This is a genomic window from Halorubrum distributum JCM 10118 (assembly GCF_000337335.1).
GTDB lineage: Archaea > Halobacteriota > Halobacteria > Halobacteriales > Haloferacaceae > Halorubrum > Halorubrum distributum.
The window spans coordinates 1-56,625 of sequence record NZ_AOJN01000048.1; the positions used below are offsets into that span (position 1 = coordinate 1).

A 56,625-nucleotide genomic window follows, 5' to 3' on the forward strand; every position below is an offset into this window, starting at 1 on the left:
TGTCGGACACCGCTGACGCGGTGTCCTTGTCCTCTTCGACTCGACAGCAGCAGCTCAGCAGTATCAACAATCTCCTACAGAAGAGCGTTTAATTGTATACAGTCGTGCTCTTCGGGCAACCGGTGATCCACACAAAACTGCTGGTTACACCCTTTACAGGTGTATGGGAGCTGATCTACATCGCGACCGCAGTGGTCGCAGTCCATACGACCTCTTTGATTAGAAACAAGTTATCTGTTCTGGGAAGACGCGGCGATTACAGAAGATTTTGATAATCTAATTCACGCGCAGAACATCTGTGTAGCGTACACTTTATTTTCATCAGTAACTGTGATCCCGACTCCTGTTTCTGACCACTGCGTTCTGAGCATGTTCTCACGATGACCGGGAGAGTTCATCCACTGACGCGTCAGAGAGTCCGCAAGTTCCTCTTCGTCAGCTAGGTATTCCGTACCTGACTCGGTTTCTATATCTTCAAATACCCACGATTGAGCTACATTTTCACCGCCGGAAGGACAGGATGCTTCTGACAGTCGTTCGTCGGTAGTTGACCCCCGCAGATCATGTGCCAGTTCGTCATGTGCCGCCATATCATCACTGTGTAGGCGAGATTGCTCGTTGAGACTGGCAGATCCCGATAGTCGGGAGAGGCCACGCTCTGATCGTCTTTGATTCACCTCTTCGCGGACCAGCTGTTCTACCTGTGTTTCATTTATTTCAGTGGATTCGGTTACGTTTGATACTGTACTGGAAAATGGAGAAACGACCTGTTCCTGCGGAGAATCGATTGGACCGAAACCAGCCTGGCCTGCGATTAGTACGAGTACAGCGGCCACGATTACAAACTTCGAGATCTTCCACAGTCCCGTAGCTGGATACTTTCGTGTGAACTTGAGAAATCCGATTATACTACTGCCGATCCAATATGGAATTGAGATCAGTAGCCAAAAAACATCAGCCACCCTCGACAGGGAGTTACTTGACCCAGATGATCTCTCTTCTGCTTGAGCTGAAGCGTAGTTTTCCCACGAGCGCTCGCTGGTCTGAACGTGAACACATTCGTGGTACTCGGGTAACCGGTGATCACTACAGTGGGTTTCGCCGCACCTGTTACAGGTATACGGCATCCCGTCGATGTCGCGACCGCAGTGGTCGCAGTCCATAGCTATCTCTTACTGACCAACTAGTTATTTTTATTGCCAAATTATGCGTTCATGAATCGAGTCCACACTCGCGGCTCTCCATTCAAATCTCACGGCACTGCGACCGCAGCCTCACGCCTCCCCAGCCTTGCCGCTCACTCGTGGGTTCCCGATGGTCACCCACGTCGTTCGCGGCGTCCCTCGCGCGGTGCTGTTCGCGGTCGCCTGCGGCGACCGCTCACAGGCACGCGCCACCGCGTAACAATCACAAAAAGGGCTCAACCTGCTGATTTAGTCGTCCGTCCACGCCGAGAAGCCGCCGTCGATGAGCGTGTCGGCCTGCTGGCGGATGTACTCGCGCTGGGTGTCGTGGACCGCGGTCTCGAAGTCGTCGCCGTCGTCGAGGCGGGCGCGGACGCGGTCGCGCTTCCAGCTCGCCGGCGTCGTGCGGTTCGCGACGCGCCAGCGGAGCGGGGCCACCCACTTGGCGGCCTCGTCGTCGGCGCAGCCGGCGGTCCGGAGCCCCGCCTCGGCGTGGTCGAGGAGGTCGTCGTACAGCGCGTCCGCGTCCGTCGTCCGCTCCCCGTCGCGGCCGATCCACTCCATGTCGGCGTCGAGCCCGTCCGCGACCGCGGCGTAGAAGTTGTCGCGGGCGGTCTCCCAGTCGAGCCCGATGACGGGGTGTTCCCGCTGGGCGAGCGCCTGCATCAGCCCCGCGAACGCCGCCTGGAACGCGATGGAGTCGCGGACCGTGGGCTGGCCGGGGATCGGGCGGAACTCGATCCGGGCGTTGGCGGCCGAGCGGCTCGCCCCCTCGAAGACGGGGCGGACCCACCGCCAGTAGCTGCCGTGTTTCGTCCGGAAGGTCGCGAAGTCGTCGTCGAAGCGGTCGCTGCCGCCCGGGTCTGGCATCGGGATCAGGGTCTCGTCGCCCGCGACGCGGTCGACCGCGGTCTCGACGTCGCGGAAGTCGCGCGGGAACCGCACCTTGTCCGCGTCGGTCCGCGCGTTGAGGACGGACTCGAACACGTGGACGCGGTTCTCGGTCGCCCCCTCGGCGAGAACCCGCTCGCCGTCCCAGCCGTCGTCGTACAGGTCCGGCGGGAAAAAGGGAGAGTTGACGCCGAGCGCCAGCAGCGGCCCGGCGATCCGGAGCGCGTACCGGAAGTGCCGCGGCAGCGTCTCGGCGTGCGCGACCTGGTAGTGCGGCTGGATCGAGGTGATGAGGCTCTCGGGCATCACCGTGTCCGCCGCCAGCGACACGCCCGGGGCGGAGAGCTCGACCTCGGCGCCCCCGGCCGGCTCGGCCGGAGTCCCGTCCCCGCCGTCCGGCTCCGCGCCGTCGGCTCCCTCGCCGCCGGCCGCGTTCGCCATCGCGTGGTACCGGACGGAGTCGCTCATGTTGACCGCCACGGTTACCCCGTCGACCTCGACGCTGTCGGTGAGGTACTCGCGGGCGGTCTCGCCCGCCGGCGGGATCGTCCAGAGTCCGTCGGAGACCAGGCGCATCCCCTCGACGCCCGCGGTGTTCTCGGCGGCCTCCAACCGCGCGCGGACCTCGGCGAGCTGCGCGCGGAGCCCGTGGTCGGAGAGCGGCTGCGGGCTCGTACACATCTCGGCGTTGTGGAGGCCCAACTCCTTCTCGAACCCCATCAGCTCCAGCATCCGGCGGGGGACGCGCATCAGCGCGTACTCGCCCGCCCGCGACTCCTCGCTCCACCGCCCGTCGCCGACCGCGTAGAACTCGTACTCGAAGCCGACGATCGACTGGTGGTTGTCGAAGGAGCCGTCGCGCAGCTCCTGTTTGACGATCTCGGCCTCCTCGGCCGCGCGCTCGGCGAACGCCTCGGCGTCGACCGAAAGCGCCTCCCGGACCCCGTCGGCGAGCGCGGACTCGGTGGTCATGCGACCGAGCAAGGACGCGGCGGATTAAAAAGGTCACCGGCCGCGAGAGCGTTCGGGGCGGGTTCCCACGACGTCTCCGAGGGGCTCTCTCCCCCGGCTCGCCGAGTCCTCGCCCTACTGGTTCGCCGAGCGCGCGTCGAGCGCGACGGGGATCGACCGGCTCGCGACGTCGCCGGCGAACGCCTCGCCGTCCGCTTCGAGCAGGTCGAAGGTGTCGTAGTGGATCGGGACGACGAGGTCGGGGGCCATCGCCTCGGCCAGGTCGGCCGTCTCGCGCCGGTCGGCGACGATGCCGCCCCCGCCGATGTTCGCGAGGAAGACGGAGACGTCGAGCTCCGCGAACCCGTCGAGCGCGTCGGCGTCGCCCGGCCAGAAGACGGTGCGGCCGCCGAGCGACAACAGGAAGCCGCAGCCGAAGCCGGGCGGATGCGCCACCGAGCCGTCGGCGTCCGCGTTCGGTCCCTCGGGGTCGTTGTGGGCCGGGACCGACCACACCCGTACCTCGCCGGCGGGCGTCTCGACGTCGACGCGCTCCTCCTCGCCGACGCGGACCACGTCGTAGTCGGCCGCGAGCGCGTCGATCGGCTCCACGTCGCGGTCGATGCCGGCGGGGTCGACCGCCTCGTAGATCACGAGCGTCGCGTCCTCGCTCGCGACGGAGCGGATCCCGTCGCTTTCGTAGTGGTGGTCGTGCGTGACGACGACGAGGTCGCCGTCGCGCGCCCAGTAGTCGTCGAGGACGCCGTACCGGCCGGGGTCGGTGTAGGCGACCGGCCCCGCGTCCGTCTCCAGCCGCGCCGTCGCGTAGCCGAGCCACTCCACCGAGAAATCCTCGTAGCGGACCGTCATGTTACCGTCTGCGGCCGCGGGCGTCTTGAGGGTGGCTATCGGTCGCGGTCGCGCTCGGCGTCGAGGGCCGTGTCGCCGATCGTCCCGTCGTCGACCGAGCCGTCGTCGACCGATTCGCCCTCACCGATCACGAGCAGGTCCCACGCCGCCGTGAGCGTCTCGTCGTCGATCGACCGCCCTAGCGCGTGCTCTGGGACGAGCGGCATCGGAACCGGGACGTACCCGGCCTCGCGCAGCGCGGCGAACCCCCCGACCGTCTCGACGACGGCCCCGTCCTCCCCTCGCCGGACGCGGAACCGCTTGTCGTCCGGATCGCGGCGGTACGCGAACGGGAACGCCTCGTCCGGCGGGGTCTGGAGGCTATCGACGCCGGCGAGGACGGTGACCGGCTCTCCGTCGACCTCGCAGACGAGCCGCGGGACCGCGGGCCGACCGTCGTCGTCGACCGCGGCGGCGTCGACGTCGGGATGGGCCGGGACGGGGCCGACTGGGGTGTCCGTCTCGCGCCACGCGAACGTCGGGGCGCCGGGCCCCTCGGCGCGGACGCAGGCGTAGCCGCCTCCGGAGACGGGGATCCGGTCCGGGCCGAGGTGGAAGGTTCGTCGACCGTCGGTCCGCTCGGCGAGCAGCGGCGGGTCGGCGAGGAGGTCGCGCACGGCCGCCGCGGTGTCGGCGTCGCGGGCGACGAACAGGACCCGGCGGTCGCGGTCGAGCGCGTGGCCCAGCCGCGAGACGATCACGGTCGGCGTCGCGTCGTCCGCGGCGAGCGGCTCCACCGCGACCCGGTCGTCGCCGCGGGCCGCGACCGCCGGCGGCTCGGCGCCGCTCTCCGGGCGCTCGACCTCGAACCCGTCGGCCGCGAGTCGGGCGGCCGCCGCGTCGGCGAGGTCGCGTCGCGTGGCGTCGCCGAGCGGACCTGGCATGTCCGGGCGTACGGGCCCGAGGGTCAAGGGGCTTCGCGTGGCGGCACGTCAGTCGTCGCCGGCGAGCCGACGGACGCGGGCGAGCGAGTCGGCGTCGTCGACGCCCTTGTCCTCGCGGACGCCGACGAAACGGGGGAACCGGAGGGCGTAGCCGGCCGAGTACGTCGGCGAGGTCTGGATCTCCTCGTAGCCGACCTCGACCACCAGTTCGGGATCGAACGCGACCGTCGTCCCCGTCTCGTCGACGACGTGCGGCTCCAGCCGCTCGGTGAGGTCCGCGAGCGCCTCGTCGGTGATCCCCGTGGCCACCTTCCCGACCGTGGCGTACCCCGCGGGCGCGGGGCCGTCGACGTCGCGGTCGGGGGGACCGTTCGCCTCGTTCTCCGCGCGAACCGCGAGCAAGAACGTCCCGAACAGCTCGGCGCGGCGCCCCTCGCCCCACTCGGCGCCGACGACGACGGCGTCGAGCGTCTCCACGTCCGGCTTGCGCTTCAGCCAGTCGCGCCCGCGGTCGCCGGGCGTGTACGCCGCCGCGGGGTTCTTCAGCATGACGCCCTCGTGGCCCGCGTCGAGCGCCGCCCGCTCCGCGGCCGCGATCGCCTCCGCGTCGTCGGCGAGCGTAAGGTCGGCGGCCGCGTCCGGGAGGACCTCCCGGAGTCGGTCGTGGCGGTCGCGGAGGGGCTCGTCGAGCAGGTCGTCGCCGTCGGCGTGGAGGCAGTCGAAGGCGTGGAGCCGCAGGGAGACGGCCTCGCGCATGCGCTCGACGTCGTGCTTCCGACGGAACCGCCGCAGCACCTCTTGGAACGGGAGCGGGTCGCCGTCGTCGTCGACCGCGACGACCTCGCCGTCGAGGATGACCGGGGCGTCGACGCGCTCGGCGACGTGCTCGACGATCTCCGGGAGCGCTTCGGTCACGTCGTCCATGTTTCGCGAGTAGAGCCGCGGGCCGAGCGCTTCGGTTCCTCCCGGCCCGGCGTCGGCCGGCGCGTAGTGGACCTGGACGCGGGCCCCGTCGAACTTCGTCTCCACGGCGACCTCGCCGAAGGCGTCGACCGCGTCGGTCGCGGTGCCCGCCTGCGCCAGCATCGCCTGAACCGGGCGGCCGACGCGCAGGGACTCCTCGCGGAGCCCCGCGATCCCCTCGTCGCGGGCGCGGACCGCGACTCGTCCGTAGTCGTTGGTCACCTGGAGCGCGCGCTCGACGGCCGCGACGGCGTCTTCGGAGGCAACGAGCTCCGGGGCGTCCGACTCGGACGCCCCGCCGGAGTCGTCGCCGGGGTCGGGCGTCTCGTCCGGCGCGAGGAACGCCTCCGCGATCGCGTCCCGGACGGTCCCCTCGCCGACGCCGAGCCGCATCTCGCCGAGGACCAGCCGGGCGAGGAACGCCGCCTCGCTCGGCGAGCAGCGCGTGAACAGCCCGAACAGCGCGTCCCGCTTGCGCGACTCGCTCCCGTCACCGCTCTCGGCCGCGAGGTCGCGCAGTTCCTCGTCGAGCGCGGCCACCGTGAGCGCGTCGCGGCCGCTCCCGAACGCGGCGAGCCCCCGCTGGCCGCCGAAGTCGTAGTCGGCCGCGACGGCGCCGATCTCGCCGCGCTCGGCGAGGCGGTCCTCGACGTCCGCCGCGGAGACGTTCTGACCCGCGGCGCGGGCGATGGCCTCGCGACACAGTGCGGGGCCGACGTCGAGGGTCCGGGTGTCGTGGGCGGGGAAGACGCGGCCGAGGAGGAACCGGACGACGACGGGGAGGTCGTCGGTGGAACCGTCGCGCTCGGTGCCGTCGTCCTCGCCGCCGTCGGCGGCGCCGGCGTCCGCGAGCAGAGCGGCGACGGCGAGCGTCGTCTCGATGTCGCCGTCGTTCGCGGCCACCCGTTCCGCCCGTTCCGCCAGCGCGGCGAACTCCATACGCGTCCGGTCGGGGGGCGGCCGTCAAAAGCGGCCCGCCTCGGCTGCGCGAGCCGGTCCGAGCCGGCGTCGCAGTCGAGGAACGCGGGAGGGGTCGCCGGGGAACCGCTTTTCACCTCCGGTCTCGTACGGCTCTCTATGTACGTCCGCGACGCCAAAAACCGTGACGAGGCGTGGTTGTTGGACGCGATCGAGCAGCTCGGGCTCGACGACGTCGCCTTCCGGTCACGGGACTACGTGATCGCGGTCGACGAGGAGTCGGGCGACCGGGCGGGGTTCGGCCGGCTCCGCCTCCACCGCGGCGACGGGGACGAGGAGAACCGGATCGAGCTCACCGGGATCGGGGTGCTCCCCGAGTGGCGGCACCGGGGAGTCGGGGCGCACGTCGTCGAGCGCCTCGTCGACACCGCGGCCGCGGACGGGTTCGAGACGGTGTACGTGCTCACCGACCAGCCCGAGTACCTCGCGCAGTTCGGCTTCGAGCGCGTCGACACCGACGACCTCCCGCCCGCGCTCTCGGACCGCCTCACCGAGAAGCGCGAGTTCCTCGGCGGCGGGGTCGTCGGCCTCGAACTCGCGGTCGACGCGTTCGAGATGCCGAGCAGCCTCCGGACGGCGTTCAAAGACGCCGAGCCGACCGGCGACGACGAGCCGGAGGAGTCCGCCGAGGACTTCGGAATCGACCCGGACTCGGCGACCTACAAGTACGACACCGGTCGCTGAGTCGCGACAACCCCCTGTTTTCCGCGGTTGCGGTCGGCGCGTGCCTGCGAGCGGCCGCCGGGGGCGGCCGCGAGGAGCACGCGCGAGGGACGCCGCGAGCGAAGCGAGCGGCGAGGCTGGGGAGGCGTGAGGCTGCGGTGCCGTGCGGTGCGGGGCGGGACTCGAAGGGGCAGCCGCGAGGACAGCGCAGGCGACGTAAGCACCGGAACGAGGGAGCGAACGGAGTGAGCGACCGAGTGAGGAGCACAGCGAGCGTGCGCTGTCCTCGCGGCTGGGGCTTCGGCGGTGTTCGTCGCTGATCTGCCAGCAGGTGTTTATCAGCGGGCGGCTGGGGCTTCGGCGGTGTTCGCGGCGGCGGTGTCGGTTACTTATAAATAGAGCTCAGAGCAGGCAGCATCCACTTATAAATAAACGCTCGCAATTTCGACGCTGACGCCGGCGGCAACAACATCGTAGCGTCACCACTCAGCGAACGAGAACCGGTATGAATGGCGGACAGGCGGGGTAGCCCGGCGTTCCGGCACGGGGTATCCCGATTGCCTCCTCCACCCCGCGACCCGACGAGCGACGGGCGTCCGGCGGTGGGCTGCTCGCTTCCGCGCCTGACCCAGTGTCGCCGACGAACCGCGACGGACCGCTCCTGCGAGCGGGCGCCGCGGACCGCTGTCCCCGGCGGACGAGGCTTCCACGTTGGCTCTCGGGGCCCGCGCCGGTCTGACCGGACGTGCCCGCTGTTCGGTCCCCGCTAAAGACTGCCTCACGGGTTGCGAGCGGGGCCTAACCGCCCGACCTAGTCCGTTCGACGATATTCGGGTGCGGCATAAGGGCCTTTCGTTCGGCGGCCGGCCCCTACGTCAACAACTCCCGAGCGTACACCCCGGCGGCGAGCGGCACGGGGACGGAGAGCGCGACGACGACGCGCGCGTGCCACACCAGCCAGAGGTGGTCGCGGAACACCGGGCTCGGCTCGACCGCCAGCGCCCACGTCGCCGCGCTCGCGGTCGTCGCGACGCCGAGGACGACCGCTGTTCCCGCGAGCGTCCCGGGGTCGACGTTCCCCCGCTCGACCGATGCGATGACGACCGCGGAGAGCAGCGCGAACAGCGCGATCCCGGTCCAGCCGACGACACCGGAGGCGTAGTAGGTCGCCAGCTGGCTCGCGTACTCCGGCCCCGTGATGACCGCGTACGGCGCGACGAGCGCGACGACGGTGACGACGGCGGCGGCGATCCCGACGCGACGCGAGACGGCGCGGAGGTCCATACCCGCCCTCGGGACGGCGGCGCGGTAAAAGGACCGGATCGGGCGCGGCCCCGCCGGACGTGAGACGACGGCGTCAGAACGAGCCGTTCCCGTAGGGTTTTGCCCCGTCGGCGCCCATCCCGTCGTATGTCACTCGACGTCGAGACGCCGGAGCCCCCCGAACTCGCCGCGGTCGACCCCAACGAGTACGAGGACGCCGAGGTCGCCGGCGGCGAGTACCGCCGCGACGACCTGGAGGCGCTCCTCCGCGAGGGGGCGTGGGAGGACGCATTCTCGGAGTGGGCCGACGCCACCGACATGGACGAGTCCGACTGGGCCATCGCGGTCGACCTGGGCCTCGTCTCCCGGTTCGACTTCTTCTGGGACGACTTCGCCGACCGCGTCGGCTACCACGCGCCCGGGCTCCCCGAGGACTGGAAGGAGCGCGACCTCCACCCGGACCTCGACTCGTGGGGGACCGTCTCCGCGATCAACGCCGGCCTGACCGAACTCGGACAGATCGTCTGCGAGACGCTCAAGGAGGAGTACATCGACTGGGAGGCCGACTTCGAGGCGCCGGACGACCTGCCGGACTTCGACGAGTAGCGGCCGCTTGTGGACGGAAGGCGACGGCTCAGTGGCCCCAGCGGTTCCCGTCCGGGTCGTAGCGCGCGTCCATGATCCGGTCCCACTGCTCGTCGGAGAGGTCCAGGTCGGCGGCCGCGACGTTCTCGTCGAGCTGGTCGACCGTGCGCGCGCCCACGATGGGGACGCAGGTGAACTCGTCCCACTCGGTGAGCCACGCGAGCGCGACCTGCGCGGGCGTCGCGTTGAGCTCGCCGGCGACCTCGCGGACCGCGTCGAGCACCTTCCACCCGCGCTCGGAGAGGTAGAAGCGCTCGAACCGGTCGTCGAAGCTCGCGCGCGAGCCGTCCGGCGCGATCACCTGCTCCGGGTCGTCCGGGTCGGCGCGCTCGTACTTCCCGGTGAGGAACCCGCCCGCGAGCGGGGAGTACGGGCAGACAGCCAGGTCCTGGTCGATACAGACGTCGAGGTACTCGCTCACGTCCTCGTAGTAGCCAGCGTGGTGGAGCGGCTGGACCACGTCGAAGGACGCGTAGTCGTTGACGTCGGCGGTCCACTGCGCCTTCGTCAGCTGCCAGGCCGCCATCGTCGACGCGCCGAGGTGGTGCACTTTCCCCTCGGCGACGAGCTCGTCGAGCGCGCGCATCGTCTCCTCGATCGGCGTCTCCTCGTCCCAGCGGTGGATGTAGTAGACGTCGAGGTAGTCCGTGTCGAGCCGGTCGAGCGTGCCCTCGACCTGCGCGTGGATGTGTTTCCGGCCGAGCCCAGAGTCGTTCGGCCCCGGCTCGCCGCGCCCGTCGAACGGGAAGTACACCTTCGAGGCGATCACGTAGTCCTCACGGTCGCGGTCGGCGAGCCACTCGCCGATGTACTCCTCGCTCGTCCCGTGCGGCGACCCGTACACGTTGGCCGTGTCGATGAAGTTGATCCCGCGGTCCGCGGCCGCGTCGAGCAGCTCGTGCGACTCCTCGCGGCCCGTCTCCACGACGCCGTTCGTCTCGCGCCCGAACCGCCACGTCCCGAAGCAGAGCTCCGAGACGCTGAGCCCCGTGTTTCCCAGTCGCCGGTAGTCCATATCCACACCTCTCGGGGGAGTACGTAAAGCGTGGCGGCACCGGCGGGCGAGGCCGGCGGGAGAGCGGGACTCTCGGGGAGCGCGCCTATCCGAAGTTCTCGACCTTCGCGGCGTCCGCGTCGCCGCCGGCCGCCTCCACGGCGGTCTCGGCGTCGGCGACGAGCTCGGCGAACCCGTAGACGAACACGGTCTCGCCGTCCGCGCCGGTGAGGACCTCAGTGACGGCGTCAGTGAGGGGCTCGTCCGCGTCGAGCAGTCGGACGGCGGCGCCGCGCTCGCGAAGGGAATCGATCCGGTCGGCGTGGGCGACGTCGCCGTCGCGGTAGACGACCGCGGCCTCGGCGCCCTCGTCGAGCGCGCGCTCCGCGATGGCGACCGCGGGGCCGACCCCGGGACCGCCCGCGATCACGACCGCACGGGGCTCGCCGTCGTAGTGCTGGTCGCCGAACGGGCCGGAGAGGGTCATCTCGGTCCCGGCCTCGGCGTCCGAGAGGAACGCCGAGAAGTCGCCGCCCTCGTCGGGGTCGATGCCGACCGTGACCTCGAACGTCTCGCCGACGCGGGGCGACGAGAGGGTGTAGAAGCGCGCGACCGACTCGCCGTCGATCTCGGTGCCGAGCTTCACGAACTGTCCGGGTTCGGCCGCGAACCCGTCGGGCGCGCGGAAGCGGAGGGCGTACGTGTCGGGGCCGACCGCCTCGACCGCCTCGACCGTCGCTGTCGTGTCCATACGTCGGATCGGCGGGGGAGACACAAACCCCTTCCCGTCGGCGTCGGTCCTGCCCGTGTCGAAACCGGTCCCGCGGCGCGCCCCGACTCTGAACGCACGCTCTGGTCGATGCGCGCCCCGTCGTCACACGCTCGACTCTCGCCGAGGCGCGCTCTCGGAGACGCACGCACCCTCGTCACACGCCCGCCCTCGCCGACGCGTCTTGGAGGGCCGTTCCCGGCCGAGAATATTCGATGATCGTCGAAAACGGGTCCGACGCGAGGGGTCGATCGTGATGAATCTGGTGGATGTATGTTCAATTATACTCCTATTACGGTCTGATACAGCACCCAGAGGCGACAATATTCGCGAGAGCGAATACGTTCGTCCAGAAACGCTTCGGTGGCTCCTTCCAGAAGCCTTTTGATGAGTCCGCCGGAACCTTGCCCATAGCACATGGCCGCGGATTTCAACTGGGCTGTCGGCGGAGAGGCCGGCGACGGCATCGACTCGACGGGGAAGATCTTCGCACAGGCGCTTTCCCGCGCGGGTCGACACGTGTTCACGTCGAAGGACTTCGCATCGCGGATCCGAGGCGGGTACACCGCCTACAAGGTGCGGACCTCCGTCGACAAGGTACAGAGCGTCGTTGACCGACTCGACGTGCTCATCGCGTTGACTCCCCGGACGATCGAGGAGAACCTCGACGAGCTCCACGAGGGGTCGGTGATCATCTACGACGGCGAGCGGACCACGATGCAGGACGTCGAGATCCCGGAGGGGATGATCGGGCTCGACGTGCCGCTCAAGAGCCTGGCCGAGGAGGCCGGGGGGGCCATCATGCGGAACGTCGTCGCGCTCGGCGCCGCCTGCGAGGTCGCCGAGTTCCCCATCGAGAACCTCGACTCCGCCCTCGAGAAGCGGTTCAAGGACAAGGGGCAGAAGCTCGTCGACAACAACAAGGAGGCCGCGCGCGCCGGTCAGTCGTACGTCGCCGACGAGTACGACCACGAGTTCGACTACGACCTCGAGACCACCGACGAGGACTACGTCCTCCTCAACGGCGACGAGGCGATCGGCATGGGCGCCATCGCGGCCGGCTGCCGCTTCTACGCCGGCTACCCGATCACGCCCGCGACCGACGTGATGACGTACCTCACCGGCCGCATCGAGCGGTACGGCGGCCACGTCGTCCAGGCGGAGGACGAGCTCTCCGCGATCAACATGGCGCTCGGCGCGGCCCGCGGCGGCGCCCGCGCGATGACGGCGACCTCCGGGCCGGGGATCGACCTGATGACCGAGACGTTCGGGCTCATCGCCACCTCGGAGACGCCGCTCGTCATCTGTAACGTGATGCGCTCGGGCCCCTCGACGGGGATGCCGACGAAACAGGAGCAGGGCGACTTAAATCAGATGCTGTACGGCGGCCACGGCGAGGTGCCGCGCTTCGTCCTCGCGCCGACCACCATCGACGAGTGCTTCTGGAAGACGGTCGAGGCGTTCAACCTCGCCGAGAAGTACCAGCTCCCGGTCTACCTCACCGCCGACCTCTCGATGGCGGTCACGGAGCAGACGTTCTCCCCGGAGACCTTCGACATGGACGAGGTGGAGGTCGACCGCGGCAACGTCGTCGACGAGGCGACGATCGACGACCACATGAGCGAGTCGGGCGGCTTCCAGCCCCACGAGATCACCGACGACGGGATCTCGCCCCGCGCGTTCCCCGGGACGGCCGACGGCGCGCACATGTCCACCGGCCTCGAACACGACGAGCAGGGCCGCCGGACGGAGGACACGGAGATGCGCGTCGCGCAGGTCGACAAGCGCAACCGGAAGGTGGAGACGGCCCGCGAGCGCGAGGACTGGAGCCCGCGCGAGTTCGGCGACGAGGACGCCGACGACCTCGTCATCACGTGGGGGTCGAACGAGGGCGCGCTCGCCGAGGCGGTCGACATCCTCGACGACGAGGGACAGGACGTGCGGGTCCTCTCGGTCCCGTACATCTTCCCGCGACCGGACCTCTCGGCGGACGTCGAGGCGGCCGAGACGACGGTCGTCGTCGAGTGTAACGAGCAGGGGCAGTTCGCGGACCTCGTCGAGCACGACGTGCTCGAACGGGTCGATCGCGTGAACAAGTACAACGGCGTGCGGTACAAGGCCGACGAACTCGCAGCGGAGATCAAGTCGACCCTCGAAGCGGGGGCGGAGGCGTAACCAATGAGCTCAGACATTCGATTCACCGACTTCAAGTCCGACAAGCAGCCGACGTGGTGCCCGGGATGCGGCGACTTCGGGACGATGAACGGGATGATGAAGGCGCTCGCGGAGACGGGGAACGACCCCGACAACACCTTCGTCGTCGCCGGTATCGGCTGCTCCGGGAAGATCGGCACGTACATGCACAGCTACGCGCTCCACGGCGTTCACGGGCGCGCGCTCCCCGTCGGGACCGGCGTCAAGATGGCGCGGCCCGACATCGAAGTGATGGTCGCCGGCGGCGACGGCGACGGCTACTCCATCGGCGCGGGCCACTTCGTCCACGCCGTCCGGCGCAACGTCGACATGACGTACGTCGTGATGGACAACCGCATCTACGGGCTGACGAAGGGGCAGGCCTCCCCGACCTCCCGCGAGGACTTCGAGACCTCGACGAGCCCCGAGGGCCCGAAACAGCCCCCGGTGAACCCGCACGCGCTGGCGCTCGCCTCGGGAGCGACGTTCATCGCGCAGTCGTTCTCCTCGGACGCGCTCCGCCATCAGGAGATCATCCAAGAGGCCATCGAGCACGACGGGTTCGGCTTCGTCAACGTCTACTCCCCCTGCGTCACCTTCAACGACGTCGACACGTACGACTACTTCCGCGACTCGCTCGTCGACCTGAAGGAGGCGGACCACGACCCGACCTCCCGCGAGGACGCGAAGGACGTCATCCTCGACAACGAGAAGGAACACCAGGGCGTCATCTACAAAGACGAGTCGTCGGTGCCGTACCACGAGCAGCACGGCGTCGACGAGGACATGTCCGTCATCCCGGACGGCGCCCCCGAGGGCGCGACCGACCTCGTCCGCGAGTTCTACTGAGACCGCCGGACGTGGCCGGGGGGATTCCGACCTCTCTCGACGGGCAAAACCGGCCGAACGGGCGGGTTCGAGCGGATTTTTCGGCAAGTTTCAGCAAGCCTAATTAGGAGGGTCCGTAACTCCCGTGTATGGTTGATCGCTACGACGTCGCTGTCGCCGGTGCGGGGCCGGCGGGCGCCCAGTGCGCCCGCGACCTGGCGACGCGCGACTACGACGTCGTCGTCTTGGAGACGGAGTCTGAAGACGAGTTCCCGCGACAGAGCAACAAGTCGACGGCGGGCACCTTCCCGTCGATGATGTCCTCGTTCGGCATCCCCGACGACGTCGTGATGTCGTACACCGACGACGTCGTGTTGGAGTCGCCCAACGAGTACTACGAGAGCTACCAGCCCGGGGCGGTGTTGGAGTTCGCGGAGTTCAAGCGGTTCCTCGTCGAGGACGGCCGCGACAACGGCGCGGAGTACCGCTTCGACGCGCGCGTCTCGCGGCCGATCCTCGACGACGACGGCGTCATCGAGGGTGTCCGGTACAACGGCGACGAGGAGGTGTACGCCGACGTCGTGATCGACGCGACCGGCCCGGCCGCGCCGCTCGCGAGCGCGCTCGACGTCGTCGACCTCGAACGCGAGAACCAGGCGATCGGGATCGAGTACGAGATGGAGGGCGTCGAGATGAACCACCCCGAGTACGCGGACCTCCGGCGCGCGATGATGCTGCGCTTGGACCACGACATCGCGCCCGGCGGCTACTCGTGGATCTTCGCGACCGGCGAGGACACCGCCAAGGTGGGGATCTGTTACATCCAGAACGACCGCCACCGCGAGTTCGCCGAGGCGGGGAAGACCGTCGACGGCTACCTCGACGACTGGGTGAGCCGCGACCCCCGCTTCGCCGACGCCGAGAAGATCGACGGGAAGGTCCACCGCGGCTCCGCGCACATCCAGATGCCCGACGAGATGCACACCGACCGCTTCCTCGCGATCGGCGACACGGTTCCCTCCATCGACCCGCTGTGGGGCGAGGGGATCCACAAGGGGATGAAGTCGGCCCGCGCCGCGGCCGCCACCGTCGACCGGTGTCTCACCGACTCGAAGCGTCGCCTCGACGCGGAGAGCCTCGAGGTGTACGAGCGGCTCTGGCACCGGGACGTGGCCCCGCGGATGAAGGCGCGGCTGATGCTCACGCGGCTGTTGTACCTCGCGCCCAACGAGCGGTACGACCGGTTCATGCGCGACCTCCGTCGAACCGACGACAACACCCTCGAAAAGGCGAACCAGGGCGACAAGAGCGCGATGGCGAAGCTTCTCCACCTCGACGACGCCCCGCTGCTCGCGAAGTTCGCCAGCGAGTGGTTCGGGGCCTGAGAGGGGGGACGGACAACGCCGGGCGCAGATTCCGGTCGCGGCGACGTCGAGGGAACCGCCTTCGCCGACGCGACGCGCACGAACGATCCTCTCGCTGCGGGCGTCGATCGCCGGCGAGATCAGCCTCCGGAACGTCTCGTTCCCGGGGGGAACGTCCTCCCCGGCGTGAGCGGTATGAAGGGGCCCCGCTGTGGTGTCTCGCAGGCGCGCTACGGGATTACGGCCGACTACTCGCCGATGCGCCACATGGCGAGCTTCGAACCCGTCTACACCTACGATGGCACCGACATCCACACACTGGTGCCCGGCGAGGACCTGACGGCGGTCGCCGCGTTCGAGTGAGGAAGGAGACGAGGACGGGAGGGAAAGCGGAACGCGTCGAGGGACGCGACGTCCGCTACCGCTCGTCGAGGGGGATGAACTCGGCGTCCTCGGGACCGGTGTACCGGGCGCGCGGGCGGATGAGGCGGTTGTCTTCTTGGTACTCGGCGACGTGGGCGATCCACCCGCCGACGCGGCTCATCGCGAAGATGGGCGTGTACATGTCGACCGGGATGCCGAGCGAGTCGTAGACGGAGCCGGAGTAGAAGTCGACGTTCGGGGCGATCCCCTTCTCGACGAGCCCTTGGTCGGTGAGATACTCCTCGATCGCGGTGGTGTAGTCGAGCCACTTCGTGTCGCCGGACGACTCCGAGAGGTCGCGGAGCTTCTCTTCGAGGATCTTCGCGCGGGGGTCTTTCACCTTGTAGACGCGGTGGCCGAACCCGGGGATTCGTCCGCCGTCAGCGCGGACGTCTTTCACCCACTGGACCGGGTCCTTCGAGGAGGCGTCGATCTCGTGGAGCACCTCCATCACGTCCTGATTGGCGCCGCCGTGGAGCGGCCCCGAGAGCGCGCCGATACCGCCCGTGACGCCGGAGTAGACGTCGGCCATCGTCGAACCGATCACCATCGCGGTGAACGTGGAGGCGTTGAGCCCGTGGTCGGCGTGGAGCGTGAGCGCCATGTCGAACGTCTCCTCGCTCACGGCGTCCGGCTCGGTCCCGGTTAGCATGTAGAGGAAGTTCCCGGCGTGCGACAGGTCCGGGTCGGGGGCGACCGGCTCTTCGCCCTGCCGGACGCGCTCGAACGCGGCGAGGACCGTCGGGATTTTCGCCGTGATCCGTCGGCCCTGGCGGAGGGCTGACTCGCCGTCGTCGCTCTCGCCGTCGGGATCGTACGCGGACAGCATCGACGTCGCGGTCCGGAGCGCGGCCATCGGCCGCTCGTCGGCGTCCGCGAGCGCGCGGACCGTCTCGATGACGTCGTCGTTCACCTCGCGCTCCGCCGCGAGGTCGGCGGCGAACGAGTCGAGCTCCGCGGCAGTGGGCAGGGAACCGTGCCACAGCAGGTACAGCACCTCCTCGTAGCTCGCACCCCGCGCGAGGTCCTCGATGTCGTACCCGCGATACACGAGCTTCCCGACCTCGCCGTCGACGTAGCTCAGATCCGACTCCGCGACGAGGACGCCCTCGAGCCCGCGTTTTAACTCATCGGCCATACCACGTCGTTCCGACCAACGGCAAAAAAGCGTTATCTTTCAGGAGGAATACGATACGTCGATCGTGGTACGCCACCGCGTCGGACGACGACGTGACAGGGTTCGGAAACGTCCGCGTCCGGTCGCGGGCGGACCGGACGGCCGTGGGCTCGGCGCGCCGCCGCCGGGCGCCTCCCGCCTCAGCGCGCCGGGACGACCGTCACCGTCCGGTTCCGGTCGATCGCGTCCTCCAGCTCCTCGGCGATGGCGGAGCCGCGAGAGACCTGGACTTCGCCGCCGCGACCGACCGTAGCGGTGAAGAGGTACTCGCCGTCGGCGCGCACCTCGACCGTCTCGCCGACGCCGTCGTCGACGTCGATGACGACGTGCCGCGAGGTGATCTCCGGCGCGACGACCGTCCCACGCTCGGCACCGACCTGTCCGTCGCCGCGGCCGTTCCCCGCGGCACCGCCGGCGGAGCCGCCTCCCGACCCGCCGGGCTTCTCGTCGTGCGTGCGGACGTCGATGTCGATCCCGAGGCGGCTTTCGATGTCGGCGATGCGGCCGCCGCCCTTCCCGATCACTGTGCCGATGTCGCCCTCGGTGACGTAGACGACCGCCTCGTCGTCGCCGTTGAGCGTCACGTCGACGCGGCCGTGCGCGACCGACTTGATCTCGCGTTCGATCTCCTTTTTGGCGATGCGGCCGACGCCGGAGTCTCCCTCCGCCTCGCCGCCGTCCTCGTCGAGCGGGACGGTGACGACCTGCCGGTTGAACGTGTAGATCTCGTACTCCGGCCGACCGGTCTCGAAGTTCGACACCTGGATGACCGGGCGGGCGAGGTCCTCGGCGGTGAGCCCCGCCGGCACCTTCACCTCCGTCGTCACGTCGTAGACCGTGTGGACCTCGCCGGCCTCGATGTAGACGACGGTGTCGACGATCTGGGGGATCATCCCGAGCTCGACGCGGCCGACAAGCCGCTGGAGCGCGTCGATCGCGCGGGAGGCGTGGACGACGCCGACCATGCCGACGCCCGCCATCCGCATGTCAGAGAACACCTCGAAGTCGTTCGTCTTCCGGACCTCGTCGTAGATGGTGTAGTCCGGCCGGACGAGGAGGAGGGAGTCGGCGGTGTTCTCCATCTCGCCGCCGAGCGCGCCGTACTGGGTGATCTCCGGACCGACCTGGAGGTCGCGCGGCTTCTCCATCGTCTTCACGGCGTAGTCGCTGTCGTTTAAGAACTCCGCGACCGCCTGCGCGAACGTCGACTTCCCGGCGCCGGGCGACCCAGAGATGAGCACGCCGCGCTTCCGCTCCGTGAACCGGTCGCGCAGCTCGTCGGCGAACTCGTAGTCGTCGAGGGTCGTCTTCGCGATCGGTCTGACCGCGGTGATCTCGATCCCGTCCGCGAAGGGCGGCCGCGCGACCGCGATCCGGTAGTCGCGGAACTGGACGATGTCCATCCCGTCGTCGGAGAGCTCGATGAACCCGTCGCTCGACTGGCGGGCCAGGTCGACGATCGAGTTGGCCCACTCGCGCATCTGGCCCTCTTCGGTCGGCTCGTCGTCGATCTCGACGTACCGCATCTCGCCCAGCGTCCCGCGCTTCGCCTTCGGGACGGTCCCCGTCTTGAGGTGGACGGACATCGTCTCCTCGGTGAAGAACTGCTGAATCGGAAGGTCGTCGACGACGCCGCGGGCGACGGGCTCGACGTACTCGACGTCCAGCCCCTTCGCGCGGGCGACCTCTGCCTGGACCACGTCGCTCGACAGGAGCGTCGCGTCGTGGTCGGCGGCCAGGTCGCGGATCAGCGCGTCCACGTCGCCCTCGTGGGCGTTCGAGCGGGCGTCGCCGCTGGCGCGCTCGCCGACGTACCGCAGCTCGATTTCCCCGTCGTCGGCGTAGTCCGCGAGCCGCTTCAGCTCGCTCAGCCCGTCCCAGCCCGATTCGAGCCCGTCGTTCGCCTGCGACTCCAGCTCGCCCACGACCGCCTCGGGGACGAACACGGTGACCGACTCGTAGGTCCCGTCCGCGACGCGTTCGGACACGCGGCCGTCGACGACCGCGCTCGTGTCCGGTACTACGTTCATACCGAAGTTCGGTCCGGGAACCGTATAAGGGTGTTCGACCGGGGGCGCTCTGGTCGTCTACTGCGAGAGAAACCGCTCAGTCGTCCGCGGCCGCCCGCTCCGCCCGCTCGGCCGCCAGCCGCTCGGCGTAGGCGGTGAAGTTCTCGAACAGCGCCTTCGCCTCGCAGGCGGCGTCGTACGCCTCCGGGGTGATCGATTCGAGGACGCCGTCCACGCGGGCGTCGCCGATCTGGTCTCGCTTGCCGTCCGTCACCTCGCGGGCGGTCTCGGCGTCGTACTCGGGGTGGAACTGGACGCCCCAGCAGTGGCCGTCGCGGAACGCGTGGACGCCGCGGTCGTTCTCGGCGAGCAGCGTCGCCGACGGCGGGAGCTCGACGACCGCGTCGCCGTGGGTCGTGAAGGCGGTGAACGACTCGCCGATCCCCTCGAACAGCGGGTCGTCGCGGACGCGGCGGATCTCGTTGTAGCCGATCTCGAACCCGTCCATCCCCGCGACGCGGCCGCCGAGCGCCTCAGCGAGCACCTGGTGGCCGTAACAGACGCCGAGGACCGGAACGCCGGCGTCGGCGGCCTCGGCGACGTAGTCGACGAGCGGCGGGATCCACGCCTCGTCCCAGTAGACAGAGGAGCGAGACCCCGTCACCACGACGCCGTCGAACTCGGTGTGGTCGGGGAGGTCGCCGTCGACCGCGTCGAACTCGACGAGGTCGGCGTCGAGCTCCCGGCGGAAGTTCCGACGGGTGTTCGCGCCGTCGTGGGCGGCGTTCAAGAGTGCGAACCGGAGGCGAGTCATCGACCGAACGGAGACGCGAGAGTCACAAAACGGTTGCGGCGTCGGACGTGCCGGCCGCCGACGCGGACGCGTGGGCGCCGCTCGAACCGCGGCGTCCGCCCACCGGGGTACGCCGGCGCTACTCGAACCGGTCGGCCGCGTGCTCGGCGAGCCAGCCCGAGAGCAGGTCGTTGACCGCCGCCGACGCCTCGACGCCGACGAGGTGCCGGGCGCCCTCGACCGCGTGGAACTCGCCGCGCGGGAGCCCCTCGGCGAGCGTCTCGCCGGCCGTGACCGGACAGACCGTGTCGTCGCTCCCGTGGACGACGAGGGTCGGCGTGGTGACCTCGAACAGCCCGTCGGTCAGGTCGAACCCCTCGACCGCGGCGCGGTGCGCCTCGTACGCCTCGCGGTCGGCGTCCTCCGCGAGGCGCCACTCCGCGATCCGCGAGAGCGCGTCCGGATGCGCCTCGCGGAAGTCGGGCGAGAGCAGCCCGGAGAGCGACCCCTCGACCGCGGCCGGGTCGGTCGGGTCGGCCCAGACGCCGTCGGGGTTGAACGCGTCGCCCGCGGGGGGCGTTCCCACCACGGCGACGCTCGCCGGCCGGGAGGCGGTCCGCGCGGCGGTGAGGGCGACCATCCCGCCGAGGCCGTAGCCGACGAGGTGGGCGTTCCGGATCCCCTCGGCCGCGCAGACCGCGTCGAGGTCGGCGGCGAGCGACTCGATCCGGTAGGGACCGGGCGGGGCGTCCGACCGGCCGACGCCGCGCGTCTCGGGCGTGATCACCGTGTGCGGCCCCGCAAGCGCGGCGTGCTGCCAGCCGAACTGCCAGGCGCCGAGCCCGACGTCGCCGCAGAAGACGACCGCCTCGTCGGGGTCGCCCGCGTCGGGGGCGTCCACCTCGTACCGGATCTCGGTGCCGGCGTTGGTCGCGTAGGGCATCTCGAACTCGCGGGGAAGAGACTATGCCTCCTGGAGGCTGCGAAGGACGTCCGGCGCCGCCGCGAGCGCGTCGTCGAGCGCGTCCGCGTCCGGGCCGCCTCCCTGCGCGAAGTCCGGCGGGCCGCCGCCGCCGCCGCCGACGCGCCCGGCGAGCTCCGAGACGACCTGCCCGGCGTTCACGTCGACGCCGTCGGGGACGCCGACGACGAAGCTCGCGGAGCCGTCGGTGCCGCTGCCGATCACGGCGACCTTCCCGTCGTCGACGTGTGCGTTCGCGGTCGCGCGGAGCTCGTCGGCGTCCCCGTCGAGCCGCTGGATCACCGCGGCGGTTCCGGCGACCTCGACCTCTTCCGCGTCGGCGCCGCCGGAGGCGCGCGCGGTCGCGAGCTCCTCCTTGAGCGACTCGATCTCCTTGCCCCGCGCCTTCCACTCCTCGAAGAAGCGCTCCGCCGTCTCGGGCACGTCGAGCGGGTCGACGTCCAACACGTCGGCGGCGTCGTATAACGCGTCCTCGGTGCGCTGGGTCGACTCGACCGCCGCGGCGCCCGCGGCGAAGACGATCCGCTCGACCCCGTCCTGAACCGGCTCCGTCTTCAGCACCTTCACGGCGCCGATCTCGCCGGTCCGGTCGACGTGGGTGCCCGCGCAGGCCTGGACGTCGGCGTCGCCGACGTGGATCAGCCGGACGTTCGTTCCCGGCGGGACGCCGCCCTGATACAGGTCGAAGCCGTGTTCCGCCTCCGCCTCGTTGCGGTCGGGCCACTCCTGGCGCACCGGCACGTCGTCGCGGACCAACTCGTTGGCGACGCGCTCGATCGTCTTCACGTCCTCGCGGGTGATGCGCTCGAAGTGGCGCACGTCGAGCCGCGCGGAGTCGGTCCCCTTCTGGGCACCCGCCTGCCGGACGTGGTCGCCGAGGACCTCGCGGGCGGCGTGACCGATCAGGTGGGTCGCGGTGTGGTGCGCGCGGAGCCGCTCGCGGCGGTCGCCGTCGACCTGCCCGCGGACGAACTCGCCTTTCCCGGGGTCCGCGTCCGTGCGGTGGAGGACGACGCCGTCTGCCTCCTGAACGTCGGTGACGTCGACGGTGGTCTCGCCGACCGTGAGCTGGCCCCTGTCGGCCGGTTGGCCGCCGCCTTCGGGGTAGAACATGGTCTGGTCCAACACGACGTCGTACCCCTCCTCGGCGTCGACCACGTCGAGGACGACCGCCTCGAACTCCGTGCGCCCCTGGTCGTCGTAGAACAGCTTCTCCGTCTCGGGGAGGTCGGCGAGCCGCTCGTCGCGCTCGTCGGCCGCCGCCGCGGCGTCGCCCTCCTCGTGGCGGTCGGCGACGAGCGCGTAGAAGTCGTCGGGCACGTCGACGCTCGCGCCGCGGTCGTCGGCGATGTCGGCGACCATATCGGGCTGGATCCCGTGGGAGTCGTACAGCTCCAGCAGCTCTTCGGTCGGGATCGGTTCGCCGGTGCCGGCGTACTCGTCGGCGAGCTGTTCGACCTTGCGGGCGCCCCGCTCCAGCGTCCGCTCGTACTTCCGCTCCTCGCTGCGGACGATCTCGCGGATCGTGTCGCGGTTCTCGTAGCCGAGCCGATCGGCCTGCATGTCGACGAGCTCGTCGAGGGGGGCGTCGACGCCGACCTCGTCGACGAGCCGCTTCATCCGCCGTAACACCATCCGGGCGAGGTAGCCCGTGCCGACGTTCGACGGGACGATCTCGTCGCCGAACATGTACGCGAGCGTCCGCGAGTGGTCGGCGATCGCGTAGATAGACTCCAAGGGTTCGACCAGCTCGCGCAGCCGGTCGACGTCGACGTCGAGCCGGTCGGCGATCTCGCCGCGGGCGGCCTCCACGTCGTCGACGTCGTCGATGTCGAGCCGCCCGGAGAGCTTCGCGGCGCGGTGGACGATCTCGCGTTCCGCCTCGGTGTGTTCGATCCCGGCGTTGTCCTTCAGGAAGTCGATCGCGTCGGGGTAGACGGCCTCGTACACCGTCGCGGTCCCCTGGCTCATCCACGTCCACCGTTCGAGCCCGTACCCGGTGTCGACGATGTACGTGTCCATGAACGAGTACGTGTTCCCGTCCTTCATCTCGTAGTCGCCGTCCGGGTCCTGCTCCATACACATGAAGACGAGCGTCGCCAGCTCGGCGCCTTTATAAATGACCTCGATGGCCGGGCCGGCGTTGCCGCCGCCGACCCACGGGTCCTCGATGTAGGTTATCTCCTCGAGGTCCGCCCCGAGGCTCTCGAACAGCTCGTCGCAGTACCGGACCGTCTCGTCTTTCCAGTACACCTCGCCGTGGTAGGCGTACTCGTCCTCCTCGACCTCCTCGCGCGTGTTGAACGCGTGGTGGGCCATCATCTCGAACGCCATCGTGTGGCGACCCGTCTTGCCGACGTTGTCGATGTCCTGCATCCGAATACAGGGCTGTGAGATGGTCAGCGGGTTCGCGGGCGGCGGCGTCTGCCCGGACGTGACGAGCGGCTGGAAGTCGTAGATGGACGCCTGCGTCAGGAGGACGTCGTCGCGCCAGCGGTTCGCGGCGACCGGGTACGGGTCGATCCGCTCGTGGCCGTGCTCCTCGAAGAAGGAGAGGAACGCCTCGCGCATCTCCGACAGCGAGCGGGCCTCCGGGAACCCGGGGTCGTCGATGAAGCTGTAGTCCTCGCAGGGCGGCTCGCCGCACAGCTCTCGGTCCGCGTCGCGGGTCCAGAAGTGCGCGCCACAGGAGGTGCACTCCTTGCGCTCGAACCCCTCCTCCTCGAAGTAGTCGAGACGGTACTCCGCTTCGAGATCGCTCATTACACGAACGTGGCCCGTGTTGCTCCAAAAGGGTTCCGGGGTCGCTCGTCGCCCGCGACGGCGCCGCTCGCCACCGCGAGACGGGCTCGACGGGGATTCTCGGGCGGAGCGACGGCGACCGGTCGCCGGGGGACCTGGGAAACAGGAACGCGGCACACGACGAACGTCGCGATCGATCGGAACCGGACGACGGCACCGGGCTTCGCCGACCGGTACGAGGATTTATACGCTCCGCGGCGCCTATCACGTACAATTGTGACCTCCGCGTTGGGCGAGCACGCGTCGGTCCTCGTGCTCAACGACGACCCCGAACTCGCCGAGGAGCTCGGGTCCCACCTCGGCGCCGAGCGCCGCGACTCCGACGACGGCGGTGCGGTCGAGACGTTCGCCGCCGCCCCTGACGGCGTCGACGACGACCGCCTCGCCGGGGCCGACGTGACGGTCGTCGTCGACGAGGCGGGGCTCGAACGGGTCCGGCCGGTCGACCGCGTCGGCGCCGTGGTCGCGTACGTCGACGACCCGACGGGCCGCGTCGCGACCGACCCGCTCGTGGACGCGGTCGCCGGGTCGCGCGAGGCGCTTTCAGAGACGGCGTCGTGGCTGCTCGCACGGGACCGGCGCTCCGTCGCGCGGTCGGCGCCGACGCGGACCCCCTCTCGGATCGAACAGCTCAACGCCGGGATGACCGAGCTCGCCGCCGTCAGGTCGGTCGACGAGGCGTACCGGGCGACCATCGCGGTCGCCGAGCAGGTGTTTCCCGGATACCAGGGAGTGGTTGCGGTCCGCGACGGCGAGTGGGTCGAACCCGTGGTCGCCTCCAGCGGGACGCCCGTCGAGGACTGTAACCGGGTCCGCGTCGGGAGCGGCGTGGCCGGCAGGGCCGTTCAGACCGGCGACGCCTCGATCGCGCCGAACCCGAACCCGGAGAGCCGGTTCGACACGGTGCTCACCGTTCCCGTGGGCGACGACGTCGTCTTCCAGCTCGCGAGCGACGACACCGGCAGCGGCGCCGAGTTCGACGACGCCGACCGCCGGTTGGCGGAGCTGCTCGCATCCCATCTCGAGGAGACCCTCGATCGGATCGACGTCACCGAGACGCTCAGGGCCGAACGGGACCGGCTGCTCGCGCTGTTCACGAACGTTCCCGACCCCGCCATCGCCTACGACTACGTCGACGGCGACCCGATCGTCCGCCAGGTGAACGACGCGTTCGAGGCGACGTTCGGGTACGAGCCGGAGGCGGTCATCGGCGAGTCCGTCGACGACTACATCGTCCCTCCGGACGCCGAATCGGAGGCCAACGACCTCAACGAGCAGCTCCAGCGCGGCGAGAACGTCCGCAGGGAGGTGACGCGGATTACCGCCGACGGGCCGCGTCACTTTATCCTTCACGTCATCCCGATCCACCTCGACGCCGCGAACGCGGCGGGCTACGCCATCTACACCGACGTCACCGACCGACGCGAGCGCGAGGAGACGCTCCGGCGGCAGAACGAGCGGCTCGACGAGTTCGCCTCCATCGTCTCCCACGACCTCCGGAACCCGCTGTCGGTCGCGGAGGGATACGTCGACCTCGCGCGCGAGACGGGCGACACCGACCACCTCGACAGGGCGGCCGACGCCATCGACCGGATGGACGAGCTGGTCGAGGATCTTCTGTCGCTGGCCAGGGAAGGGCGGTCGGTGGGCGAGACGGACCCCGTCTCGCTGGCGACGGTCGCGCGCGAGGCGTGGAGCAGCGTCGACACGGGCGGGGCGACGCTGACCGTCGAGGCCGACGGAACGCTGGAAGCGAACCGGACGCGGCTGCGCGAACTCCTCGAGAACGTCTTCCGCAACAGCGCCGAACACGGCCGCGACTCCCCCGAGGACCCGCTCTCGGTCCGCGTCGGGGCGGGGACGCTCCGCGACGACGACGGCGAGGAAGTCCCGGGGTTCTACGTCGAAGACGACGGGACCGGACTCCCCGACGACGCGGACCGAGTGTTCGACAGCGGGTTCACCACCGAGGAGTCGGGCACGGGGCTCGGGCTCGCCATCAGCGAGCGCATCGCCGAGGCGCACGGGTGGACCGCCCACGCGCTCGCCGGCGCGGACGGCGGGGCCCGCTTCGAGTTCCGAACCGGCTGAGCGGCCGTCGGACGCGCGCCGGTCCGAAACGACCTTACGCCGCGCGCGAAGGTATCAGGTATGGTCGAGAACGTCGTCTACCCCGCCTACTTCGACGCAGAGCTGTCGCGCTCGGAGGGCCGCCGCGTCCCGACGGACCTGGCGGTCGAAGCGCCGACCGTCGACGAGATCGCGAAGGCCGTCCAGCAGGTCGGCTACGACGCGGTCGTCGAGCGCGACGCGACGTACTCCCGGGAGTTCGAACCCCGCGGATCCGTCGTGGTCAAGGGCACAGAGGACACCGCGAAGAACGACCTCGTTCAGGCGATCGCCGCGTACCTCGGCGTGCTCCGGGAGTAACCGTGCGGCGCGTCGGCACCGTCGTCCGGACCGCCGGGGGGCTCGCGATCGCCCGCGGCGACCCCGACGCCGAGCCCCCCCGGATCGGCGCGAGCGTCGTCGACGAGTCGCTCTCGACGGTCGGGCGCGTCGTCGACGTGTTCGGGCCGGTCGACCAGCCGTACGTGGCCGTCACGCCCGGCGACGGCGTCGGACTCGCCGACCTCGTCGGCGGCAAGCTGTACGCGCGGTAACGCTCTCCTCGGTCACTCCGCCGCGACCGCGTCGGTGGCGTCGGTCACGTCGAAGTCGTCGAGCGTCCTCTCCGTGCGCGCGAGCCGCTCGGCGACGACCAGCTTCTCCCGTCGCTCCAGCCGCTCCCAGTCGAGTTCGGCCGGCGGCGACGCCTCCAACGACTCGAACCGGTCGACGACCGACTGGTTGGCGAACCGCTCGAACGAGCCGCAGTTCGGGCAGGTCCGCGAGAGGTGCGACGTGTCGAACGATCGCGTGACGACCTCGTCGAGACAGCTCAGACACCGATAGGTGTGGGTCCGAGACACGAGTACACGGAGGAGCCGAACGTACGAGTATCTGTGGTCGGCGGCGCGCGGCTCGCCGAGCGAACCCCGTCGCGTCGAGAGCCGTCGCGTCGAGAGCCGTCACGCCGGGAGTCGCCGCTGTAGGCGTCGAACGCGTCGAAAGAGAAAGAAAGACCGGACGCTCAGAACAGCGCGGACGCCGCCGCCTCGGCCGTCTCGATGACGGGACCAAAGCCGGGCAAGAGCAGCACCGTCGCGACCGCCGCGAAGACGACCGCGGCGTACAGCGCCGTCGGCCGCACGTCGATCGCGTCGAGCGCGCTCGGCGACTCGGGCTCGTCTAAGAACAGCGCCTTCACGACCCGGCTGTAGTAGTACAGCGAGACGACGCTGTTTATCGCGCCGAGGCCGGCGAGCCACAGGAAGCCGTTGTCGATGGCCGCCTGGAACAGGAAGTACTTCGAGAAGAACCCGGCGAACGGCGGGAGCCCCGCGAGCGAGAACATGAACACGGCCATCGCGACGGAGGCGACCGGCGCGCGCCGCCAGAGCCCCGCGTAGTCCGCGAAGGTCCGGCCGACGCCCCACCGCTCCGCCATCGCGACGAAGAGGAACGCGCCGGTGTTCATGAACCCGTAGACGAGCAGGTGCGCCATCGCGGCGCCCATGACGGTGCCGTTCGCGGGCCCGTCGACCGTGAGCGCGGCGACGCCGATGAGCGCGTACCCGGCGTGCCCGATGGAGGAGTACGCGAGCATCCGCTTGACCTCCTCTTGGACCGCGGCCGCGAAGTTACCGAGCGTCATCGTGACGGCCGCGAGGACCGCGAACGCGAGCATCCAGTCGACGTTCGCCGAGACCGCCAGCTCCAGCGGGAACGCCTCGGTGAACACGCGGAACGCGACGACGAACCCGGCGGCCTTCGAGGCCGACGAGAGGAACGCGCTCACCGGTGCGGGCGCGCCCTCGTACGCCTCCGGCGCCCAGAAGTGGAACGGGACGGAGGCCGTCTTGAACGCCACGCCGCCGATCATCATCACGACGCCGACGCCGAGGACGCCGGTGACCCCCTCGACCGACGCCGACGCGATGTCGGCGAGGATCAGCGAGCCGGTCGCGGCGTACACGAGCGAGATGCCGAACAGGAAGATCGCGGACGAGAGCGCGCCGACGAGGAAGTACTTCAGCCCCGCCTCGACGCTCCCGCGGTTCTGCTTGAGGTACGCGACGAGCACGTACGACGGCAGCGACACCATCTCCAGGGCGACGAACACGACCGCGAGCGAGTTCGCGGCCGCGAGCAGCGCCATCCCGGTCGCGGCGAACGTCACGAGCGAGTAGAACGCCGCCGGGTTGGCGTGGTCGTGGAAGTAGTCGTGCGCGGCGACCAGCACCAGCGCGGTCACCGACGCGAAGATGGCGGTGAAGAATAACGCCAATGTGTCCACCTTGATCGCGTCGGCGAACAGGAGCACCGCGCCGCCGTCAGGGCTCACCCCGCCGCTCGCGGTGAGCCAGACGGTGGCCGCCAGCGCGGCGAGCGAGCCGAGCGTGCCGACGACAGCCATCGACGTGTTCGACCGCGCGTCCGGACGGATCGTGTCGACCAACAGCAGCGCGAGGCCGGTGAACGCCAGGAGCAGCGCCGGCAGCAGCGCCGTCACGGCGGGAAGTCCGTTAACCATCGACGGTCACCCCCTCGACGACCGGCAGGGCAGCGTCACGGATCATCTCGAAGAAGATGTCGGGCGCGACGCCCAGCACGATGATCGCCACGAGCAGCACCGCGAGCGGGGCGACGTCGTGGAACGCCGCGGGCCCGACGTCGTAGTCGGTCTCCAGTTCGAACGGCCCGAACAGCGTGCTCTGCATCGCCGACAGCAGGTACCCGGCGACGATGACGATACCGAACATCGCGAGCGCCGTGAACACCGGGGCGTACGGGAGCGCCGGCGCGGACAGCGAGCCGACGAAGATGAAGAACTCGCCGGCGAAGCCGGCCATCAGGGGCAGCCCCATGTAGCCGAAGGCGCCGGCGACGAGGATGCCGACGGTGACCGGCATCCGGTCGGCCATCCCGGCCATGTCGCCGACCATCCGGGTGTGGGTCGCGTTGTAGATGACGCCGACCGCCATGAACATCAGCCCCGAGATGAGGCCGTGCGCGACCATCTGGAACGTCGCGCCGCCGATCCCGTACTCGGTGAAGACGACCAGCCCGAGGATGACGTATCCCATCGACGAGACGGAGGAGTAGGCGACGATCCGCTTGAGGTCCTTCTGTGCCAGCGCCAACATCGCGCCGTAGATGACGCTGATGACGGCGATGGCGGCGATCGGGATCGCGAGCATCGACGCCTGTTCGGGCAGCATCGTGAAGTTGAACCGAAGCAGCGCGTACGTCCCCATCTTCAGGAGGACGCCGGCCAGGAGCACCGACGCGGGCGTCGGCGCCTGAACGTGGGCGTCCGGGAGCCACGTGTGGAACGGCACGATCGGGACCTTCACCGCGAACCCGAGGAACATCGCGAGGAACGCCACCATCGCGATCCGGTCCGGCGGGATGCCGAACCACGTCCCCAGGCCGCCGGCGGCGATCGCCTGTGCGATCTCGGGCAGCGCGAACGACGACACCGAGCCGCCGAGCGCGAACACGAGGCTCATGAACCCGATGAACATCAGCAGCGACGCCGCGTTCGTGTAGACGAAGAACTTGATCGCGGCGTACTTGCGGCGCGGACCGCCCCAGATCCCGATGAGGAAGTACATCGGGACCAGCACGGCCTCCCAGAAGACGAACCAGAGGAAGAAGTCGAGCGCGGCGAACACGCCGAGCAGGTTCGCCTCCATGAACAGCATGAGCCCGTAGAACTGGCTCTGTCGCGTGTCGACGGGCGTCCACGCGCTGAGGATCGCCAGCGGCACGAGGAACGTCGTGAGCACGAACAGCGGGAGGCTGATGCCGTCGAGCCCGACGAACCACGAGACGCTGCGGCCGCCCACTTCGAGCCACTCTATCTGCGTCGCGTACGCGATCTCGCCGCCGAGCAGCGCGTTGCCGCCGGCCTCGAAGCCGGACCAGAGGTAGAGGCTGCCGACGAACGGAATCAGGCTGATCGCGAACGCCAGCCGGCCGGCCCACTCGTCGGGCGCGAGGAACACCGTCAGCGCGCCGACGAACGCGGCCGCCATGAGCGCTTCGAGTATCACAGGAACCACCCCCCGGTCGCGCCGAGCACGAGCAACAGCGCGACCAGTCCGAAGGTCAGCAGCGCGGCGTACTGGGAGACGACCCCCGACTGGAGCTTCCGGATCCGGCCGCCGCCGGTCAGGCTCACCGACGAGACGCCGTTCACGACGCCGTCGATGATCCCCTGGTCGAAGGTGTTCGCGCCGCCCGCGACGTCTTCCGTTCGATACGCGAGCCAGACCTGCAGTTCGTCGAGGTAGTAGTTGTTGTACAGCACGTCTTTGACCCCGCCGAGTTTGGCGGTGTGTTCCGTCGGCGACGCCACGTCGTAGAGCCGCCAGGCGAGTCCGAGTCCGAGCAGCGCGAGGCCGAGCGAGACGGCCGCGCCGACGAGGACGGTTCCGACCTCACCGCCGACGAGGTACGCGCTGCTGTACGGACCGATGTCCGCGTAGTGGTGCGAGGAGAGCCCCTCGATGCCGCCCCACTCGTTGTCGAGCCAGCGGTGTAGCACGTCGATCCCCTTGATCCCGAGTACCTTCTTGACCGGAACCATGTTGATGAGCCCGGTGACGACGGCCAGCGAACCGAGGACCGTCAGCGGACCCTTCACGTTCCAGCCGACGGGTTCGGGGTCGCGGGCGGTGTCGCTCCGTGGCTCGCCGTGGAAGGTCAGGAACACCATCCGGAAGGTGTAGAACGCGGTGACCGGCACCGCGAGCAGCCCCATCAGGTAGCCACCGAGCAGCAGCGGGTCGTTGAGGCCGTGGACGAGCGCCTCGTAGAGGATCTCGTCTTTCGACCAGAAGCCGGCGAACGGGAAGATGCCCGCGAGCGCCAGCGAGCCGGCGAGGAAGGTGTAGTAGGTGACGGGCATCCGCGACTTGAGCCCGCCCATGTCCCACATGTCCTCGTTGTGGTGCATCGCGATGATGACCGACCCGGCGCCGAGGAACAGCAGCGCCTTGAAGAACGCGTGGGTGGTGAGGTGGAAGACCGCGGCCACGTATCCGCCCGCGCCGAGCGCGAGCATCATGTAGCCGTACTGCGAGATGGTGGAGTACGCGAGCACCTGCTTCAGCTCGTCTTTCACCACGCCCATCGTCGCCGCGAACAGGGCCGTGAAGCCGCCGACGAAGGCGATGACCGCCATCGTCGTCGGCGTCAGCACGTAGAAGCCGTACATCCGCGCGACGAGGTAGACGCCCGCCGCGACCATCGTCGCGGCGTGGATGAGCGCGGAGACGGGCGTCGGGCCCTCCATCGCGTCGGGGAGCCACGTGTGAAGCGGGAACTGCGCCGACTTGCCGACGACGCCGCCCAGGACGAGCAGGCCGACGACCGTCAGCCACGTCCCGAGGTCGAGGCCGCCGGGCGTCCACGCGACGGAGCCGGAGCCGTCGAGCGCCGCCTCAGCGAGCGCCGGGAACGACTCGGGGCCGGCGAACTGCGCCGTGCCGAAGGTGGCGAACACCGCGACGACGCCGACGAGGAAGAAGTAGTCCCCGAAGCGGGTGACGAGGAACGCCTTCTTCGCGGCCGACGGCGGGCCCGGCTCCCGGAAGTGGAAGCCGATGAGCAGGTACGAGCAGAGCCCGACCAGCTCGAAGAACATGAACGCCATGAGCAGGTTGTCGGCGACGACGAAGCCGAGCATCGACGCCGTGAACAGGCCGAGCCCGGCGTAGTAGCGCGGCAGGCCCGTCTCGCCCTCGTCGTTCATGTAGCCGAGCGAGAACACGTGGACGAGCAAGGCCACGAGCGTCACGATGACGAGCATGAGCGCCGACAGCGGGTCGATCAGGACGCCGAACGTGAGTTCGATGTCGGTCGGGCCGATCCCGGCGCCGCCCTCGCTCGCCCAGTAGTACAGCGTCTCGTTGTACGCCCGCCCACCCGCGACGGTCGCGGCGACCCAGATCGATAGCAGGAACGAGCCGGCCGTCGCCGCGATGCCGCCGAAGGCGCCCCCCTTCGGGAGGTACCTGCCCGCGCCGAGCGCGACCAGGAACGAGAAGAACGGTAAGAGTACGATCGCCGGAACGTATGCGAATGCGTTCACCATCTTACCACCTCATCTCCGCGGGAACAGTCACGTCTGTCGTGCCGAAGTTGCGGTATAACACGAGTATGATGCCGATGCCGATGGCGACCTCCGCGGCGGCGAGCGCGATGACGAACAGCGCGAACACCTGCCCCGTGAGGTCGCCGTAGTACAGCGCGAACGCGACGAAGTTGATGTTGGCCGCGTTCATCATGAGCTCGACGCTCATGAGGAAGTAGAGCGCGCTCCGCCGCGTCAGGACGCCGAACAGTCCGATACAGAACACGGCCGACGCCAGCAGCAGGTACCACGACGGCGGGATCGAGGCGGCGACGGCGGTCACCGGCGGTCACCCCCGTCGCGTCCGCCGTCGGTCAACGCCTGCCCGAGCGCGGAGACGACCGTGTCGTCCTCCTCGCGCTTCGCCAGGTAGACGGCGCCGTCGACCGCGACGTCGAGCGCGACCGCGGCGATCAGGAAGGCCGCGAGGAACCCCTCGGACGGCACCGCGCCGAGCTCGTACTCGGCGAGGTTGAAGAGGGCGTACCCGATGTTGTGGACGACCGACGCGTCCGCCGGGAAGCCGACCTCCCCGAAGCCGAACGTCGCCCCGTTGACCGTCGCGGCCAACACCGCGAACAGCCCGCCCACGGCGATCGCGGGTGCGATCCGGGAGCCGCGGCTCTCGTCGTTGCTCACGCGCTACTCACCTCCGTTTCTGTGTCCGATCGCGTGAGCATCACGGCGAACGTGACTAGGATGAGGACCCCGCCCACGTAGACGAGGATCTGCATGGCGGCAATGAACTCCGCCCGCAGCATCACGTAGTGCACCGCGACGCTCGTGAGGGCTCCGCCCAGAAGCAGCGCGGCGTGGAACACGTCGCGCGCCAGGACGACCCCGAGGGCGAACGCCAGCGTGACCGCGGCGAACAGCCCGAACGCGATGGTAGGATAAACCATTGTGTTTGTCTCCTATGAGAACCCCTTTGAAGATTTCGAGACGTGCCCGCTACTGGTAGTCGACCTCGCCGTCGCCCTCCCCGATCCACGCGCCGCGATCGGGGTTGCGGGACTCCAGCGGGTCGATTCCCTTGTACCACGGGACGTTCTTGAGCTGTTCTTTGTTGAACACGAAGTCGTCCTTCGTGTCGGCGGTGAACTCGAAGTTCTGCGTCAGCAGGATGGCGTCGACGGGGCAGACCTCCTCGCAGAGCCGGCAGTAGATGCACTGCCCGATGTGGAGGTTGTACTGCTCGCCGTTTCGCTGGTCGTCCTGAACGATCTGGATCGTGTCGTTCGGACAGACGTTCTCGCACTGGCGGCACCAGATACACCGCTCTTGGCTGAACTTGTGGACCCCGCGGAACCGCGGGCTCACCTCGGGCGCGTCCTCCGGGTATTCCACCGTGAACGTCGACCCGTCCAGCGCGTGTTTCATCGTCGTCGCCATGGATTTCATGAGTCCGATCATGTTACGCGATCACCCCCACGATTACGGCCGTGAGCACCAGGTTCGCGAACGACAGCACCAGCATTCCCTTCCAGCCGATCTCGATCAGCTGGTCGATACGGACGCGGGGCAGCGCCGCGCGGGCCCACTGTGTGAACAGGAAGAAGCCCCAGATCTTCACCACGAACCAGATGAAGCCGATGCTCTCCGGGCCGGGCCCGGAGGCGCCGCCGAGGAACGTCACGGCGAGGATCGCCCCGCCGAGGAAGATGTGGACGAACTCCCCGAGGTAGAAGAGGACGAAGTACGCAGAGGAGTACTCCGTCTGGTACCCGCCGACGATCTCCGTCGGCGCCTCGGGGATGTCGAACGGGTTCCGCCCGATCTCGGCCATGTTCGCCGTGAGGAACAGCACGAACGCGAACGGGTTCACGAACGCGTACCACGACGGGATCGAGACCCCGGCGACCGCCACCAGCGTCTCCGTCTGCGCGCCGACGATGCCGCTCATCTGGAGGGTGCCGGCGAAGATCACGACCGACATCGCCGTGACGATGAGCGGAATCTCGTACGCGAGGTTCTGCGCGACCGCGCGGAGCCCGCCGAGCAGCGAGTACTTGTTGTTCGACGCGTAGCCGGCCATCACCAGCGAGACGGACGCGATCGACGCGAACGCGAACACCAACGCGAACCCGACCTCGGGGTCCGCGAGCTGGAGGTTGATCGGCCCGAGCTGCCCCATCGGGATGACGGAGAAGCCGAGCAGCGCCGACGCCGGCAGGAGGATCGGCGCGATGTCCCACGAGGGGCGGTCGACGCCCTCGGGGATGATGAGCTCCTTCGCGAGGAGCTGGACCGCGGCCGCCGGGATGATTAACAGTCCGTAGGGGCCGATCCGGTCGACCGCGATCCGGTCGGTGAACGCGGCCGTGATCTTCCGTTTCGCCCACGGGCCAGCGACGCCCGTGAACGCGAGGATGATGTTCCCGACGACGAACGCGGCGACGAGCGATGCCGCGACCTCGCCGATGACGCTGTCGAGCCCGAGGGTATCGACGATGAACTCGGGGAACAGCTGCGCGGGCGCCGTGCCCATCAGCGGTCCACCTCCCCGAGAACGACGTCGAGGCTACCGAGCGCGGCGATGACGTCGGGAATGTACTCCCCGTTCGCCATCTCCGGCAGCGTCTGGAGGTTCGAGAAGCACGGCGATCGGATCTTGAACCGGGCCGGCTTGTCCGTCCCGTCCGCGCGGATGTAGATGCCGAGTTCGCCCTTTGCGCCCTCGACGGCGCGGTAGATCTCCGTGTCGTCGTCCGGGCGGAGCGTGCGCGGCACGTTCGCCTGGATGTTCCGCTCGTCTTCGGGCCAGTCTTCGAGCAGGTCGACGCACTGCTCGATGATCTTCGCGGACTCCTCGACCTCGCGCATCCGGACGAGAAGGCGGCTGAAGTTGTCGCAGCCGTCCTCGGTGACGACGTCCCAATCGAGCTCGTCGTAGTAGCCGTACGGGTCGTCGCGGCGCAGGTCGTAGTCGACCCCGGAGCCGCGGGCGACGGGCCCCGTCGCGCCGTAGTTCTTCGCGACCTCCGGCGGGAGGATGCCGGTGTCGATCGTCCGCATCTGGAAGATCTCGTTCGAGGTGATCAGGTTGTGGTACTCCTCGATCGACTCCGGGAGCTGGTCGAGGAAGTCGCGGGTGTCCGAGAAGAACTCCTCGCGGGGCTCGGGCAGGTCCCAAACGACCCCGCCGAGCCGGAAGTAGTTGAACATCAGCCGCTGGCCCGTCAGATCCTCGAGGAGGTTCTGGACGCGCTCGCGGTCGTTGATGGCGTACATGAACGTCGCCGTGAAGTCGCCGTTGATGTCGAGCGCGAACGTGGCGAGCGCGAGCATGTGCGCGGCGATCCGGCACATCTCCGCGCCCATCGTCCGGATGACCTGCGCGTATTCGGGCACCTCGATGTCCGCGAGGTCCTCCGCCGCGCGGGCGTACGCCCACTCGTTGAGCAGCCCCGCCGAGATGTAGTCCCAGCGGTCCGGGTACGGCATGATCTGGTGGCGGTACGTGCCGGACTGTGCCATCTGCTCCTCGCTGCGGTGGAGGTAGCCGATGTCGGGCTCGACGTCGGCGACCTGTTCGCCGTCGAGGACCGTCTTCAGGTGGAGGACGCCGTGGGTCGCCGGGTGGTGCGGCCCGATGTTGAGGAACATCGTGTCGGACTCGGCGTCCTTGTGGTGGTCCTCGAGCGGGTTCGCGTGCTCCGGCAGCGTGGCGATCTGCGGCCGGTCCTTGTCGTAGTCCATCGACAGGGGGTGGCCCTGCCAGGTCTCCGGCAGCAGGATCCGGCGCAGGTCGGGGTGGTCGTCGTACTCGATCCCGATCAGGTCGTACGCCTCACGCTCGTGCCAGTCGGCCGTGCGGAAGACGGGCTCGGCGGACTCGGAGACGGGGTCGTCCTTGTCCGCGGGGACGACGATACTGACCTCCTGGGTCGGATCGTCGTACTTCTTCAGGTGGTAGATCGACTCGTAGCGGTTCTCGTACTCCTGTGCGGAGACGACGGAGAGGTGGTCGTACCCCGCCTGCTCTTTCAGGGTCCGAAGCGTCTCCTGAACGGTGTCCGGGCGGATGACGAAGCCGGGCGCGTTCAGGTGGTCGTCGCGGTCGACGACGAGGTCCCCGAGCAGCGCCTCCAGCTCGTCGGGCGTGCGCTCGACGGCGCCGTCGTCGACGGTGTCCGGTCGTTCGAGGCTCATGGCGAATCAGCGAAGTTGTATCGCATGACGAGCTCGTCGTCGTCGATCTGGTCGGTCAGCTTCTCGACGAGTTCGTCGCGTTCGAGGTCCGAGAACTCCTCCAGCTCGTACGGCTTGACGGTGACGGGCGCGGCCTCGCCGTTGGCGACGCGCTCCTGGAGCTTCACGACGCCGTACACGAGCGCCTCGGGGCGGGGCGGGCAGCCGGGGACGTGGATGTCGATCGGGATGACCTCCTCGGCGCCCTTGATCACGTTGTACCCCTCCTGGAACGGGCCGCCGGAGATGGTACACGAGCCCATGCCGACGACGAACTTCGGCTCGGGCATCTGGTCGTAGACGCGCTTCATCCGCGGGGCGAACTTCGAGACGATCGTCCCGGGGACGATCATCACGTCGGCCTGCCGCGGCGAGGCGCGGGGGACGCCCGACCCGAAGCGGTCGAGGTCGTGTTTCACCGCGTAGGTGTGCATCATCTCGATGCTGCAGCAGGCGATGCCGAACTGCAGCATGAACATCGAGGAGCCCCGACACCAGTTCAGGAACTTGTCGAACTTGGTGAGGATGAACGGCGAGGAGCCGAACGCCTCACGCAGGCGGGAGTTGAACCGGTCTCCCTGCCCGGTCATCCGGGCGTCTCGAGTCTCGGTTACGACTTGCGAATCGTCGGTGATAAACGGTTGATCGCTGCTCATTAGTTGATGTCCTCCGTCGTCTTTCTGCTGGTCGCGCGGGGGCTGCGAGCCCAGCTGATCGCCCCCGACCGCCACGCCCAGACGAGTCCGACCGCGAGGATTCCGACGAACGCCAACATCGGCCACAGCAGGTCGGCCATCGGCACGCCGGCCTGAACGGCCGGGCGATAGATGACCGCCCACGGGAACAGCAACACGGTCTCGATGTCGAACACGACGAACAACAACGCGACCATGTAGTACTGGATGTTGAACCGGATCCGCGTCCCGCCCGTCGGGGTCTCGCCGGACTCGTAGGTGGTACTTTTACCGGTCTCAGGCACGCTCGGACGGAGCAACGCCGACACTGTCATCATCGCTATCGGGATGAGCAGGCCGACGACCGCCAAGGCGCCAATCGCTATCCAATCGCTCATATAGGTCTCCGTAACGTGCTGGCGTTTGGACCGCCCCCTCATAAGCGTTGAGTCTTGTGCGTCCGCGTGCGTGCGGGCCGGTATTGCCCGTTCGCGGTCGAAGCGCCGGCGAAGTGAGTGAGAACACTCGATCCGGATCGGAGGGCGAGTCGACGGAAGCGCACCGATTTTGGGGCGCGCGGAACGATGTTCGTTCATAAATGAGCGCCGGTGCGGTCGGCGCGTGCCGACGAGCGCCCGCAGGGCGCGATGTCGCACGCGCGAGGGAGTCGGGCGCGGCGAGGGCGACCGGAGGGAGCCCGCAGGACGCGCCCGACGAGGCTGGGGAGGCGTGAGGCTGCGGTCCCGCGAGCGACCGGAGGGAGCGAGCGGGAGNGAGGGCGACCGGAGGGAGCCCGCAGGACGCGCCCGACGAGGCTGGGGAGGCGTGAGGCTGCGGTCCCGCGAGCGACCGGAGGGAGCGAGCGGGAGTACGGAAGTCGCAGCCCGCGCAGCGAACGCAGTGAGCGATCAGGACCGTCTTCCGGTGGTGCTGTGCGGTGCGGGGCGGGACTCAACGGGGCAGTCGCGAGGCGGACGCAGGCGAAGTAAGCACTGGAAGGAGCGAGCAACGCGAGCGACTGAAGAGCGCAGCGAGCGTGCGTCCGCCTCGCGACTGGGGCTTTAGCGGTGTTCGCCGTTGATCTCCGGTTTACCATTTATAAATAAACGCCTGAGGACTTGGAGAGGTTCTTGACCGAGCTACCGTCACCGGCGTAGCGCTGAGCGACTGAGGGTTTATAGGAGCCTGCCGAATCCCCGCGGCACTATTTATAAACAAACGGTCGGGTATTCGGGCGCGGCCACCACGCCGGTCACTCCTCACCGATCTCGGAACCCGTCGATCCCGAGGTCGTGGAGGGCGGCGGAATCGTCCGCGACGCCCGCCTTCTGCTCGTCGTGGAGGTCGACCAGGCGCTCCTCGATCTCGTCGTGTTCGCGTGCGAGCACCTGCGCCGCCGACAGCGCCGCGTTGTACGACTTTCCGGCGTCGACGGCGACGATCGGCGCCCCGGTCGGCATCCCGATGACGGAATCGACCGACTTCTCCTGAACCGGCACGCCGATCACGGGCACCGGGTAGGCGATCGAGGCGGTCATGTTCGGGAGGTCCGCGGACTTCCCGCCCGCGCCGGCGATGATGACGTCGAGCCCGCGCTCCGTCGCCGTCTCCCCGTACGCGTACATGAGCTCGGGGGTCCGGTGCGCGGAGACGACGTAGCTCTCGTAGGTGAACCGCGCGTCGGGCGCGTCGTGAAAGTCGGTCTGCTCCGCGAAGCCGAGGTCGTCGAGCGCCTCGTAGGCGTCCGCCATGACGGGGAGGTCCGAGTCCGACCCCATGATGATCCCCACGTCCGGGGTGGTCGCCGGGTCCGCGTCGGTCGCCGCCTCCGATTCCAGCCGGTCGATCAGGTCGTCCACCGCGGTCATAGGTGTGGGTGACGCGAGGCGGGTTGTAAATCGTGCCGGTACGGCGACCGATCGGCACGCCGACGGTAGACGCCCCGACGACCGCAAGGCCGAAAGGTTCGGCCGCGGAACCGTGGGACGAACATGCCCTCCAGACGCGCGTTTCTCTCCGGCCTCGGAGCGGCCGGACTGACGGCTACCGCCGGCTGTCTCGCCGGATTCGACGCCGAGCCCGGCAGCGACGAGACGTACGGCTGGCCGAGCGGTGGCGGCAACGACTGGAACTCGCGAGCGGTTCCGAACGGGACTGCGCCGCGCGACGACCCGACCGTCGATCGCACGCACGAGTTCGACGGGATCCCCGCCGGCGATCCGGTGGTGACGGCCGGAACGGTTCTCCTGAACACCGGCGTGGACGTGATCGCGTTCGATCGAGAGGACCTGAGCCGACGCTGGTCCGTCGCTCCCGACGACAACGGCGCGTTTAGCTACACCGGGGCGCCGGCCGTCGCGGACGGCGTGGCGTACGTCCCGGAGAGGGACACGCTGGTCGCGCGCGACCTCGACACCGGCGAGCGGCTGTGGAGCCGGGGGTTCGAGTACGTCTTCAGGGAGACGACCCCCCTCGTGATCGATCGCGGGGACGACCACCGAGTGGTGATCGGCGCCGGCGAGTACCTCCGGGCGTTCGACGGCGCGACGGGGGAATTGCGGTGGGAGCGCCGGTTGGACGGCATCGTCCGGGGACCCGCCGCCCGCGCACTGGCGTCGGTGTACGGCACCGTCTACGCCGCGACCACCGGCGGAGAGCTGTACGCGGTCGACCACGACGGCCGCGTACGCTGGAACCGGACCGTCAACGCCGGGATCCGTACCGCGCCGACCGTCGTCGGGTCACGCGGGCCGAACGGCAATTCGATACGGGGGTCGGGGGACGTGGTGGTCGGCGATGGGGACGGGTCGGTCCGCTGTTTCGACCCGACCGGGGCACACCGGTGGCGCACCGGTCTTCGCGGGTTCGTCGAGGGGGGAATAGCGGCCGGTCACGGCGGAGTGTTCGCGGTCTCCGGCGGACGGCTGTACGCGCTGAATGCCGAGAGCGGAAATCACGCGTGGCGGACCGATATCGGAAACGCCACTCGACCGACGCCGCCGGCGCTCGTGGGCGACACGATATACGTCGGCGGGGAACGACTCCACGGGGTCGGCGTCGGTGGTGGCGTCGGGGTCCGCTCCGTCCGCGTCGGCGAGACACGGTTCGAGCACGGGGTCGACGGCGGTGCCAGCTACGTCACCGCCGCCGACGGGACGCTGTTCGCGACGGTGGCGGGGGAAAGCGGAAGCGGGCGGTTAGTGGTCCTCTCCTGAGAGGTACGCGCGGAGGAGGTCGCCGTCGTGTAGGTTCTCCGGAACCGCCTCGAACCACCGCGCGGCGCGGATCTCGTCCGGATCGACTCCGAGGTCGGCCGCGTCGGGAATCCGCCCCTCGGCGCGGGCCGCGTAGACGACGTACTCGGCCTCGAACGCGACCGAGTCGCGCTCGGCGTCGACGTACGACTGCTCGAAGACGACGACCGGGTCGGCGACCCGCGCGGTCAGTCCGGTCTCCTCGCGCACCTCTCGCGCCGCCGCGGTCGCCGGCGACTCGCTCGGTTCGACCGCTCCGCCCGGGAGGACCCAGCCGTCCGACCACGAGGTCCTCACGAACGCGGTCCGACCGTCGGGGTCGCGGACGCGGGCGGCGGCCGTCAGGGCAGTCCCCTCTTCGGCCCATTCGCGGAGCGCCTCGATCCGGTCCGACGGGAGCCGGATCGACTGGTGCTCGCGAGGCGCGTCAGGCGCGACGCCGCCGGGAGCGTTGTCAGACATCGGCCCGCGGCTACGCGTCCCGAAACGTCAGCCCGTCGCGGAGGTCTCGAGCCCGCGAGAGCAGCGCGTCGCGGTCGACTTCGTCGGCCGCGGCCCGCGCCGCGTCCCGCTCCGTCACCGTCAGATGCCCCATCTTCCGGAGCGGGTAGACGTCGTCTTTGCCGTACCAGTGGAGGTCGGCGTCGGGAGCGCCGAGGACCGTCTCGACGTTCCGGAGCGTGGCGGCCCCTCGCTCGTCCACGTCGCCGAGGAGGTTCGCGGTGACCGCGGGCGCGACGAGGTCGGTCGGGCCGAGCGGCCACCCCAGCACGGCCCGGACGTGGTTCTCGAACTGCGAGGTGCGCGCGCCCTCGATCGTCCAGTGGCCCGAATTGTGCGGGCGCGGCGCGATCTCGTTGACCAGCACCTCGCCCTCCTTCGTCTCGAACAGCTCGATCCCGTAGACGCCGCGGCCGTCGAGGACGTCGAGCACGTCGCGCGCGACCGACTCGGCCTCGGCGACGACCGCGTCGCCGGCGCGGGCGGGACTGACGCTCTCGCGGAGGATCTCCTCCCGGTGGACCGTCTCCGTGACGGGGTAGGTCCGCGTCTCGCCGTCAGCGCCCTTCAGACCCATCACGGCGATCTCGCGCTCGAAGTCGAGGAACTCCTCGGCCATCGCGGCGCCGCCGACCGCGTCGAGCGCGTCCGCGGCCTCGGCGGGCGCCTCGACCGGGACGTTTCCGCGGCCGTCGTAGCCGCCCTCGCGGGCCTTCAGCATGACGCCGCCGAACTCCTCGACGACGCGTTCGAGCCCCTCGGCGGTCGCGACCGCGACGAACTCGGGGACGGGGATCCCGGCGTCCGCGAGCGCCTCCTTCTGGACCAGCTTGTCCTGGATCGTCTCCAGCGTGCCCGGGTCGGGGTGGACCGGCACGCCGTGCTCCTCGCTCGCGGCCGCGAGGACGGCCGGGTCCGCGAGCTCGATCTCGAAGGTCAGGGCGTCGACGCGGGCCGCGAGCTCGTCTATCGCGTCCGCGTCGTCGAAGTCGCCGACGATCTGGTCGCTCGCGACGGGCGCCGCCGGGCAGTCGGGCGTCGGGTCCAACACGACGAGGTCGACGCCGAGCGGCGCGGCGGCCTCCGCCAGCATTCGGCCCAGCTGTCCGCCGCCGACGACGCCGAGCGTCGGCCCCGGAAGAGTGATCGACATGTGTGAGTCGGTACTGGACAAGAGTGAATAAGTATTGCCAAACAAGCCGACGAATACGCACAGATACGGATCGATATGCCAGGCGAGCGCGCCGCCGAGTCAGACCGAGATCCGTTCGAGGTCGCTCTCCAGCTCCTCGACGAACTCGTTGTACGCCGCGACGAACCCGCGGAATCGGTCGGCGTACTCGCGGACGTCGGCCGCGGAGGGCGCGCCGTACTGCGAGAGGAGGTAGAGCCCGCCCGACCCGCCGACCCGGAGGTACGAGACCGCCCCCTCGTCGTACTTCAGCTCCCAGCGGTCGCCCTCGACGCGCGCGGTGAACGTCCCGTAGTTGTCGCTCTCGTACCGGTGGATCTCGCCGGCGATGACCGCGCAGGTGTCGCGGATCTGATCGAGGACGCGGTCGCGCTCGGCCACCACGCCCTCGGTGGTCGCCGGCTCGGGGAACTCGGCGCTCACGCCGTCGAGGACGCCGGACAGCGAGTCGACGTGGTCGTTCCACGCCGCCACGAACGCGGCGTAGTCGTCGAGCGCGGTCGCGAGCGCAGCCGGCTCCGGCGGCTGCTTCGTCGAGATGACGTACGTGTCCGAGCCCGAGTTCGGCGAGAACAGCAGGAACTCCAGCTCGCCCGCCTCGTGTTTCACCGTCCACTCGCCGCCCGGCGTCGACAGCGTCTCGCGGCCGTAGTCGCCGCCCTGGAGCCGCGCGAGCTGGTAGGCGATCTGCCCCGCGTGGTCGCGCACCGCGGCGACGAGCTCGTCGCGGCGCTCCGCGACGGCCGCGGCGTCGCGCACGTCGAGGTCGATCCCGAGGTCTGCCTGCGTCGTCACGGTCTCAGTGAGCGCGCCATCCGGTTAACCGGTTCGGGTCGGCCGGCGGCGCTCGATCCCCGGTTCGCAGCGGGGACGCGCAAGTCACTCGATCGTCTCGCGGATCTCGCGGATCCGGTCCGGCTCGTCGACCCCCGAGCGGACCACGACCGCTGAGACCGCGTCGCCGTCGGGGACCGGCGCGTCCCCGCTCAGGATGGCGTCCGAGCCGGTCTCCTCCGCGAGCCAGCGCCGCCCGTCGGCGATCGCTTCCCGGTTGAGCCACGCGGGCGGGCCGCCGACCACGAGCAGGGTCCGGTCGGCGCGCCCCTCGGGGGCCTCGACCGTGTTCTTCCCGCGGGCTGCCTTCCGAATGACCGTCTCTATCGCCGACACGGCCGCGCTCGTGTCGACCTCGGCCGGCTCCGAGGAGCCGAACAGCCCGAGCCCGAACTTCGAGCCCGAATCGGGGGGCTCCACCGCCTGTGTCGCGTGGCCGATCACCGCTATCTCTCCGTCGTCCCCCGCCGCACGGGCGACGTCGCTCGCGTCGAGCACCTGTTGGGGTGTCGCCGTCCCCTCGGGCGTCTCGCCGGCGCCGAACAGCGCCGCGATCCGCTCGGCGGCGACCTCGTTGAGCCGATCGCGGGCCCCGGCGAGCGTCTCGCTCGGGCGGAGCCACGCCGCGTTGTCGAACGGGAAGACCGCCGCGCACTCGTCCGAGAGCGCGTCGAGGGTCCGCGCCGCGTTCCGCTCGGCCAGCGGGCGGTGGACCGCCGGCGGCGCCGGCTCGTCTCCGGAGGACGCCGCGCCGCCGGCTCCCGCACTCGACGCCGCGCCGCCCGGCCCTCCGGAGGACGCGCTCCGCGGCCCGCCGTCGTCCGGTTCCTCGGTCTCGTCGCGGGTGGGGAGGAACCCGAAGGCGTAGACCGGGGCGTCGTAGAGCCGCGAGAGCTCCGCGGCGAGCGCCGGGGCCGCGCCCGCGCCGGCCGCGCCGCCGAGGCCGACGACGATCAGGAACGCCTCGGCGATCGACGGCCCTTGGTCGTCCATGGCCCGGCCGAGCTCGCTCGCGTGCGCGTCGCCGAGGCGGCGCCCGGCGTGGAGGTCGCCCTCAAGCCCGTCCCCGCCCGCGGCGTCGCCGAACCGGTACCGGCGCTCCTCGCCGAGCGCGTCTAAGGCCTCGAGCGCGTCCATGTCGGTGTCGAAGGCGTGGACGCCCGCGAGGAACGGGTCGTCGCCGTGGTCGGCGGCAAGGCGGTCGGCGATCCGCCCCCCGGCTCCGCCGAGGCCGATGACGTGTAGTCGCATACGTGGGGCGGTCGTCGACCGGGGATATATGACTTCGGCTCGGCGCGAATTGCGGCCGAGCGGTCGGGCGCCATGTCCGGTCGGGTTCCCCCGTCGTGGTCGGGGTCTGCCGCTGCGATCAAACGCCGCCGCCAGGACCGGACCGCCGGGCGCCCGCGACGGCTCAGAACTCCTCGAGCCGGCGCTGATCCGCGGGGATCTCCGGCCCCGGCTCCGGCTCGACGCCGAGCAGGCGCAACAGCGCGGTGTCCGCGAACGTCAGCGCCACCACGAGGATGATCGGCGCGAGGAACAGCCCGTGGAAACCGAACACGACCGGACCGAAGATGTACGCCAGCATGAGCAGGCCGACGTGGGTGGTCTCGCCGCTGAAGTACGGCCGGAGGACGATGTCGGGGATAGTGTCGACGACTACGACCACGACGGCGAGGAACCCGGCGACGTAGGCGAGCAACGCGAGGTCGCCGTCGAGCGCGATCGGTATCGACATCGCGGCCGCGATCGGGATGTAGACGATCTTCATCCCGATCACGGGGATCAGGCTGGCGACCCCGGTGAGCGCGCCCGCGAGCGTCGGGTACGGGATCTCGACCGCGGCGGGGGCGACCGCGTTGTACGCCAGGTACGTGACGACCGCGATGATCGAGATGGCGATGACGTTGAGCAGGTTCCCGTACAGCACGGCCTCCAGCTCGTCGTCGGCGGTCTCGAGGTACTCGCGGACGATCGCGTCGTCGTCGAAGCGGAGCAGCCAGTCGTGGAGCTTGGAGCCGTCGATGAGCAGGTAGTACGTGACGATCACGGTGATGAGCAGGTTCAGGGCGAGCCCCGACAGCGTGCTCGCCAGCAGCGACGCCTGCTCGGAGACGAGGTCGATGAGCGGGTCGAACTGGCCGGAGCGGTACGCCGCGAGCAGCTCGTCCATCGTCGGGTTGGACAGCTCCGCGAGGTCGCCGATCACCGAGTTCTCCGTGCCGATGGTGTCGGCCACCGGGTACGTCTCGATGAACCGGCGCGCCTCCAAGATTAGCAACACCAGCGTGTAGCTCACCAGGCCGATGAGCGGGACGCCGATGACCGACAGCGACACCACCGCGCGCACCCGGGAAGGGAGCCGGAAGCGCTCGAGCCGGTGGTAGAAGCGCCGCGTCGAGTAGTAGAGGAAGACCGCGACGGTGAGCGGGGCGACGAACCGATAGGCCACGTAGCCGGCGACGAGCGCGACCGCGAGGCCAAAGAGGGCGACGACGAACCGCTTTTCGTCCATGGGCCACGGTGGCCAGCGCTTGACATAAACCATGGTGGTCGTTGCGGCTACCGCGGCCGCGACGGGCCCCGTAATCGCGGTCGCGCGGATCCCAAAGCCCCTAACGGCGGGCTGTGAAGGGGGAGGCATGAGCGAGATTCACCCGGACCAGCGCGTCGCCGTGCTGGCGGACTCACAGAACCTGTATCACTCCGCACAGAGCGTCTACTCGCGGAACATCGACTACTCCGGCCTGCTCGACGAGGCCGTCGCGGACCGGTCGCTCGTCCGCGCCATCGCGTACGTGATCCGCGCCGACTCGCCGGAGGAGGAGAGCTTCTTCGAGGCGCTCCGCGACATCGGCTTCGAGACGAAGATCAAGGAGATCAAGACGTTCGCCGACGGCTCGAAGAAGGCCGACTGGGACCTCGGGATGAGCCTCGACGCCGTCTCCTTAGCGAGCCACGTCGACACCGTGGTCCTCTGCACCGGCGACGGCGACTTCGCCCGGCTCTGCTCGCACCTCCGCCACGAGGGCGTCCGCGTCGAGGCGATGGGGTTCGGCAACTCCGCCGCCGACGAGCTGATCGAGGCCGCCGACGACTTCGTCGACCTCGCGGAGAAGGAGGACACCTTCCTGCTGTAGTCGGTCGCGCGTCTGCGGCGTTCCGCTACACGTCGCCGAGCAGCGAGGCGACGGTTCGCTCGACCGCCGCCGCGGCCGCCCGGACCTCGCGAACCCGAACGTACTCCCGCTCGGCGTGGGCGACGGCGCCGGCCTCGTCGGCGAGGTCGCCGGGCCCGAACACGACCGTCGGCGCCGGCGCGAAGTAGGAGGCCTCCGTCGCGGCGCCGAACGGCCGGGCGTCGCCGCCGCGCTCGCTCGGGAGACCGACCGCGTCGCCCGCCTCGCGCGCCGCTCCCGCGACCGCGCGGACGAGTTCGTGGTCGGGATCCGTCGCGAACGCCTCCAGGAACGGCGACTCGCGGTCGGTCAGCGCCACCGCGGCGTCGACGTCGCGGTCGGTCGCGCGAGCGCCGGCGTCGCCACCCTCCGCGCCGGACGCCAGCGACTCCCGCACTGCGGCCGCGAGCGACGACCGGAACCCCTCGGCTGTCTCCGGGGGGACGCTCCGCCGGTCGACGGTCATCGCGCAGTCCGCCGGGACCTGGTTCGTCGCCGCGCCGCCCTCGATGACCGTCGGAGTGAGCTTCGGCGGGCCGAGCTGCGGGTGCGCGTCGACCCCGTCGTCGAACGTCCGGATCGCCGCGAGCGCGTCCTCCGCGGCGGCGACCGCGTTCGCCCCGGCGAACTCCGCGGCGTGCGCCGCCGTCCCGGACAGTTCGACGGTCGCCTGAAACCGACCCTTCGCAGCGGTGCACGCGTCGAGGCCGGTCGGCTCCCCGACGAGGTACAGGTCGCCGTCGAGCCGGTCGTCCGTCCCCGGGAGCCGCCCCGTCAGGGCTGCTGCCCCGAGCGAGAGCGCTTCCTCGTCGGGCGTGAGCGCGAGCGTGAGCCGCCCGCGGTCGGGGTCGGCGGCGAGGAAGGCGTGTAAAAGCGCCGCGAGCGGCCCCTTCGCGTCGCAGGCGCCGCGTCCGCGGATCACCGCTTCGTCGGCCGCCGCGTCCGACTCGGAACCACCGCGCTCGTCCGCCGCCGCCTCGCCCCGCTCAAACGGGACGTGTGGCGTCACCGTGTCGAGGTGGGTGTTCAACACGAGGTGCGGACCGGCGTCGGGCGCCGGCGAGCGCTTCTCCGCGACGACGCAGCCGTCGGCGACGACCGCGGGGTCGGCCCCCAGGTCGCCCAGCAGGTCGACGACGAACTCGCGCATCTCGTCGGGCGACTCGTGGGAGGGAATCCGGACCGCGTCCTCGAGGAACGAGACCGGGTCGAACTCGGCGCTGCGGCCCGGGTCGGCGTCGCTCCCGGGGCTCATCGCGGGTCGGCGGGGAGCGTCCCCGAGAACTCGTGAGCGACGGGGCCGGTGAGGGTGGCGTGGCCGGCGTCGGGGACCTCGATCTCCAGTTCGCCGCCCGGCGGGCGGCTCACTGCGGCGTCGCCGTCGATCAGGCCGAGTCGGCGGGCGGCCGCGACGACCGCGACCGCGCCGGTGCCGCAGGAGCGCGTCTCGCCCTCGACGCCGCGCTCGAAGGTGCGCTGGTCGAGAACTGCGGGACCGTCGCCGGCGCCGTCGTCGACGACCGCGGCGAGGTTCACGTTCGCGCCCTCGGGGAAGACGTCGGCGTAGCGAACCGGCGGCGCGACCGCGTCGAGGTCGACCGCGTCGATGCCGTCGGGGTCGTCGCGCCCGCCGTCGACGAACGCGACCGCGTGCGGGACGCCGGTGTTGACGGCGGTGACGGTCAGTCCCTCGACCGGTTCGTCGACGAGGGAATCGTCAGCGAGCGCGCCGTCGCGGGCGACCGGAACGCGGCGGGGGTCGAACGTCGGCTCGCCCATCTCGATGGTGGCCGCGGTCGCGTCCGCGGTCACGGTGGCGCGCCGGGTGCCGGCCTGCGTGTCGATCATGAACTCGTGATCGCCCGTTCGATCGTGGGCCCACCGCGCGACGACGCGGGCGCCGTTACCGCACATCGTCGCCGTCGAGCCGTCCGGCTGGACCAGCGTCATCACGACGCGCGTCGGGTCGAACCGCTCCTCGACGCTGAGGAAGAGGACGCCGTCGGCGCCGCGCCGGTCCGCAGGCGCGCCGCGCTCGTCGGCGTCGGCGCCGAAGTCGCGGCCGTCGACGCCCGTCTCGCGGTCGCAGTGGGCGCGCGCGAACGCCGCGCGGTCGCCGACGTTCTCGGCGGCCGCGTCGACGACGAGGAAGTCGTTGCCCGTGCCGTGGTACTTCTCGACCGGGACGGCGTGAGTGCTCATCGGTCGCCCTCCGGTCGGTCGGTTCGGTCGCGGTCGGCCTCGCGCTCGACCGTCGTCAGGTCGCCGAGCGTCTCTCTGCGCCGGGTGACCGCCGCGCGTCCGTCGTCGAGCGCGACCTCCGCGGGCCGCGGTCGTGAGTTGTATTGGCTCGCCATCTCGTATCCGTACGCGCCCGCGACGCCGACCGCGAGGAGGTCCCCGCGGCTCGGGTCGGCGAGCGCTCGGTTCCTACCCAGCGTATCACCGGTCTCACAGATAGGTCCGGCGACCGTGACAGGGGTTGCCTCCCGCTCGGCGACCGGTGGTTCTCCCGACGCCCCGCCGAGATTGCGGATCGGGTGGTACGCGTCGTACATCGCCGGGCGGAGGAGGTCCGTCATCCCCGCGTCGACGCCGACGACCGTCTCGTCCGGCGTCGGCTTCACGGTGTTCACGCGCGTGAGGAGGACGCCCGCGTCGGCGACGACGTAGCGCCCCGGCTCTATCGCGAGGTCGACGCCCGCGGGGAGCGGCGCGACCGCCTCTCGGGTGGCCTCCGCGACGGCCGGCAGGTCGAGGGCCGGGGCGTCCTCCTCGTAGGGGACGCCGAACCCGCCGCCGACGTCGACGTATTCGAGGTCGATCGGGTCCGCGTCGCGGGGGTCGTCGCCGTCCCGGTCGCTCGGTTCGGAGAGGTCGCGCGCCAGCTCGCCCATCCGCGCGACCAGCTCGCGGTGGCTGTCCAGCTGGTCGGGGTCGATACCGGAGCCGGCGTGGGCGTGGAGTCCGACCACGTCGAAGCGCCCGGCCGCGTCCCGGGTCGCCTCTGCGGCCCGGTCGTAGGGGATCCCGAACTTCGCGGCGCCGCCGGTGGTGACCTTCTTGTGGTGCCCCGCGCCGACGCCGGGGTTCACGCGGACGCAGACCCGGCCGTCGTAGCCGCGCTCCGCGAGGCGGTCGAGCGCGTCGACCGCGCCGACGGTGACCGTGAGCTCCGGCTCCGCCTCGGCGACGCCGGCGACGTAGTCGAGGTCGCGGGCGGGCGGGTTGACCGCGGTGTAGTGGAGTCGCGAGCCGTCGAAGCCGGCCGCGAGCGCGCGGTCGACCTCGCCCGCCGAGGCGCACTCGGCGTCGAGCCCGGCGTCGCGCACCGCTTCGAGGACGGCTCGCCCGGTGTGCGCCTTGACGGCGTACCGCACGTCGGCGTCGGGGAACGCCGCGAGCAGGCGCTCGCAGTTCTCGCGGACGCGGTCGAGGTCCTGGACGTAGAGGGGCGTCTCGTGCTCGCCCGCGAGCCCGCGGAGACGCTCGGCGTCCCAGTCGCTCACGCGGCGGACCGGCGGGTTGTCGGCTGCGGGCTCGCCCGCTTCCTCCCCGGTCGCGTCGCCCCGACCGCCCGCGTCGCGGTCGCTCATTCGCGGAGGGCGTCCTCCCGCTGCGTCGCTTCGAGGGTGTCCTCCTCGACGTGCGTCGCCACGACGGCGGGCTTGTACGCGCCGCCCTCGAACAGTTCGTGATCGCCGACGGACGACTCCACCATCCGGGTGAACGCGCGGCGGTCGGCCGGGAGGTGGCCGTAGATGACTTCCTCCTCGACGAGATCGTAGACCGGAATCCGCGGCGTCAAAAGGGTGTTCTCGCCGACGATCGAGTTCTCGCCGACGCGGAACCCCGAGGTGACCCGGCAGCCCGCGCCCAGCGAGACGCCGTCCTCGACGATGACGGGCGCGTCCTCCACGGGTTCGAGGACGCCCCCGATCAGCGTGTTGGCGCCGAGCTTGACGTTCTCGCCGAGCTGGGCGCAGGAGCCGACGGTGTCACAGGAGTCGACGAGCGTGCCGTCGCCGACGTACGCGCCCATGTTGACGAACGAGGGGCTCATCATGATGCAGTCGCTGCCGAGGTAGGCGCCGCGGCGGATCGCGGTGCCGTCGGGCGTGTTCCGGGTGCCGCGCTCGCCGAGATCCTCCGTGTCGCGCAGCGGGAGCACGTCGTAGTAGGTGACGCCCCCGTACTCGCGCGCCTCGGTCTCGCGCAGCCCGAAGTTGAGCAGGATGCCCCGCTTGACCCACTCGTTGGCCTCCCACGAGGTCACGTCGTCGCCGGTCTTCTCGGCGGCGCGGACCTCACCGGCCTCCAGGGCGGCGAGGAACTCGTCGATGACTTTGGCGTCCGCGTCCGTCGCGTCCGCGGCGGTCAGTCCGTCCTGATAGCGGTTCCAGAGGTCGCCTACGTCGGCTTCGAGGCTCATTGGGTAGTGTATGGATGAGTGTCGGTATTTATATGTCGATGTGCGTATGTCCCACGGTCATTCGGTGCCGCCCGCGTCCAGCACGTCGCCGAACCCGTACCAGCCCGGGTCGCGGCCGGCGAGCCACGCGGCGGCGTCGAGCGCGCCCTCGGCGAACACCCCGCGGTCGCCGGCGCGGTGCGTGAGCTCCAGCGTCTCGCGGTTCCCCGCTAAGAGGACCTCGTGCTCGCCGGTCACGTCGCCCGCGCGGCGGGCGTGGACGCCGACCTCGCCCGGGCTCCGCGGGGCGTCGCCCTCGCGGCCGTGGACGCGCTCGTCGAGGTCCTCGCGGACGGCCTCCACGTCGTCGAGGATCGACTTCGCGGTGCCGGAGGGGGCGTCGCGCTTCGCGTTGTGGTGCGTCTCGGTCAGCTCGACGTCGTAGCCGGGGAGCGCGGCGGCGGCCTCCCGGACCGCCCGGCGGAGCGCGGCCACGCCGCGCGCGAAGTTCGACGCCTTGAGCACGGGCACCGCCTCGCTCGCGGCCTGAACACTGTCGATCTGCGACTCCGCGAAGCCGGTCGTTCCGGTGACGAGCGGGACGCCGGCGTCCGCGCAGGCCTCGGCGTACGCGACCGCCGACTCGGGGCCGGTGAAGTCGACGAGGACGTCGGGGTCCTCGCTCGCGAGGAGTTCGCCGAGGTCGCCGGCGTCGGCGACCGGGACGCCCGCCACGGGGTCGGTCGCGGTGCGGTTGACCGCGACCGCGACGACGACGCCCTCGCGGTCGGCGGCCGCCTCGATCACCTCGCGGCCCATCCGCCCGCCGGCGCCGGTGACGGCGATCCGGAGATCGGCGTCGGCCGAGCCGCCCGCGTCGCTCATTCGGCGCCCTCCGTCGCTGCGAGGTCGAGGGCCGTCGGATCGAGCGTTCCGGCCGCCCGCTCGTCGTACGCGGCCAGCAGCTCGCGGAGCGACTCGCGGCGGTCCTCGGAGAGCCGCGAGAGCGGCGAGCGGACGCGGGGGCCGCCCCGCCCGCGGAGGTGCATCGCCTCCTTCACCGGAATGGGGTTCGTCTCGGCGAACAGCTCGCGGACGAGCGGCGACAGCTCGTGGTGGAGCGTCCGCGCGCGGTCGTAGTCGCCCGAGAGCGCGGCGCCGACCATCGCGCAGGTCCGCTCCGGCTCGACGTTGGCGACCACGCTGATCGTCCCCGTCCCGCCGACGGAGAGGACCGGCAGCGTGAGGCCGTCGTCGCCGGACAGCACGGCGAACGCCTCGTCGCGGGTGCGCTCTATCACCTCGCTGATGAGGTTGAGGTCGCCGGAGGCGGCCTTATACCCTCGAATGTTCGGGTGTTCGGCGAGCTCGACGGTCACGTCGACCGGGATCGACTGCCCCGTGCGGCTCGGCACGTTGTAGACGATCTGCGGCAGGTCGACCTCGTCGGCGATGGTCCGGTAGTGGTCGAGGAACCCCTGCGGCTCGGGCTTGTTGTAGTACGGCGAGATGAGCAGCAGGCCGTCGGCGCCGGCGTCGGCCGCGCGCCGCGACAGCGAGAGCGCCTCCGCGGTGTTGTTCGATCCGGTGCCGGCGATCACGGGGATGTCGTCGAGCGCGTCGCGGACCGTCTCGATCACCGCGACGTGCTCGTCGTGACTCATCGTCGCCGACTCGCCGGTCGAGCCGACGGGAACGACCCCGTCGACGCCGGCCCGCTCCAGGTAGCGGGCGTTTGCGGCGAGCTGCTCGTGGTCGACCGCGTCGTCGTCGGTGAAGGGGGTCGTCATCGCCGGATAGACGCCCTCGAAGGGCGCGTCCGTCGTCTCGCTGTCCGTCTCGTCCTGCGTCGCGTAGGGTGTCGTGGTGGTCGTGTCTGTCATGGGTGCTGCGGTGGGTTCGGGTCGGTGAATGGGCCGATGCGCGCGGGTCGGGGGTCGTCCGGGACGGGGTCGTCACTCCCGCCGGCGGACGGCTCACGCGCGTTTTTTGTAGAAGAGCCGCGTCGCTGCCGTCGACTGCGGACCGCGTGCGGACGCGGGTCGGGTCACACCGACATATGGATCGGTCGCGCGCTTATGCGTTGTGTCTCGGGTGGAAACTGCCGCGTGGTCGGTCGCGGCCCCACTCGGAGACGGTCACGGGCCTGTTTCGCGGCGGCTCGCGGTCACGCCCCGAGCCTGTCCGCCAGTTCGTGGAGCGTCTCGACCGTGAGGTCCGGATCGCCGCCGAACGGCTCCCACGGCGTCCCCTTCCGGTCGACCCACGCGGCCTGCATCCCGGCGTGGCTCGCGCCCAGCACGTCGAACCAGCCGGCGGTGGCGTGGACCACCTCGTCGATGGGTGTCCCGGTCCGGGCCGCGCCGTGGCGGTAGAGCTCGGCGGCCGGCTTGAACGTCTCCACCTCGTCGGCGCTGATCGCGTCCTCGATCAGGTCGCCGATGTCGGCGTGGTCGACCATCGACGCGAGCATCTCGGGGTCGCCGTTCGAGAGGACGTAGCAGTCGTACCCCGCGTCGTGGAGCCGCCCGATCGCGTCGCGCACGTCGTCGAACACCTCAAGCTCGTGGTACACCGCGAGGATCTCGTCGCGCTCGGTGTCGGGGAGGTCGACGCCGTGCGCCGCCAGCGCGTACGTCAGCGCGTCGCGGTTCACCTCGTAGAACGGCTGGTAGGCGTCGACCGCGTTCGCGACGAACGTGTACGCCAGCGACCGCGACCGCCACAGTCGCGACACCGGCTTGGGGTCCGGAACCCGGTCCGCGAGCGCCGCCTCGGCGGCCTCGACGTCCACGAGCGTGCTGTACGAGTCGAACGTCACCGTCGAGACGCGGTCGGGATCGAACGCCATGTGCGGGGCCACAGCGGGCGGCCGGATAAGCGGTCGGGGCGCCGGCAGGGCCCCCACGGTCCGACCGGCGAGATAGTGGCAGTCTGGACAACGGAGCCGCACGGCTCGCACATTTATCCGGGGCGGGCGACTCTGGGAGACGCATGAGCGACCCTGCCGACGACGCCCCCGACCCGACGGAAGACGCTCCGGATCCGACCGCGGAGAACGCGCCGGCCGCGCGCGACGAGGTCGACGCCGACACCGACGCCGGCCGCCACGAGTACGATCCGGACGCCGACCACGCGTTCCCCGACGAGCGGCTCAACGAGGTCCTCGCCCGGCTCGAATCGGACGAGGAGGTCGTCACCTACCTGGAGGCGCAGAACGTCAACCCGGTCGCCCGGAAGGGGTACAACGACCACGGGTCCAAACACGTCGAGATCGTCCGCGACCGCGCGCTCCGGCTGTACGACCTGCTCAAGTCCGGCGGCGTCGAGTTCAACGGCGCCCGCCAGCAGGGACTCGACGAGGCCGACGAACCGGTGATCGTCGCGCTGGCGGCGACGCTCCACGACATCGGCCACGTCGTCCACCGCCACGACCACCCGTACTACTCGATCCCGCTGGCCGCGGACCTGCTGGACGACCTGCTGCCCTCCTTCTACGACGTGGCCGATCAGGTGCGCGTGAAGGCCGAGGTGCTCCACGCGATCCTCTGTCACCACACCGAGGAACAGCCGCTCACGCTGGAGGCCGGCGTCGTCCGGATCGCCGACGGCCTCGACATGGAACGCGGGCGCTCGCGGGTCCCCTACGAGGAGGGCGGCCGCGGGATAAACACCGTCTCCTCGCAGGCGATAGAGCGCGTCTCGCTCCGCGAGGGCGACGAGACGCCCGTTCAGGTCGTGATACGGATGAACAACGCCGCCGGCGTCTACCAGGTCGACTCGCTGCTGAAGGCGAAGATCGACGGGTCCCTGCTCGAAGATCGGATCCGAACGGTCGCGATCAACACCCACAGCGACGGGAAGGACGGGAACGGCTCGATCGTCGACCGGATCGAACTCTGAGCGGTCGCTCCCGGGCCCGAACGGACCGGCTCAGGGGCCCCGGAGCGTGTCGCCCGCCCCGTTCCGGTGGGACGCCTCGTCCGCGACGGTCGTCGCGGCGACGGTCGTCGTCCGCGCGAGGTGGTCGGGCGTGAGTCCGCCGCACAGCTGGCTCTCCTCCGCGGTCCCGCCGCCCAGCACGGGCGCCGCCTCGAACCCGTTCGAGCGTGTGCCCGTCGCCGCGATCCCGGGCTGATTGACGACGAGGCGGCCGGGGGCGAGCCGCTCGGCCACCTCGCGGGCGCGGCGCTGTTGGGTGGTGTGGACCGCGGCGGCGTGGGAGGAACCGATCTCGGCGGCGAGCGCGGTCGCGGCGTCGAACCCGCTCCGCCCGTGGACCGCGACCGCGGGGATCCCCGGCAGCGTCGCGAGCGGGTCGTCGGCGCCGTCGGACTCGGCGACGAGGAACGCCGCCTCTCGGGCCGCGCTCGGGAGGTCGAGGGCGGCCGCCAGCCACCGCGGCGAGTTCCCGCGCGGGTCCGCCTCGGCGCTTTCGTCCCCTCCGGCTTCGTCGAGGAACGCCCGGAGTCGCTCGCGCTCGGCGTCCTCGAGGACGTACCCGCCCTCGGCTTCGAGCGCGGAACACAGTTGGTCGACCGCCGGCGTCACCGTGACGACCGCGGCGTCGCCCGCGGGGTGGGCGCCGAAGTCGTAGGTCGCCCCGACCGCGACCCGCGTCGCCACCGCCTCGGACGGGAGCGATCCGTCGGCGACGGCGACCACGCCGTCCGCGCTGGTGGCGACGTTCGGCGTCCCGCAGCGCTGCCCAGCGGTAACCGTCGCCTCGGAGCCGGCCGCCACGGCGAAGTCGGCCCGCTCGAACAGCGCGTCGGTCTCGGGCTTCGCGGCCGGCGCGGGCAGCATCGACACCGCGCCGGTCGGTGCGCCCGCGTCGGCGAGCGCGCGGCGGACGGTCTCGACGACCACGTCGCACGTCTCCACGGTCGACGGCGAGGGCGCGAACACGACCGCGTTCCGTGCGGCGAGCCCGTACAGCGAGAGGACCGCAGGGATCACGACCGGATGCGTCGCGGGGACCGCCGCGCCGACGACGCCCGTCGGCCCGGCGACGGTCACCGTGCCCGCCGCGCCGTCGCGGCCGACCACGCCGGCGGTCGGCGCGTTCCGCAGCGTCCGCCGGGCAGCGTCGAGCATGGTCGCGATCTTCTCGGCCTTCGTTCCCGGGTGGCCCCGCCCGGTCTCGTTGGCCGCCGACCGCGCGAAGCGGCTGACCGTCTCCCTGTCCGCCAGCCGCTCGCCGACCGACCGTACGAGGGCGTCGACGTCGTCGGGGTCCCACGCAGCCAGTTCGTCCCCCGCCGTCCGCGCCGCCGTGACGGTCCGCGCCGCGCGGCCCGGCAGGTCCGCGGCGCTCGTCGCGGACGGGCCGGCCGCCGGTTCGCGCGAGCCCCCCTCCGCCGCGGGGTCGGTACCTTCGCTGTCGGCGGTCGCGTCCCTCTCTGCCGCCGGCGTCGGACCGTCGTCGTCGTCGGTCGCCGCCGGGCCGCTTCGCCCGTCCGGTTTCGTCTCGTTGCGTCCGTCCGGTTTCGTCTCGTTGCGTCCGTCCGGTTTCGTCTCGTTGCGTCCGTCCGGTTTCGTCTCGTTGCGTCCGTCCGGTTTCGTCTCGTTGCGTCCGTCCGGTTTCGTCTCGTCGAGCCCGGCCGCCGTGCCGGTGTCGTCGCCCTCGCCCGTGCGGTCCCTGTCCATGGAGTCGACTGCGGCGGCATCCGGCTTATTCTCACCCCGTGGAACACTGTGTCACCGCGCGCGAAAGCCGTCACCGAGGAAACAGTTATGTCGGTCGGCGCGGTGCGGGCGGACGTATGACGGAGCCGTCGGAACTCGTGGGCGTCGTCGAGCGTCGCCTCGACTTCCTCGAACGGCTCACCGCGGGACCGCTTCGCAAACACGAGCTCGTCGACGCGCTCGGTCACTCCCGGTCCACGGTGAACCGCGCGATTGACGAGTTGGAGGCCGCGGGGCTCGTCGCCGGCGAGACCGACGGCTACCGGACGACGCTCTCGGGGCGGCTCCTCGCGGGCGAGTACCGCGAGTTCCTGACGGTCGCCGACGACCTCGCGGCCGCCGGCGACGTGCTCGACCCGCTCGGCGCGGACGTCGACGTCGACCCGGCGATCCTCCGCGAGGCGGAGACGTACCGGGCCGCGGCCCCCGACCCCTACCGACCGCTGGAGGTCCTCGACGAGGCGCTCGCCGACGCGGACGCGGTCGCCGCCGCGCTGCCCGGGTTCCCCTACCCCCGGGTCGCCGAGCGGCTCCGGCGCGCGGCCGCCGGTGGAGGGACCGTCGACCTGGCGCTGGCGGACCGTGCGTACCGACACGCGACCGAGCGCTTCGCGGACGACCTCGGCGCCGTCGCGCGCCGGGACGACTGCCGGGTCGCCGCGGTCGACGCCGTCGACGCGGGGGTCGTCGCGGCCGACGGGACCGCGCTGCTGCTCACCTTCGACGACGACGGGACACTCCGCGGCGCGGCGGCGTCGACCGAGCCGGAGGCGGTCGCGTGGGCGGAG

At 70.4% G+C, this 56,625-nt stretch carries 52 protein-coding genes, 1 other RNA gene and 1 pseudogene (1 of these 54 only partly in view); 13 read left to right on the top strand and 41 right to left on the bottom strand.

All coding sequences use genetic code 11. The annotated features are described in order from the left end of the window. Positions 1-74 precede the first annotated feature (74 nt). From C466_RS16060 to ligA, 6 genes are all read right to left on the bottom strand, one after another. Positions 75-206, bottom strand: coding sequence for an AN1-type zinc finger domain-containing protein (locus C466_RS16060; RefSeq protein WP_080505972.1), 132 nt, complete (start codon positions 204-206; stop codon positions 75-77). A 75-nt stretch (positions 207-281) separates the two neighbouring features. After that, positions 282-836, bottom strand: a complete 555-nt coding sequence (locus tag C466_RS17580) for a CAP domain-containing protein (protein ID WP_394295020.1) — start codon at positions 834-836, stop codon at positions 282-284. A 597-nt stretch (positions 837-1,433) separates the two neighbouring features. Beyond that, positions 1,434-3,047, bottom strand: coding sequence for a hypothetical protein (locus C466_RS08140; RefSeq protein ID WP_004596429.1), 1,614 nt, complete (start codon positions 3,045-3,047; stop codon positions 1,434-1,436). 114 nt (positions 3,048-3,161) lie between these two features. Continuing rightward, complete coding sequence (locus C466_RS08145) at positions 3,162-3,896, bottom strand: MBL fold metallo-hydrolase (protein ID WP_004596428.1); 735 nt, start codon at positions 3,894-3,896, stop codon at positions 3,162-3,164. 35 nt (positions 3,897-3,931) lie between these two features. Continuing rightward, positions 3,932-4,819, bottom strand: a complete 888-nt coding sequence (locus tag C466_RS08150; RefSeq protein ID WP_004596427.1) for a hypothetical protein — start codon at positions 4,817-4,819, stop codon at positions 3,932-3,934. Between the two features lie 48 nt (positions 4,820-4,867). Continuing rightward, positions 4,868-6,721, bottom strand: a complete 1,854-nt coding sequence (gene ligA / locus C466_RS08155; protein WP_004596426.1) for an ATP-dependent DNA ligase LigA — start codon at positions 6,719-6,721, stop codon at positions 4,868-4,870. Positions 6,722-6,859: 138 nt separating this feature from the next. Here ligA and C466_RS08160 point away from each other — a divergent pair, with 138 nt between their 5' ends. After that, positions 6,860-7,444, top strand: a complete 585-nt coding sequence (locus C466_RS08160; protein WP_004596425.1) for a GNAT family N-acetyltransferase — start codon at positions 6,860-6,862, stop codon at positions 7,442-7,444. 489 nt (positions 7,445-7,933) lie between these two features. Here the strand turns inward: C466_RS08160 and ffs are convergent. Both ffs and C466_RS08165 read right to left on the bottom strand, forming a co-directional pair. Next, positions 7,934-8,245: signal recognition particle sRNA (gene ffs / locus C466_RS16070), an RNA gene on the bottom strand. A gap of 48 nt (positions 8,246-8,293) precedes the next feature. Then, positions 8,294-8,707 carry a DUF7548 family protein gene (locus tag C466_RS08165; RefSeq protein ID WP_004596424.1) on the bottom strand — a complete coding sequence of 138 codons (414 nt, stop codon included), beginning with the start codon at positions 8,705-8,707 and terminating at the stop codon, positions 8,294-8,296. Positions 8,708-8,833: 126 nt separating this feature from the next. Between C466_RS08165 and C466_RS08170 the strand changes: the two genes are divergently transcribed. Then, complete coding sequence (locus C466_RS08170) at positions 8,834-9,292, top strand: hypothetical protein (protein ID WP_004596423.1); 459 nt, start codon at positions 8,834-8,836, stop codon at positions 9,290-9,292. A 28-nt stretch (positions 9,293-9,320) separates the two neighbouring features. Here C466_RS08170 and C466_RS08175 read toward each other — a convergent pair whose 3' ends face one another. Continuing rightward, positions 9,321-10,346, bottom strand: coding sequence for an aldo/keto reductase (locus tag C466_RS08175; RefSeq protein WP_004596422.1), 1,026 nt, complete (start codon positions 10,344-10,346; stop codon positions 9,321-9,323). 85 nt (positions 10,347-10,431) lie between these two features. Next, the gene (locus tag C466_RS08180; RefSeq protein WP_004596421.1) at positions 10,432-11,076 is read right to left on the bottom strand and encodes an FAD-dependent oxidoreductase; all 645 of its coding nucleotides are present in this window, start codon (positions 11,074-11,076) and stop codon (positions 10,432-10,434) included. A 435-nt stretch (positions 11,077-11,511) separates the two neighbouring features. Here C466_RS08180 and C466_RS08185 point away from each other — a divergent pair, with 435 nt between their 5' ends. The 4 genes and pseudogenes from C466_RS08185 to C466_RS17585 all read left to right on the top strand — a co-directional run. Further along, complete coding sequence (locus tag C466_RS08185; RefSeq protein ID WP_004596420.1) at positions 11,512-13,269, top strand: 2-oxoacid:acceptor oxidoreductase subunit alpha; 1,758 nt, start codon at positions 11,512-11,514, stop codon at positions 13,267-13,269. A 3-nt stretch (positions 13,270-13,272) separates the two neighbouring features. Further along, positions 13,273-14,136: a 2-oxoacid:ferredoxin oxidoreductase subunit beta gene (locus C466_RS08190; protein ID WP_004596419.1), complete on the top strand. Its 864-nt coding sequence runs from the start codon at positions 13,273-13,275 to the stop codon at positions 14,134-14,136. A gap of 128 nt (positions 14,137-14,264) precedes the next feature. Further along, entirely contained in the window at positions 14,265-15,500 is a 1,236-nt protein-coding gene (locus tag C466_RS08195; RefSeq protein WP_004596418.1) for a digeranylgeranylglycerophospholipid reductase, read from the top strand. A gap of 67 nt (positions 15,501-15,567) precedes the next feature. Then, a pseudogene (locus C466_RS17585) lies at positions 15,568-15,842 on the top strand (hypothetical protein); the annotation flags it as partial. A 55-nt stretch (positions 15,843-15,897) separates the two neighbouring features. Here the strand turns inward: C466_RS17585 and citZ are convergent. The 5 genes from citZ to alaS form a co-directional block, all read right to left on the bottom strand. After that, the gene (gene citZ, locus C466_RS08205) at positions 15,898-17,040 is read right to left on the bottom strand and encodes a citrate synthase (RefSeq protein ID WP_004596416.1); all 1,143 of its coding nucleotides are present in this window, start codon (positions 17,038-17,040) and stop codon (positions 15,898-15,900) included. 179 nt (positions 17,041-17,219) lie between these two features. Beyond that, entirely contained in the window at positions 17,220-19,109 is a 1,890-nt protein-coding gene (locus C466_RS08210) for a PINc/VapC family ATPase (protein ID WP_004596415.1), read from the bottom strand. Positions 19,110-19,185: 76 nt separating this feature from the next. After that, positions 19,186-19,902, bottom strand: a complete 717-nt coding sequence (locus C466_RS08215) for a type 1 glutamine amidotransferase (protein ID WP_004596414.1) — start codon at positions 19,900-19,902, stop codon at positions 19,186-19,188. Positions 19,903-20,020: 118 nt separating this feature from the next. Beyond that, complete coding sequence (locus tag C466_RS08220; RefSeq protein WP_004596413.1) at positions 20,021-20,824, bottom strand: alpha/beta fold hydrolase; 804 nt, start codon at positions 20,822-20,824, stop codon at positions 20,021-20,023. 21 nt (positions 20,825-20,845) lie between these two features. Continuing rightward, complete coding sequence (gene alaS, locus C466_RS08225) at positions 20,846-23,626, bottom strand: alanine--tRNA ligase (RefSeq protein WP_004596412.1); 2,781 nt, start codon at positions 23,624-23,626, stop codon at positions 20,846-20,848. A 255-nt stretch (positions 23,627-23,881) separates the two neighbouring features. Between alaS and C466_RS08230 the strand changes: the two genes are divergently transcribed. Genes C466_RS08230 through C466_RS08240 form a run of 3 tightly spaced genes read left to right on the top strand, consistent with a single transcriptional unit; the run spans position 23,882 to position 26,328 of the window. Then, positions 23,882-25,756, top strand: coding sequence for a PAS domain S-box protein (locus tag C466_RS08230; RefSeq protein ID WP_004596411.1), 1,875 nt, complete (start codon positions 23,882-23,884; stop codon positions 25,754-25,756). Between the two features lie 60 nt (positions 25,757-25,816). After that, the gene (srp19, locus tag C466_RS08235; protein ID WP_004596410.1) at positions 25,817-26,095 is read left to right on the top strand and encodes a signal recognition particle subunit SRP19; all 279 of its coding nucleotides are present in this window, start codon (positions 25,817-25,819) and stop codon (positions 26,093-26,095) included. 2 nt (positions 26,096-26,097) lie between these two features. Beyond that, positions 26,098-26,328, top strand: coding sequence for an H/ACA ribonucleoprotein complex subunit GAR1 (locus tag C466_RS08240; RefSeq protein ID WP_004596409.1), 231 nt, complete (start codon positions 26,098-26,100; stop codon positions 26,326-26,328). A 12-nt stretch (positions 26,329-26,340) separates the two neighbouring features. Here the strand turns inward: C466_RS08240 and C466_RS08245 are convergent, their stop codons facing one another. The 13 genes from C466_RS08245 to purE form a co-directional block, all read right to left on the bottom strand. Further along, complete coding sequence (locus C466_RS08245; RefSeq protein WP_004596408.1) at positions 26,341-26,637, bottom strand: hypothetical protein; 297 nt, start codon at positions 26,635-26,637, stop codon at positions 26,341-26,343. Positions 26,638-26,798: 161 nt separating this feature from the next. Beyond that, on the bottom strand, positions 26,799-28,301 hold the full coding sequence (locus C466_RS08250) for an NADH-quinone oxidoreductase subunit N (protein ID WP_004596407.1): 1,503 nt from the start codon (positions 28,299-28,301) through the stop codon (positions 26,799-26,801). Then, positions 28,294-29,808, bottom strand: a complete 1,515-nt coding sequence (locus tag C466_RS08255; protein WP_049908357.1) for a complex I subunit 4 family protein — start codon at positions 29,806-29,808, stop codon at positions 28,294-28,296. The genes C466_RS08250 and C466_RS08255 overlap by 8 nt, the downstream gene beginning before the upstream one ends. Positions 29,809-29,822: 14 nt before the next feature. After that, on the bottom strand, positions 29,823-31,871 hold the full coding sequence (gene nuoL, locus C466_RS08260; protein ID WP_004596405.1) for an NADH-quinone oxidoreductase subunit L: 2,049 nt from the start codon (positions 31,869-31,871) through the stop codon (positions 29,823-29,825). 1 nt (position 31,872) lies between these two features. After that, on the bottom strand, positions 31,873-32,193 hold the full coding sequence (gene nuoK, locus C466_RS08265) for an NADH-quinone oxidoreductase subunit NuoK (protein WP_004596404.1): 321 nt from the start codon (positions 32,191-32,193) through the stop codon (positions 31,873-31,875). Next, positions 32,190-32,549, bottom strand: coding sequence for a hypothetical protein (locus C466_RS08270; RefSeq protein WP_004596403.1), 360 nt, complete (start codon positions 32,547-32,549; stop codon positions 32,190-32,192). Before C466_RS08270 ends, nuoK begins: the two co-directional genes overlap by 4 nt. Further along, positions 32,546-32,812, bottom strand: a complete 267-nt coding sequence (locus C466_RS08275) for an NADH-quinone oxidoreductase subunit J (RefSeq protein WP_004596402.1) — start codon at positions 32,810-32,812, stop codon at positions 32,546-32,548. Before C466_RS08275 ends, C466_RS08270 begins: the two co-directional genes overlap by 4 nt. Positions 32,813-32,861: 49 nt before the next feature. After that, positions 32,862-33,323 (bottom strand): NuoI/complex I 23 kDa subunit family protein, encoded by a 462-nt coding sequence (locus tag C466_RS08280; protein ID WP_004596401.1) that lies wholly within the window; start codon positions 33,321-33,323, stop codon positions 32,862-32,864. Between the two features lies 1 nt (position 33,324). Then, complete coding sequence (locus C466_RS08285) at positions 33,325-34,398, bottom strand: complex I subunit 1/NuoH family protein (RefSeq protein WP_004596400.1); 1,074 nt, start codon at positions 34,396-34,398, stop codon at positions 33,325-33,327. Next, positions 34,398-36,062, bottom strand: coding sequence for an NADH-quinone oxidoreductase subunit D (locus C466_RS08290; RefSeq protein WP_004599736.1), 1,665 nt, complete (start codon positions 36,060-36,062; stop codon positions 34,398-34,400). The genes C466_RS08285 and C466_RS08290 overlap by 1 nt, the downstream gene beginning before the upstream one ends. Beyond that, positions 36,059-36,757: an NADH-quinone oxidoreductase subunit B gene (locus C466_RS08295; protein WP_007346121.1), complete on the bottom strand. Its 699-nt coding sequence runs from the start codon at positions 36,755-36,757 to the stop codon at positions 36,059-36,061. Before C466_RS08295 ends, C466_RS08290 begins: the two co-directional genes overlap by 4 nt. After that, the gene (locus C466_RS08300) at positions 36,757-37,173 is read right to left on the bottom strand and encodes an NADH-quinone oxidoreductase subunit A (protein ID WP_004596397.1); all 417 of its coding nucleotides are present in this window, start codon (positions 37,171-37,173) and stop codon (positions 36,757-36,759) included. Before C466_RS08300 ends, C466_RS08295 begins: the two co-directional genes overlap by 1 nt. Positions 37,174-38,034: 861 nt before the next feature. After that, complete coding sequence (purE, locus tag C466_RS08305) at positions 38,035-38,643, bottom strand: 5-(carboxyamino)imidazole ribonucleotide mutase (RefSeq protein WP_004598424.1); 609 nt, start codon at positions 38,641-38,643, stop codon at positions 38,035-38,037. Positions 38,644-38,766: 123 nt separating this feature from the next. Here purE and C466_RS08310 point away from each other — a divergent pair, with 123 nt between their 5' ends. Further along, positions 38,767-39,990 carry a PQQ-binding-like beta-propeller repeat protein gene (locus C466_RS08310; protein ID WP_004598423.1) on the top strand — a complete coding sequence of 408 codons (1,224 nt, stop codon included), beginning with the start codon at positions 38,767-38,769 and terminating at the stop codon, positions 39,988-39,990. On the opposite strand, the gene C466_RS08315 is transcribed toward C466_RS08310, so the two are convergent. The 5 genes from C466_RS08315 to C466_RS08335 form a co-directional block, all read right to left on the bottom strand. Then, positions 39,973-40,491, bottom strand: a complete 519-nt coding sequence (locus C466_RS08315) for an NUDIX hydrolase (protein ID WP_004598422.1) — start codon at positions 40,489-40,491, stop codon at positions 39,973-39,975. The two genes, C466_RS08310 and C466_RS08315, sit on opposite strands and share 18 nt — an antisense overlap. A gap of 10 nt (positions 40,492-40,501) precedes the next feature. Beyond that, positions 40,502-41,683, bottom strand: coding sequence for a 5-(carboxyamino)imidazole ribonucleotide synthase (locus C466_RS08320; protein ID WP_004598421.1), 1,182 nt, complete (start codon positions 41,681-41,683; stop codon positions 40,502-40,504). A 99-nt stretch (positions 41,684-41,782) separates the two neighbouring features. After that, on the bottom strand, positions 41,783-42,517 hold the full coding sequence (locus tag C466_RS08325; RefSeq protein WP_004598420.1) for a hypothetical protein: 735 nt from the start codon (positions 42,515-42,517) through the stop codon (positions 41,783-41,785). Between the two features lie 84 nt (positions 42,518-42,601). Beyond that, positions 42,602-43,807, bottom strand: coding sequence for an FtsZ/tubulin family protein (locus C466_RS08330; protein ID WP_004598419.1), 1,206 nt, complete (start codon positions 43,805-43,807; stop codon positions 42,602-42,604). A 163-nt stretch (positions 43,808-43,970) separates the two neighbouring features. Next, a complete protein-coding gene (locus C466_RS08335) occupies positions 43,971-45,074 on the bottom strand; it encodes an AI-2E family transporter (RefSeq protein ID WP_004598418.1) in 1,104 nt (367 codons plus the stop codon). 127 nt (positions 45,075-45,201) lie between these two features. On the opposite strand from C466_RS08335, the gene C466_RS08340 reads away from it, so the two are divergent. Next, on the top strand, positions 45,202-45,699 hold the full coding sequence (locus tag C466_RS08340; protein ID WP_004598417.1) for a LabA-like NYN domain-containing protein: 498 nt from the start codon (positions 45,202-45,204) through the stop codon (positions 45,697-45,699). A gap of 25 nt (positions 45,700-45,724) precedes the next feature. On the opposite strand, the gene C466_RS08345 is transcribed toward C466_RS08340, so the two are convergent. The 7 genes from C466_RS08345 to C466_RS08375 form a co-directional block, all read right to left on the bottom strand. Beyond that, positions 45,725-46,993 (bottom strand): M20/M25/M40 family metallo-hydrolase, encoded by a 1,269-nt coding sequence (locus C466_RS08345; protein WP_004598416.1) that lies wholly within the window; start codon positions 46,991-46,993, stop codon positions 45,725-45,727. Further along, positions 46,990-47,940 carry a diaminopimelate epimerase gene (gene dapF / locus C466_RS08350; RefSeq protein WP_004598415.1) on the bottom strand — a complete coding sequence of 317 codons (951 nt, stop codon included), beginning with the start codon at positions 47,938-47,940 and terminating at the stop codon, positions 46,990-46,992. Before dapF ends, C466_RS08345 begins: the two co-directional genes overlap by 4 nt. After that, positions 47,937-49,334 carry a diaminopimelate decarboxylase gene (gene lysA / locus C466_RS08355; protein ID WP_004598414.1) on the bottom strand — a complete coding sequence of 466 codons (1,398 nt, stop codon included), beginning with the start codon at positions 49,332-49,334 and terminating at the stop codon, positions 47,937-47,939. The genes dapF and lysA overlap by 4 nt, the downstream gene beginning before the upstream one ends. Then, entirely contained in the window at positions 49,331-50,170 is an 840-nt protein-coding gene (locus tag C466_RS08360) for a 2,3,4,5-tetrahydropyridine-2,6-dicarboxylate N-succinyltransferase (protein WP_004598413.1), read from the bottom strand. The genes lysA and C466_RS08360 overlap by 4 nt, the downstream gene beginning before the upstream one ends. A 57-nt stretch (positions 50,171-50,227) precedes the next feature. Continuing rightward, entirely contained in the window at positions 50,228-51,034 is an 807-nt protein-coding gene (gene dapB, locus C466_RS08365; RefSeq protein ID WP_004598412.1) for a 4-hydroxy-tetrahydrodipicolinate reductase, read from the bottom strand. Further along, positions 51,031-52,032, bottom strand: coding sequence for a 4-hydroxy-tetrahydrodipicolinate synthase (gene dapA / locus C466_RS08370; protein WP_004598411.1), 1,002 nt, complete (start codon positions 52,030-52,032; stop codon positions 51,031-51,033). Before dapA ends, dapB begins: the two co-directional genes overlap by 4 nt. 284 nt (positions 52,033-52,316) lie before the next feature. Then, a complete protein-coding gene (locus C466_RS08375) occupies positions 52,317-53,000 on the bottom strand; it encodes a haloacid dehalogenase type II (protein ID WP_004598410.1) in 684 nt (227 codons plus the stop codon). Between the two features lie 143 nt (positions 53,001-53,143). Here C466_RS08375 and C466_RS08380 point away from each other — a divergent pair, with 143 nt between their 5' ends. After that, entirely contained in the window at positions 53,144-54,052 is a 909-nt protein-coding gene (locus C466_RS08380; protein ID WP_004598409.1) for an HD domain-containing protein, read from the top strand. 30 nt (positions 54,053-54,082) lie between these two features. On the opposite strand, the gene C466_RS08385 is transcribed toward C466_RS08380, so the two are convergent. After that, positions 54,083-55,798 carry an aldehyde dehydrogenase family protein gene (locus C466_RS08385; RefSeq protein ID WP_004598408.1) on the bottom strand — a complete coding sequence of 572 codons (1,716 nt, stop codon included), beginning with the start codon at positions 55,796-55,798 and terminating at the stop codon, positions 54,083-54,085. A 116-nt stretch (positions 55,799-55,914) separates the two neighbouring features. Here C466_RS08385 and C466_RS08390 point away from each other — a divergent pair, with 116 nt between their 5' ends. Then, positions 55,915-56,625 carry the 5' end (the start) of a transcriptional regulator FilR1 domain-containing protein gene (locus tag C466_RS08390; protein WP_004598407.1) on the top strand. 3,114 nt of this gene lie beyond the right edge of the window, so only the first 711 of its 3,825 coding nucleotides appear in the window; it begins with the start codon at positions 55,915-55,917; the stop codon falls past the right edge of the window.

Coding starts and splice junctions, on each gene's coding strand:
- C466_RS16060 (WP_080505972.1), bottom strand. CDS start 206: ATGGACTGCGACCACTGCGGTCGCGATGTAGATCAGCTCCCATACACC.
- C466_RS08140 (WP_004596429.1), bottom strand. CDS start 3,047: ATGACCACCGAGTCCGCGCTCGCCGACGGGGTCCGGGAGGCGCTTTCG.
- C466_RS08145 (WP_004596428.1), bottom strand. CDS start 3,896: ATGACGGTCCGCTACGAGGATTTCTCGGTGGAGTGGCTCGGCTACGCG.
- C466_RS08150 (WP_004596427.1), bottom strand. CDS start 4,819: ATGCCAGGTCCGCTCGGCGACGCCACGCGACGCGACCTCGCCGACGCG.
- ligA (WP_004596426.1), bottom strand. CDS start 6,721: ATGGAGTTCGCCGCGCTGGCGGAACGGGCGGAACGGGTGGCCGCGAAC.
- C466_RS08160 (WP_004596425.1), top strand. CDS start 6,860: ATGTACGTCCGCGACGCCAAAAACCGTGACGAGGCGTGGTTGTTGGAC.
- C466_RS08165 (WP_004596424.1), bottom strand. CDS start 8,707: ATGGACCTCCGCGCCGTCTCGCGTCGCGTCGGGATCGCCGCCGCCGTC.
- C466_RS08170 (WP_004596423.1), top strand. CDS start 8,834: ATGTCACTCGACGTCGAGACGCCGGAGCCCCCCGAACTCGCCGCGGTC.
- C466_RS08175 (WP_004596422.1), bottom strand. CDS start 10,346: ATGGACTACCGGCGACTGGGAAACACGGGGCTCAGCGTCTCGGAGCTC.
- C466_RS08180 (WP_004596421.1), bottom strand. CDS start 11,076: ATGGACACGACAGCGACGGTCGAGGCGGTCGAGGCGGTCGGCCCCGAC.
- C466_RS08185 (WP_004596420.1), top strand. CDS start 11,512: ATGGCCGCGGATTTCAACTGGGCTGTCGGCGGAGAGGCCGGCGACGGC.
- C466_RS08190 (WP_004596419.1), top strand. CDS start 13,273: ATGAGCTCAGACATTCGATTCACCGACTTCAAGTCCGACAAGCAGCCG.
- C466_RS08195 (WP_004596418.1), top strand. CDS start 14,265: ATGGTTGATCGCTACGACGTCGCTGTCGCCGGTGCGGGGCCGGCGGGC.
- citZ (WP_004596416.1), bottom strand. CDS start 17,040: ATGGCCGATGAGTTAAAACGCGGGCTCGAGGGCGTCCTCGTCGCGGAG.
- C466_RS08210 (WP_004596415.1), bottom strand. CDS start 19,109: ATGAACGTAGTACCGGACACGAGCGCGGTCGTCGACGGCCGCGTGTCC.
- C466_RS08215 (WP_004596414.1), bottom strand. CDS start 19,902: ATGACTCGCCTCCGGTTCGCACTCTTGAACGCCGCCCACGACGGCGCG.
- C466_RS08220 (WP_004596413.1), bottom strand. CDS start 20,824: ATGCCCTACGCGACCAACGCCGGCACCGAGATCCGGTACGAGGTGGAC.
- alaS (WP_004596412.1), bottom strand. CDS start 23,626: ATGAGCGATCTCGAAGCGGAGTACCGTCTCGACTACTTCGAGGAGGAG.
- srp19 (WP_004596410.1), top strand. CDS start 25,817: ATGGTCGAGAACGTCGTCTACCCCGCCTACTTCGACGCAGAGCTGTCG.
- C466_RS08250 (WP_004596407.1), bottom strand. CDS start 28,301: ATGGTTAACGGACTTCCCGCCGTGACGGCGCTGCTGCCGGCGCTGCTC.
- C466_RS08255 (WP_049908357.1), bottom strand. CDS start 29,808: ATGGCGGCCGCGTTCGTCGGCGCGCTGACGGTGTTCCTCGCGCCCGAC.
- nuoL (WP_004596405.1), bottom strand. CDS start 31,871: ATGGTGAACGCATTCGCATACGTTCCGGCGATCGTACTCTTACCGTTC.
- C466_RS08275 (WP_004596402.1), bottom strand. CDS start 32,812: ATGGTTTATCCTACCATCGCGTTCGGGCTGTTCGCCGCGGTCACGCTG.
- C466_RS08280 (WP_004596401.1), bottom strand. CDS start 33,323: ATGATCGGACTCATGAAATCCATGGCGACGACGATGAAACACGCGCTG.
- C466_RS08285 (WP_004596400.1), bottom strand. CDS start 34,398: ATGGGCACGGCGCCCGCGCAGCTGTTCCCCGAGTTCATCGTCGATACC.
- C466_RS08290 (WP_004599736.1), bottom strand. CDS start 36,062: ATGAGCCTCGAACGACCGGACACCGTCGACGACGGCGCCGTCGAGCGC.
- C466_RS08295 (WP_007346121.1), bottom strand. CDS start 36,757: ATGAGCAGCGATCAACCGTTTATCACCGACGATTCGCAAGTCGTAACC.
- C466_RS08300 (WP_004596397.1), bottom strand. CDS start 37,173: ATGAGCGATTGGATAGCGATTGGCGCCTTGGCGGTCGTCGGCCTGCTC.
- purE (WP_004598424.1), bottom strand. CDS start 38,643: ATGACCGCGGTGGACGACCTGATCGACCGGCTGGAATCGGAGGCGGCG.
- C466_RS08310 (WP_004598423.1), top strand. CDS start 38,767: ATGCCCTCCAGACGCGCGTTTCTCTCCGGCCTCGGAGCGGCCGGACTG.
- C466_RS08315 (WP_004598422.1), bottom strand. CDS start 40,491: ATGTCTGACAACGCTCCCGGCGGCGTCGCGCCTGACGCGCCTCGCGAG.
- C466_RS08320 (WP_004598421.1), bottom strand. CDS start 41,683: ATGTCGATCACTCTTCCGGGGCCGACGCTCGGCGTCGTCGGCGGCGGA.
- C466_RS08330 (WP_004598419.1), bottom strand. CDS start 43,807: ATGCGACTACACGTCATCGGCCTCGGCGGAGCCGGGGGGCGGATCGCC.
- C466_RS08335 (WP_004598418.1), bottom strand. CDS start 45,074: ATGGACGAAAAGCGGTTCGTCGTCGCCCTCTTTGGCCTCGCGGTCGCG.
- C466_RS08340 (WP_004598417.1), top strand. CDS start 45,202: ATGAGCGAGATTCACCCGGACCAGCGCGTCGCCGTGCTGGCGGACTCA.
- C466_RS08345 (WP_004598416.1), bottom strand. CDS start 46,993: ATGAGCCCCGGGAGCGACGCCGACCCGGGCCGCAGCGCCGAGTTCGAC.
- dapF (WP_004598415.1), bottom strand. CDS start 47,940: ATGAGCACTCACGCCGTCCCGGTCGAGAAGTACCACGGCACGGGCAAC.
- lysA (WP_004598414.1), bottom strand. CDS start 49,334: ATGAGCGACCGCGACGCGGGCGGTCGGGGCGACGCGACCGGGGAGGAA.
- C466_RS08360 (WP_004598413.1), bottom strand. CDS start 50,170: ATGAGCCTCGAAGCCGACGTAGGCGACCTCTGGAACCGCTATCAGGAC.
- dapB (WP_004598412.1), bottom strand. CDS start 51,034: ATGAGCGACGCGGGCGGCTCGGCCGACGCCGATCTCCGGATCGCCGTC.
- dapA (WP_004598411.1), bottom strand. CDS start 52,032: ATGACAGACACGACCACCACGACACCCTACGCGACGCAGGACGAGACG.
- C466_RS08375 (WP_004598410.1), bottom strand. CDS start 53,000: ATGGCGTTCGATCCCGACCGCGTCTCGACGGTGACGTTCGACTCGTAC.
- C466_RS08380 (WP_004598409.1), top strand. CDS start 53,144: ATGAGCGACCCTGCCGACGACGCCCCCGACCCGACGGAAGACGCTCCG.
- C466_RS08385 (WP_004598408.1), bottom strand. CDS start 55,798: ATGGACAGGGACCGCACGGGCGAGGGCGACGACACCGGCACGGCGGCC.